This is a genomic window from Pseudomonas rhizoryzae (genome assembly GCF_005250615.1).
Lineage (GTDB): Bacteria > Pseudomonadota > Gammaproteobacteria > Pseudomonadales > Pseudomonadaceae > Chryseomonas > Chryseomonas rhizoryzae.
Map to the genome: position 1 here is coordinate 111036 of NZ_SULM01000013.1, position 56814 is coordinate 167849.

General features: G+C 64.3%; 51 protein-coding genes, 1 tRNA gene and 2 pseudogenes (2 of these 54 running past the window's edge). 8 read left to right on the forward strand and 46 right to left on the reverse strand.

The window, feature by feature from the left end:
* The 33 genes and pseudogenes from flhB to uvrB all read right to left on the reverse strand — a co-directional run.
* Positions 1 to 1134: the 5' portion of a flagellar biosynthesis protein FlhB gene (gene flhB, locus FAZ11_RS20510; RefSeq protein ID WP_058773031.1), read on the reverse strand. It extends 15 nt beyond the left edge of the window; 1134 of the gene's 1149 nt are visible here — the first part of the coding sequence; the start codon lies at positions 1132 to 1134; its stop codon lies beyond the left edge, outside the window.
* Between the two features lie 175 nt (positions 1135 to 1309).
* Positions 1310 to 2086, reverse strand: coding sequence for a flagellar biosynthetic protein FliR (gene fliR, locus FAZ11_RS20515; RefSeq protein WP_058765970.1), 777 nt, complete (start codon positions 2084 to 2086; stop codon positions 1310 to 1312).
* Between the two features lie 3 nt (positions 2087 to 2089).
* Positions 2090 to 2359 (reverse strand): flagellar biosynthesis protein FliQ, encoded by a 270-nt coding sequence (gene fliQ, locus FAZ11_RS20520; RefSeq protein WP_058761277.1) that lies wholly within the window; start codon positions 2357 to 2359, stop codon positions 2090 to 2092.
* Positions 2360 to 2386: 27 nt separating this feature from the next.
* Entirely contained in the window at positions 2387 to 3184 is a 798-nt protein-coding gene (gene fliP, locus FAZ11_RS20525; protein ID WP_058773030.1) for a flagellar type III secretion system pore protein FliP, read from the reverse strand.
* Positions 3181 to 3594, reverse strand: a complete 414-nt coding sequence (fliO, locus tag FAZ11_RS20530; RefSeq protein ID WP_058761279.1) for a flagellar biosynthetic protein FliO — start codon at positions 3592 to 3594, stop codon at positions 3181 to 3183. Before fliO ends, fliP begins: the two co-directional genes overlap by 4 nt.
* Positions 3595 to 3597: 3 nt before the next feature.
* Positions 3598 to 4062, reverse strand: a complete 465-nt coding sequence (fliN, locus tag FAZ11_RS20535) for a flagellar motor switch protein FliN (protein WP_058761280.1) — start codon at positions 4060 to 4062, stop codon at positions 3598 to 3600.
* Positions 4063 to 4118: 56 nt separating this feature from the next.
* Complete coding sequence (gene fliM, locus FAZ11_RS20540) at positions 4119 to 5090, reverse strand: flagellar motor switch protein FliM (RefSeq protein WP_058761281.1); 972 nt, start codon at positions 5088 to 5090, stop codon at positions 4119 to 4121.
* Positions 5091 to 5098: 8 nt separating this feature from the next.
* Entirely contained in the window at positions 5099 to 5620 is a 522-nt protein-coding gene (fliL, locus tag FAZ11_RS20545) for a flagellar basal body-associated protein FliL (RefSeq protein WP_058761282.1), read from the reverse strand.
* Positions 5621 to 5741: 121 nt separating this feature from the next.
* Complete coding sequence (locus tag FAZ11_RS20550) at positions 5742 to 7148, reverse strand: flagellar hook-length control protein FliK (RefSeq protein WP_058773029.1); 1407 nt, start codon at positions 7146 to 7148, stop codon at positions 5742 to 5744.
* Positions 7149 to 7225: 77 nt separating this feature from the next.
* Complete coding sequence (locus FAZ11_RS20555; protein ID WP_058761284.1) at positions 7226 to 7582, reverse strand: Hpt domain-containing protein; 357 nt, start codon at positions 7580 to 7582, stop codon at positions 7226 to 7228.
* A 44-nt stretch (positions 7583 to 7626) separates the two neighbouring features.
* A complete protein-coding gene (gene fliJ / locus FAZ11_RS20560; RefSeq protein ID WP_058761285.1) occupies positions 7627 to 8070 on the reverse strand; it encodes a flagellar export protein FliJ in 444 nt (147 codons plus the stop codon).
* Positions 8071 to 8076: 6 nt separating this feature from the next.
* Positions 8077 to 9423: a flagellar protein export ATPase FliI gene (fliI, locus tag FAZ11_RS20565; RefSeq protein WP_058761286.1), complete on the reverse strand. Its 1347-nt coding sequence runs from the start codon at positions 9421 to 9423 to the stop codon at positions 8077 to 8079.
* Positions 9413 to 10192: a flagellar assembly protein FliH gene (fliH, locus tag FAZ11_RS20570; RefSeq protein ID WP_081049668.1), complete on the reverse strand. Its 780-nt coding sequence runs from the start codon at positions 10190 to 10192 to the stop codon at positions 9413 to 9415. Before fliH ends, fliI begins: the two co-directional genes overlap by 11 nt.
* A gap of 67 nt (positions 10193 to 10259) precedes the next feature.
* A complete protein-coding gene (gene fliG, locus FAZ11_RS20575) occupies positions 10260 to 11270 on the reverse strand; it encodes a flagellar motor switch protein FliG (RefSeq protein WP_058761288.1) in 1011 nt (336 codons plus the stop codon).
* Positions 11257 to 13068 (reverse strand): flagellar basal-body MS-ring/collar protein FliF, encoded by a 1812-nt coding sequence (gene fliF, locus FAZ11_RS20580; protein ID WP_058761289.1) that lies wholly within the window; start codon positions 13066 to 13068, stop codon positions 11257 to 11259. Before fliF ends, fliG begins: the two co-directional genes overlap by 14 nt.
* A gap of 14 nt (positions 13069 to 13082) precedes the next feature.
* Positions 13083 to 13421: a flagellar hook-basal body complex protein FliE gene (gene fliE / locus FAZ11_RS20585; RefSeq protein WP_058761290.1), complete on the reverse strand. Its 339-nt coding sequence runs from the start codon at positions 13419 to 13421 to the stop codon at positions 13083 to 13085.
* 144 nt (positions 13422 to 13565) lie between these two features.
* Positions 13566 to 13871 carry a ComEA family DNA-binding protein gene (locus FAZ11_RS20590; protein ID WP_058765967.1) on the reverse strand — a complete coding sequence of 102 codons (306 nt, stop codon included), beginning with the start codon at positions 13869 to 13871 and terminating at the stop codon, positions 13566 to 13568.
* A gap of 58 nt (positions 13872 to 13929) precedes the next feature.
* Positions 13930 to 14844, reverse strand: coding sequence for a dTDP-4-dehydrorhamnose reductase (gene rfbD, locus FAZ11_RS20595; RefSeq protein WP_058773028.1), 915 nt, complete (start codon positions 14842 to 14844; stop codon positions 13930 to 13932).
* On the reverse strand, positions 14841 to 15377 hold the full coding sequence (gene rfbC, locus FAZ11_RS20600; RefSeq protein ID WP_058761293.1) for a dTDP-4-dehydrorhamnose 3,5-epimerase: 537 nt from the start codon (positions 15375 to 15377) through the stop codon (positions 14841 to 14843). Before rfbC ends, rfbD begins: the two co-directional genes overlap by 4 nt.
* Complete coding sequence (rfbA, locus tag FAZ11_RS20605; RefSeq protein WP_058761294.1) at positions 15377 to 16258, reverse strand: glucose-1-phosphate thymidylyltransferase RfbA; 882 nt, start codon at positions 16256 to 16258, stop codon at positions 15377 to 15379. Before rfbA ends, rfbC begins: the two co-directional genes overlap by 1 nt.
* A 71-nt stretch (positions 16259 to 16329) precedes the next feature.
* Complete coding sequence (gene rfbB / locus FAZ11_RS20610; RefSeq protein ID WP_058782833.1) at positions 16330 to 17394, reverse strand: dTDP-glucose 4,6-dehydratase; 1065 nt, start codon at positions 17392 to 17394, stop codon at positions 16330 to 16332.
* A gap of 221 nt (positions 17395 to 17615) precedes the next feature.
* Positions 17616 to 19598: a polysaccharide biosynthesis protein gene (locus FAZ11_RS20615; RefSeq protein ID WP_058761296.1), complete on the reverse strand. Its 1983-nt coding sequence runs from the start codon at positions 19596 to 19598 to the stop codon at positions 17616 to 17618.
* Positions 19599 to 19608: 10 nt separating this feature from the next.
* Complete coding sequence (locus tag FAZ11_RS20620) at positions 19609 to 20655, reverse strand: MraY family glycosyltransferase (RefSeq protein WP_058773052.1); 1047 nt, start codon at positions 20653 to 20655, stop codon at positions 19609 to 19611.
* Positions 20655 to 21629, reverse strand: coding sequence for an NAD-dependent epimerase/dehydratase family protein (locus tag FAZ11_RS20625; RefSeq protein ID WP_058773026.1), 975 nt, complete (start codon positions 21627 to 21629; stop codon positions 20655 to 20657). Before FAZ11_RS20625 ends, FAZ11_RS20620 begins: the two co-directional genes overlap by 1 nt.
* Before the next feature lie 140 nt (positions 21630 to 21769).
* A complete protein-coding gene (locus FAZ11_RS20630) occupies positions 21770 to 21991 on the reverse strand; it encodes a hypothetical protein (protein ID WP_058773025.1) in 222 nt (73 codons plus the stop codon).
* A gap of 245 nt (positions 21992 to 22236) precedes the next feature.
* Positions 22237 to 22524: an integration host factor subunit beta gene (gene ihfB, locus FAZ11_RS20635; RefSeq protein ID WP_007160396.1), complete on the reverse strand. Its 288-nt coding sequence runs from the start codon at positions 22522 to 22524 to the stop codon at positions 22237 to 22239.
* A gap of 186 nt (positions 22525 to 22710) precedes the next feature.
* Positions 22711 to 24390 (reverse strand): 30S ribosomal protein S1, encoded by a 1680-nt coding sequence (gene rpsA, locus FAZ11_RS20640; RefSeq protein WP_058761299.1) that lies wholly within the window; start codon positions 24388 to 24390, stop codon positions 22711 to 22713.
* A 140-nt stretch (positions 24391 to 24530) separates the two neighbouring features.
* Positions 24531 to 25217, reverse strand: a complete 687-nt coding sequence (gene cmk / locus FAZ11_RS20645) for a (d)CMP kinase (RefSeq protein ID WP_058761300.1) — start codon at positions 25215 to 25217, stop codon at positions 24531 to 24533.
* Between the two features lie 38 nt (positions 25218 to 25255).
* A pseudogene (locus FAZ11_RS20650) lies at positions 25256 to 26140 on the reverse strand (prephenate dehydrogenase/arogenate dehydrogenase family protein); the annotation flags it as partial.
* A gap of 13 nt (positions 26141 to 26153) precedes the next feature.
* Positions 26154 to 27266, reverse strand: a complete 1113-nt coding sequence (gene hisC / locus FAZ11_RS20655) for a histidinol-phosphate transaminase (protein ID WP_058761302.1) — start codon at positions 27264 to 27266, stop codon at positions 26154 to 26156.
* 114 nt (positions 27267 to 27380) lie between these two features.
* The gene (locus tag FAZ11_RS20660) at positions 27381 to 27992 is read right to left on the reverse strand and encodes a YitT family protein (protein ID WP_058765960.1); all 612 of its coding nucleotides are present in this window, start codon (positions 27990 to 27992) and stop codon (positions 27381 to 27383) included.
* A 59-nt stretch (positions 27993 to 28051) separates the two neighbouring features.
* Positions 28052 to 29533, reverse strand: a complete 1482-nt coding sequence (gltX, locus tag FAZ11_RS20665; protein ID WP_058773023.1) for a glutamate--tRNA ligase — start codon at positions 29531 to 29533, stop codon at positions 28052 to 28054.
* Between the two features lie 79 nt (positions 29534 to 29612).
* Positions 29613 to 31622: an excinuclease ABC subunit UvrB gene (gene uvrB, locus FAZ11_RS20670; RefSeq protein WP_058773022.1), complete on the reverse strand. Its 2010-nt coding sequence runs from the start codon at positions 31620 to 31622 to the stop codon at positions 29613 to 29615.
* Between the two features lie 247 nt (positions 31623 to 31869).
* On the opposite strand from uvrB, the gene FAZ11_RS20675 reads away from it, so the two are divergent.
* The 5 genes from FAZ11_RS20675 to FAZ11_RS20695 all read left to right on the forward strand — a co-directional run bounded on the left by FAZ11_RS20675 (position 31870) and on the right by FAZ11_RS20695 (position 35647).
* Positions 31870 to 33072: an amino acid aminotransferase gene (locus tag FAZ11_RS20675; protein ID WP_058773021.1), complete on the forward strand. Its 1203-nt coding sequence runs from the start codon at positions 31870 to 31872 to the stop codon at positions 33070 to 33072.
* 82 nt (positions 33073 to 33154) lie between these two features.
* Positions 33155 to 33230 (forward strand) — tRNA-Asn (locus tag FAZ11_RS20680).
* 376 nt (positions 33231 to 33606) lie between these two features.
* Positions 33607 to 34620, forward strand: a complete 1014-nt coding sequence (locus FAZ11_RS20685) for a sensor histidine kinase (RefSeq protein WP_058761307.1) — start codon at positions 33607 to 33609, stop codon at positions 34618 to 34620.
* Between the two features lie 68 nt (positions 34621 to 34688).
* Positions 34689 to 35027, forward strand: a complete 339-nt coding sequence (locus FAZ11_RS20690; protein WP_058773020.1) for a zinc ribbon domain-containing protein YjdM — start codon at positions 34689 to 34691, stop codon at positions 35025 to 35027.
* Positions 35028 to 35101: 74 nt separating this feature from the next.
* Positions 35102 to 35647, forward strand: a complete 546-nt coding sequence (locus FAZ11_RS20695) for an invasion associated locus B family protein (protein WP_058773019.1) — start codon at positions 35102 to 35104, stop codon at positions 35645 to 35647.
* Positions 35648 to 35652: 5 nt separating this feature from the next.
* Here FAZ11_RS20695 and FAZ11_RS20700 read toward each other — a convergent pair.
* The 4 genes and pseudogenes from FAZ11_RS20700 to aptA form a co-directional block, all read right to left on the reverse strand.
* Positions 35653 to 36487, reverse strand: a pseudogene (locus tag FAZ11_RS20700) (Gfo/Idh/MocA family protein).
* A 63-nt stretch (positions 36488 to 36550) separates the two neighbouring features.
* Entirely contained in the window at positions 36551 to 37285 is a 735-nt protein-coding gene (locus FAZ11_RS20705; RefSeq protein ID WP_058773018.1) for a hypothetical protein, read from the reverse strand.
* 90 nt (positions 37286 to 37375) lie between these two features.
* Complete coding sequence (locus tag FAZ11_RS20710) at positions 37376 to 38869, reverse strand: CoA-acylating methylmalonate-semialdehyde dehydrogenase (RefSeq protein WP_058773017.1); 1494 nt, start codon at positions 38867 to 38869, stop codon at positions 37376 to 37378.
* A gap of 57 nt (positions 38870 to 38926) precedes the next feature.
* Entirely contained in the window at positions 38927 to 40273 is a 1347-nt protein-coding gene (gene aptA, locus FAZ11_RS20715; protein ID WP_058773016.1) for an omega-aminotransferase AptA, read from the reverse strand.
* Positions 40274 to 40739: 466 nt separating this feature from the next.
* Between aptA and FAZ11_RS20720 the strand changes: the two genes are divergently transcribed.
* Together FAZ11_RS20720 and FAZ11_RS20725 are read left to right on the forward strand one after the other, a co-directional pair.
* The gene (locus FAZ11_RS20720; protein WP_058773015.1) at positions 40740 to 41738 is read left to right on the forward strand and encodes an acyltransferase family protein; all 999 of its coding nucleotides are present in this window, start codon (positions 40740 to 40742) and stop codon (positions 41736 to 41738) included.
* Positions 41739 to 41800: 62 nt separating this feature from the next.
* On the forward strand, positions 41801 to 42721 hold the full coding sequence (locus FAZ11_RS20725; protein ID WP_058761314.1) for a LysR family transcriptional regulator: 921 nt from the start codon (positions 41801 to 41803) through the stop codon (positions 42719 to 42721).
* Positions 42722 to 42727: 6 nt separating this feature from the next.
* Here FAZ11_RS20725 and FAZ11_RS20730 read toward each other — a convergent pair whose 3' ends face one another.
* The gene (locus tag FAZ11_RS20730; protein ID WP_058773014.1) at positions 42728 to 43456 is read right to left on the reverse strand and encodes an SDR family oxidoreductase; all 729 of its coding nucleotides are present in this window, start codon (positions 43454 to 43456) and stop codon (positions 42728 to 42730) included.
* Positions 43457 to 43621: 165 nt separating this feature from the next.
* Here FAZ11_RS20730 and FAZ11_RS20735 point away from each other — a divergent pair, with 165 nt between their 5' ends.
* A complete protein-coding gene (locus FAZ11_RS20735; protein WP_058773013.1) occupies positions 43622 to 44524 on the forward strand; it encodes a LysR family transcriptional regulator in 903 nt (300 codons plus the stop codon).
* A 225-nt stretch (positions 44525 to 44749) separates the two neighbouring features.
* Here FAZ11_RS20735 and FAZ11_RS20740 read toward each other — a convergent pair whose 3' ends face one another.
* From FAZ11_RS20740 to FAZ11_RS20775, 8 genes are all read right to left on the reverse strand, one after another.
* Positions 44750 to 45568 (reverse strand): Cof-type HAD-IIB family hydrolase, encoded by an 819-nt coding sequence (locus tag FAZ11_RS20740; protein WP_058761317.1) that lies wholly within the window; start codon positions 45566 to 45568, stop codon positions 44750 to 44752.
* Entirely contained in the window at positions 45550 to 47106 is a 1557-nt protein-coding gene (gene zwf, locus FAZ11_RS20745; protein WP_058761318.1) for a glucose-6-phosphate dehydrogenase, read from the reverse strand. The genes FAZ11_RS20740 and zwf overlap by 19 nt, the downstream gene beginning before the upstream one ends.
* An 82-nt stretch (positions 47107 to 47188) precedes the next feature.
* Positions 47189 to 48166, reverse strand: coding sequence for a phosphogluconate dehydrogenase (NAD(+)-dependent, decarboxylating) (gene gnd, locus FAZ11_RS20750; RefSeq protein WP_058761319.1), 978 nt, complete (start codon positions 48164 to 48166; stop codon positions 47189 to 47191).
* 18 nt (positions 48167 to 48184) lie between these two features.
* Positions 48185 to 51004, reverse strand: coding sequence for a bifunctional transaldolase/phosoglucose isomerase (locus FAZ11_RS20755; RefSeq protein WP_058773010.1), 2820 nt, complete (start codon positions 51002 to 51004; stop codon positions 48185 to 48187).
* Positions 51001 to 53085: a transketolase gene (tkt, locus tag FAZ11_RS20760; protein WP_058773009.1), complete on the reverse strand. Its 2085-nt coding sequence runs from the start codon at positions 53083 to 53085 to the stop codon at positions 51001 to 51003. The genes FAZ11_RS20755 and tkt overlap by 4 nt, the downstream gene beginning before the upstream one ends.
* Positions 53086 to 53337: 252 nt before the next feature.
* Entirely contained in the window at positions 53338 to 54714 is a 1377-nt protein-coding gene (locus tag FAZ11_RS20765) for a sigma-54-dependent transcriptional regulator (protein ID WP_058773008.1), read from the reverse strand.
* Positions 54711 to 55910: a sensor histidine kinase gene (locus FAZ11_RS20770; protein WP_058761323.1), complete on the reverse strand. Its 1200-nt coding sequence runs from the start codon at positions 55908 to 55910 to the stop codon at positions 54711 to 54713. Before FAZ11_RS20770 ends, FAZ11_RS20765 begins: the two co-directional genes overlap by 4 nt.
* 271 nt (positions 55911 to 56181) lie before the next feature.
* Positions 56182 to 56814, reverse strand: partial view of a sigma-54 dependent transcriptional regulator gene (locus FAZ11_RS20775; protein WP_058761324.1) — the end only. It continues 846 nt past the right edge of the window; only the last 633 of its 1479 coding nucleotides appear in the window; its start codon lies off the right edge, out of view — the gene reads right to left on this strand; it ends in the stop codon at positions 56182 to 56184.

Consider the following 56814-nt stretch of genomic DNA (forward strand, 5'->3'; position numbering starts at 1 on the left):
GCCCTGCTCGTCTCGCCGCAAATCCGGCGGGATGGGCAGGTCGGCCAGCTTAGGCTTGCGCCCGCGCCCAGCACGGAACTGCCTGAGCTGGTAGACGTAGGCCAGGACCTGGGCCACGGCCACATACAGCCCGGCAGGAATCTCCTGGTCCACCTCCGTGGAGTAGTACACCGCCCGGGCCAGACCGGGTGATTCCAGCAGGGAAACCTGGTGTTCCTGGGCGATCTCGCGGATCTTCAGGGCGGTGAAGTCGCTCCCCTTGGCCACCAGGATCGGCGCTCCGCCCTTGGCCGCGTCATATTTCAGCGCCACGGCGAAGTGGGTCGGGTTGGTGATGACCACATCGGCGTTGGGGACCTCGGCCATCATGCGCCGCTGCGCCATCTGCCGCTGCATCTGGCGGATCTTGCCCTTGACCTCGGGCTTGCCTTCGCTGTCCTTGTATTCGTCCTTGATCTCCTGCTTGGTCATCATCAGCTTCTTGCGGTTGCTGAAGATTTGGAAGGGGACGTCTATGGCAGCGATGATCAACAGACCCATGGCCAGCAACAGGGTGGCGTGTCCCACCACCTGCATGCTGTGCAGCAGCGCTTGTTCGAGCGGCAGCTTGGCAATCTGCAACAGCGCTGTACGCTCGTTCATCAGCACCAGCACCGAAACGCCAAGGATGATGACGAATTTGCCCAGGGCCTTGAGCAGCTCCACCAGGGAATTCTTGGAAAACATCCGCGCTATGCCGGACAAGGGATTCATCCGGCTGGCCTTGGGCGCCAATACCTTGCCGGAGAACAGAAAGCCACCCAGGGCGATGTGGCCGACGATGGCACAGATGACCACCAGGGCGATCATCGGCAGCATCCCCACCATGGCCGCCTTGCCCGAGGCCAACAGGAAGGTGCCCATGAAGCGCTCGTCCATCACCTCCTCGCGGCGCAAGGAGAAATTGGCGCGCATCACCTCCAGCAGCTTGCCGCCGAGGAAGGCGCCATACATCAGCAAGCCACCTACGCCAGAGAGCATGACGGCTACCGTACCGAGTTCGCGTGAGCGCGGGAGCTGACCTTCCTCCCGAGACTCACGCTTGCGTTTGTCGGTTGGGTCTTCTGTGCGGTCTTCGCCATCGGATTCAGCCATGCGGCATACCTCCTAGTGTGGTGTCTCAGAAGTTCGCGCAAGAATTGGCGAGTGATTTTTTGGTCCGGGCCAGGCGCCGCGCCGAGTCATAGCAGGGCTATGGCGAGGAGTGGCAACGCAGTCCGCGCCGAAAAAGCGCCGCCAAAATTGTGCAGACAACTTTTGAGACATCACACTAGCGGGCTCGGGCGAGTTCGCGCAGCCATTGCAGCGCCTCGCTGGCGAGACTTTCATAGTGGGACAGGATATCCGCGGTGCCGAGCCAGACGATGATCATGCCCAGCACCACGATCAGCGGCATACCGACGGAGAAGATGTTCAGCGACGGCGCGGCGCGGGTCATGATGCCGAAGGCAATATTGACCACCAGCAGCGCGGTGATCGCGGGCAAGACCAGCAGGATACCGGCGCCGAGCACCCAGCCCAGCCGACCGGCCAGCTGCCAGAAGTCGTCGACGTTCAGGGTGTTGCCCACCGGCAGGGTGACGAAGCTTTCCGCGAGGATCTCGAACACCACCAGGTGACCGTTCATGGCCAGGAACAGCAGGGTCACCAGCATGGTGAAGAATTGCCCCATCACCGGCGCCGAGGCGCCGTTGACCGGATCGATCATGGAGGCGAAGCTCAGGCCCGCCTGGGTGGAGATGATCTGGCCGGCCACCACGAAGACATGGAAGAACAGCTGCAGGCTGAAGCCCATCATCGCGCCGATCAGGATCTGCTCGACGATCAGCGGCATGGCCTGCAGGCTGATGGCATCCACCTGCGGCATGGGTGGCAGCGTGGGGACCAGTACCAGGCTCAGGGCCAGGGCCAGGTACATCCGTACCCGCACCGGTACCAGGGTGGTGCCGATGATCGGCATGGTCATCAACAGCGCCGCGATGCGGAACAGCGGAAACAGGAAGCTGCCAACCCAGCCGCCAATCTGGGCGTCGCTGAGTTCGAGCATGACCTAGCCGATCAGCCGCGGAATATTGGTGACCGAGGTCTGGATGAACTCCATCAGCTGCCTGATCATCCAGGGCCCGAGCACGATCAGCGTCAATAGGGTTACGATCAGCCGCGGCAGGAAGCTCAGAGTCTGCTCGTTGATCTGGGTCGCCGCCTGGAAGATCGCCACGATCAGGCCGACGATCAGACTCGGCACCACCAGTACCGTGACCAGCAGAGCGGTGAGCCAGAGGCCCTGGCGAAACAGATCGACGGCGACTTCAGGGGTCATTTCGCTTCTCCACGCGAAGAGGCACCGCTAGACGGTGCCGAAACTGCTGGCCAGGGTGCCCATGATCAACGCCCAGCCATCGACCAGCACGAACAGCATCAGCTTGAACGGCAGGGAGATGATCATGGGCGACAGCATCATCATGCCCATGGCCATCAGCACGCTGGCGATCACCAGGTCGATCACCAGGAAGGGAATGAAGATCATGAAGCCGATCTGGAAGGCGGTCTTGAGTTCGGAGGTGACGAAGGCCGGTACCAGGATCGACAGCGGTGCCTGGTCGGGACTGGCGATGTCGGTGCGCTTGGACAGGCGCATGAACAGATCCAGATCCGACTGCCGGGTCTGGCCCAGCATGAAGTCCTTCATCGGCACCTGCGCTCGACTGATGGCGTCCTGGGCACTGAGTTGCTCGTTCAGATACGGCTGGACGGCCGTGGTGTTAATGCGGTCGAACACCGGCGCCATGATGAACAGCGTCAGGAACAGCGCCATGCCCACCAGCACCTGGTTGGACGGCGTGGTCTGCAGACCCAGCGCCTGGCGCAGGATGGCAAAGACGATGACGATGCGGGTGAAGCTGGTCATCAGCATGACGAACGCCGGGATGAAGCTCAGCGCCGTCATGATCAGCAGGATCTGCAGGCTGACCGAATATTCCTGCTGACCCTGGGGGTTGGTGCTCAGGGTGATGGCGGGGATGGACAAGGGATTGCCCTGCCCGGCCTGCTGCGCCAGCGCCAGGGGCGCGAACAGCAGCACGGCCAACCCCAGCAGCCAGCCCAGGGTACGCCCAAGGCCGGCCGGTAGACGCGAGAGAATCATGGTTTCGCCTTGGGATCGCGGCTAATGAGTTCCAGCAGGCGCTGGGCGAATTCCGGCGTGGCCGCTTCGGCGTCGCCCAGACGTACCGGTTCGCGCAGGGTATGCAACGGCGTGATACGGCCACCGGCGACGCCGATCAAGAGCTGCTCCTGACCGACCTGGATCAGCACCAGCCGCTCGCGCGGGCCGAGGTGTTGGGTCGAGATCACCTTGATCGCCTGCTGGCCGCGCGGCCCTTGCTGCTGCACGCGACGCACCAGCCAGGCCAGGCCGAGAATCAGGCCGATCACCAGCAACAGGCCGAGCACTAGTTGCCCGAGCTGCGTACCCACATCCAGCCCAGGGCTGGTGGCTTCGGCGGCGTTCGCGGTCAGGGGCAGCACACTCAGCGGCAGGAGCAGACTCTTCATGGGTCACCGCAGCTTCTTGATACGTTCCGTGGGGCTGATGACGTCGGTCAGACGGATCCCGAATTTCTCGTTCACCACCACCACCTCACCATGGGCGATCAGCGTACCATTCACCAGCACATCCAGCGGCTCGCCAGCCAAACGGTCGAGTTCGATGACCGAACCCTGGTTGAGCTGCAAGAGGTTGCGGATGGAGATGTCGGTATGACCGACCTCCATGGAAATGGTCACGGGGATGTCGAGGATCACATCCAGGTTGGGACCTTCCATACCGCTCACTGCCAATCCTCCGCTGCTCTGGCCGAATTCCTCGACCGGCGCCTTGGGCGGCTTGGGCGCCTCGGGCGCCACCGGTGCAGTACCCTGGGCCATCAGGGCATCGATGTCGTCCTGGCTGGCATCGCCGGCCTCGGCCAGGGCCGCGGCCCACTCGTCCGCCAGGGCTTGTTCTTCGGGGTTATCTGCCATCGTCTCTGTCTCGCGCTACGCCAGGCCTTGGCCCGGACGGAAAAAACGGTTGTCGCTCAGCGGCCGCGGCTGACCGGTTCGAGAATCTGCAGGGCCAGATTGCCCTTGCGCGCCCCCATCTTGACCTTGAAGGTGGGCATGCCATTGGCTCGCATGAGCATCTCTTCCGGCATCTCCACCGGGATCACATCGCCGGGCTGCATGTTAAGGATATCGCGGAGTTTGAGTTGGCGTCGGACAACCGTCGCCTCCAACGGCACCCGCACGTCCAGCAGGTCCTCGCGCAAGGCCTTCACCCAACGCTCGTCCTGGTCGTCCACATCCGACTGGAAACCGGCATCGAGCATCTCGCGGATCGGCTCGATCATCGAATAGGGCATGGTCACGTGCAGCTCGCCGCCACCGCCGTCCAGTTCGATGTTGAAGGTGCTCACCACCACCACCTCGCTGGGGCTGACGATGTTGGCCAATGCCGGGTTGACCTCGGAATTCATGTATTCGAACTGGCAGTCGAGCATGGCGCCCCAGGCTTCCTTGAGATCGATGAAGCATTGGTCGAGCACCATGCGCACCACGCGCAGCTCGGTGGGGGTGAATTCACGACCCTCGATCTTGGCATGACGGCCATCGCCGCCAAAGAAGTTGTCCACCAGCTTGAACACCAGCCGGGCATCGAGGATGAACAGCGCGGTCCCGCGCAGCGGCTTCATCTTGACCATGTTGAGGCTGGTGGGCACGTACAGCGAATGGATGTATTCGCCGAACTTGGTGACCTGCACGCCGCCCACGGAAACGTCCGCCGAGCGCCGCAACAGGTTGAACATGCTGACCCGGGTATAGCGGGCGAAGCGCTCGTTGATCATTTCCAGGGTCGGCATGCGACCGCGGACGATGCGATCCTGGCTGGTCAGGTCGTAACCCTTGATCGCCCCCGGCTCGACGTCGGTCTCGGTCTCGACGATGCCATCGTCGACCCCGTGCAGCAGGGCATCGATTTCATCCTGGGAAAGCAGATCTTGCACGGCCATGGCGTTACCTATTGCAGGACGAGATTGGTGAACAGTACCTGTTCGATAGCGGTGTGGCCGGTCAGTTTCTTGGCCAGCTCCTGAACCTTGCTGGTCGCCTGCTGGCGCAGCATTTCCTTGCCGACCGGGGTGAGCAGGCTATTGAAGTCCTGTCCGGAGAAGAGCATGACCAGTTGGTTGCGTACCTGGGGCAATTGCTCCTTGAGCGCATCCATCTGCGCCTGGTCGCGTCCCATCAGGGTGACCGTGACCTGCATGTAACGCTGGCGACCATCGGCGTTGTAGTTGACCACGAAAGCCGGCACCAACGGTTGGTAGACCGCCGCCAGGTGGACCGGTGCCGCCGGCGCGGCGGGTGCGGCGTGCTCGGGTTCGGCGCCTTTCTTGCCCAGCAGGAACCAGGTCGCCCCCACCGAGGCGCCAATGACCAGCAGCAGCGCCACGACGATGATGATGATGAGTTTGAGCTTGCCTTTGCCCTTGCCTTCCGCGGGTGCGCCTTCTGCCGCAGGTGCCTGCTTCTTCGCCATATGTACTCGACCGCTGCTTGTCTGAAGCGCCCCCTCAACGGAGGGCGCGGCTAACTTATTGATGCGAAGGGGATATAGCAGGTGCGGCCGAGGCTGTCACCTGGCAGCCGGGTCGTGACCATCAGGCGTAGTAGTCGACCAGGCTGCGCGCGGCCAGGGTTGCCGTGCCACGCGTCTCGGCCACGCTGGCCAAGGGCTCCTCTTCTCCACCGCCGGCGGCGCCGCCACGGCCCCGCCGCGATCCGTCGTTCTGCGCGCCTTGCTGCGACTGCTGCCAGGCCTGACCGGAGGATTGATCGGAGACGTTGACGTTGGACAGGTTCATGCCTTGCTGGGCGAAGAGCTCCCGCAGCCGCTGACTGCCATTGTCCAGGGCCTCGCGGACGTCCGCGTGGGGACTGGCAAAGGTGACCTGGGTCTGGTCCTGGGTCATGTCGATGCGCACCTCCAATTTACCCAGTTGCGCCGGCTCCATCTGGATGTCGGCGGTCTTGAGATTCTGGCTGGACATCCACATGACCTTGTCCACCACGGCTTCGCTGAAATTGCCGGCCTGGGGATTGAGCGCCTGGCCGGGTACCGTCGCCGTGACCGGACGCGCCGTCTGCGCCGGTGTACTGAGCGACTGCGACAGCGCGGTGAGCTTGTCGGCGAAGGCCTCGGGCTTGCTCGGAATGGCCGCATCCTTGTTGGCATTTCCCTGATCCTGAGTCGCAGCCAGCGCCGCCACTGCGGCGGCCTGGTCAGCGCCAGGCACAGCGGCAGGCTGCCCTGGCAGCAGGGCGTTGAGCTGGTTTGCCGCCAGGTTATTGGCGGTCGTCGCGGCCTTGTTCGCCTCGCCCTGGCCTTGCGGGGACTGGCTGAGCACCTGCGCCAGTCCGGCATCCTGGGCCGGCTGGTCGCCAGGCTGGGCGACCACCATGGCGCCGGGTTGCGTACCGGCAGCAGCTGCCTGGGTGCCAGTGGCCACCGCGCCGGCGAGGATGGCAGCGGGGTCCAGGGTTTGCGCCTCCTTGGTCGTCGAGGCGGTAGTCGTCGCGGTGGGAGTCGCCAGCGCTTGAGTAGGCGTCGGCGCCGGTGTGGGGAATTGACCGGTCATGCCGAGCATGAACAAGGGATCCAGTACCGTAGCGACAGGCTCCTGGGTCTCTTCGCCCTTGGCCACCGGCAAGGTCTTGCCGTCGTCGTCGCCCTTGGCTGCCACCTTGTCATCGGTCTTTGCCGCCGAATCGGTGGAAGGCTTGGCGTCCGCGGTACGGTCGTCGTCATCATCACGCTTCACGCGATCATCGTCGTCACGCCCACGGGCAGGTTCGCTCTTGCGTGCCTGGCTGGTGGCCTTGGTATCGCTGGTATCGCGGGGCTTCTCGCTACGCGCCGGCTCACGCGGCTGCTCCTGGGCGAAGACGTCGGCGAAGCGCTCCTGCGAAGCCGGGCGATCCTGGGGAGTCGGGGTCTTGGGCACGGCCCTGCCGGTAGCGGTGGCAGGGCTTGCGGTGTTCAACAGGAAATCGGGCACGACGGCCATGGAATGCTCCGAATGACGGGTTTTCCAGAACCTAGCAAGGAGCGCGCCAGCTCCAAACGCCAGCGCTTTGACGAGCCTCAGGTCGCGTAGCGCTGCCGCTCGACCTTGAAGAGAATGCGCACGATGGCGAACTCACGCTCGATCGCGGAGATGCCCATGGCCAACTCGGCGGTGGCGGCTCGCCGCCGCGCGCCCTCCTCCACGTCACGACACAGCTGCGCCAAGGGCATGGCGCCCATGTTGCCGGCACTGCCCTTGAAGCTATGGGCGAATTGGCGAACCTGCTCGGGATCTCCGCCAATCACGCTGCGCTTGAGGGCGGCGATCCGCTCTTCGCAATCGACCAGGAAGGTTTCGATGAGTCCGACGTACTCTTCTTCCATGCAGTCGCGCAGGCTGGCGAGCGTATCCGGATCGAGGTGACTGGTAAACATCGGTTTCTCACTGACTACAGGACAGAGGACGCAGTGACGATCGCCTAGAGATAGGCCGAACGTACACGCTGAGCATACTCGTCCATCTGTTTCTGTTCGCGCTTGTCTTCGACCAGGCGCTGCTCCTGCTTGTAACGCTCGACCAGTTTGCGCAGCCCCTCCAGGCGCGCATAGCGTTCCTGCCATTGGGTGCGCGCCTTGGCCACCACGTCGCGATGCCACTGGGCGTTGCGCTCCTGCTGACCGATGGCCTCTTCCAGCTGACTGAGAAAGCGCTGGTAACCGATCAGCCACTGACCGCTGACGCCGCGGCTGCCATTCACCACCAGCCGCTGCTGGTAATCCTCGCGATAGCGCTGCAACTCGCCCAACTTGAATTCCGCTTGCGCCAGCTGCTGCTGGCACTGCCCCAAGCGCTGAGCGGCGTCGCGCTCTTCGCGCTCGCTCATTTCCACCACGGGGCCCAGACGTTCGGCTCTGCCTTTCATGATCTATCAGCCTCCCAATACGGCTTGGAGATTGGCGGCGCTCTGCTCCAGCGACTCGCTCTCGCGCAAGCCCTGCCGCAGGAATTGCTGCATCGGGGCATAGCGGGCGATCGCCAGATCGGTTTCGGCATTCCCACCGGGCACATAGGCACCGACGCTGAGCAGGTCCTTGGCCTGCTGGTAAAGCGACCAGAGCTGCTTGACGCGCTGGGCGTTGCGCAAATGCTCCGGACTGACCACCTGGGGCATCACCCGGCTGATGGACGCCTCGATGTCGATGGCGGGATAGTGGCCCTCTTCGGCCAGCCGCCGCGACAGCACGAAGTGACCATCCAGCACCCCCCGCGCCGAGTCGGCGATGGGATCCTGCTGATCGTCCCCTTCCGACAGCACAGTATAGAACGCCGTGATCGAACCCCCACCCTTTTCCGCGTTGCCGGCCCGCTCCACCAGCCGTGGCAGCTTGGCGAACACCGACGGCGGATACCCCTTGGTCGCCGGCGGCTCGCCGATGGCGAGGGCAATCTCCCGCTGCGCCTGGGCATAGCGGGTCAGGGAATCCATGAGCAGCAGGACATTCTTGCCCTTGTCGCGGAAATACTCGGCGATACGAGTGCAATACATGGCCGCACGCAGGCGCAACAGCGGCGCATCGTCCGCCGGCGAGGCGACGACCACCGCGCGCTTGATGCCCTCCTCGCCCAGGATATGCTCGATGAATTCCTTCACCTCACGGCCCCGCTCGCCGATCAGCCCGACCACGATGATCTCGGCCTTGGTGAGGCGGGTCATCATGCCGAGCAGCACGCTCTTACCGACGCCGGTACCGGCGAACAGGCCCAGGCGCTGGCCACGCCCTACCGTCAACAAACCGTTGATGCTGCGGATCCCCACATCGAGGGGCTCACTGATGGGTTCGCGCTTGAGCGGGTTGATGGTCGGGCCGTCCATCGGCACCCAGTCCTCGGCGCGCATACGCCCCTTGCCGTCCAGGGCATTGCCCAGGCCGTCGAGCACCCGACCGAGCATGGACATGCCCATGGGCAGGCGGCCGGTGTCCGGTACCGGCACCACGCGGGCGCCAGGGGCGATGCCAGCGAGGCTGCCCACCGGCATGAGAAAGGTCTTGTCGCCATTGAAGCCCATTACCTCGGCTTCGACTTCCACCGGCTGATAGCCACCACCATTGATCAGTCGGCAGCGACTGCCCACGGCGGCGCGCAGGCCTTCGGCCTCCAGGGTCAGACCGACCATGCGCAGCAGGCGGCCCTCGATCACCGGCTGCTGCTCGACCCGAATGGCTTCGTCGTAACCGCTCAGCCGCCGCTCGAAGCTCAGACGTTCAAGACGCATGGGGCGTCTCCTCGATATCGATGTGCAGATCGGGGTCCTGGGGCTGGGTCGCCTGATGACGCTGCTGCTCGGCGAGCTGGGTCAGCGCCTGGGCCAGCCGCGTCTCGATACTGGCGTCGATGACACTGCTCTCGGTCTCGATCCGGCAACCGCCGGGCATGAGGGTCTCGTCCTCGAGGATACGCCAACTCTCCTCGTGACGATCGCGCAGGGCCTTCATCAGTTCGAAGTCCTGGGGGCTGACCTGGATGCGGATATTCTGGGCGCCCATGGGCAACAGCTTCAGGGCCGTACGCACCACCTGGCCCAGTTGGCTGGAGTCGAGCTTGAGCTCGCGCTGAATGACTTCGCGAGTGATATGCCGCACCAGCTGCACCATGCCGGCTTCCAGTGCCTGATCCTGCTCGCCGATGGGATCGAGCAGATGACTCATCAGGGTTTCCAGACTCGCCAGCCGCGCGGTGAGCGCCGCCTCGGCTTCCTGGCGGGCCTTGAGCTGACCGGCGTGGTAGCCGTCGCGCTCGCCGGTCACGAAGCCCTCGTTATAGGCTTCCTGACGAATCGCCTCCAGTTCTTCGAGGGTGATCGGCTGGACCTCTTCGACCGGGACCTCTTCGATCTGAGGCTCCGGCTGCGGTTCGGGTTCAGGAACCGCAGCCGCCGGAGCTTGCTCGGGCTCGTCGAAGCTGTCGAAGGCCGGCAGCCGCCAGACATCGACAGCCTCCAGATCCCGTGCCCTGATCAGATCGCTCGCCGATTCTTTGCTCATCACCTATCCGTCAGAAAACCGCTACTGACCGGACAATAGCAAAGCCCAGGCCAACCCCTGCATAGGGTCAGACCATTTCCTCGCCACCCTTGCCACCCAGCACGATCTCGCCGGCATCGGCCATGCGCCGGGCGACGGCGAGTACCTCTTTCTGCGCCCCTTCCACCTCGGATAGCCGTACCGGCCCCTTGGCTTCCAGGTCATCGCGCAGCAGCTCAGCGGCACGCTTGGACATGTTGCGGAAGAACTTCTCCTTGATGCCCTCGTCGGCGCCCTTGAGCGCCAGCACCAGGACATCGGACGATACCTCGCGGAGCAGGGCCTGGATGCCGCGGTCGTCCACGTCCGCCAGGTTGTCGAAGACGAACATCAGATCCTCGATCTGTCCCGACAGATCCTGATCCGCTTCGCGGATCGAATCCATCAGCGGTCCTTCGACCGAGCTGTCCAGGTAGTTCATGATGTCGGCCGCGCGCTTCACGCCGCCCAGCGCGGTACGAGTGGTGCTGGCGCTGCCGGAGAACTGCTTCTCCAGGATCAGGTTCAGCTCCTTGAGCGCCGCCGGTTGCACGGTATTCAGCGACGAGACGCGCAGGACGATGTCCAGGCGCACCTTGTGATCGAAATGGCCGAGTACCTCCGCCGCCTGGTCCGGATCCAGGTAGGCCACCACGATGGCCTGGATCTGCGGGTGCTCGTAGCGGATCACGTCCGCCACCGCTCGCGGCTCCATCCACTTCAGGCTGTCCAGGCCGCTGGTGTTGCCGCCCAGCAGGATCCGGTCGATCAGGCCACTGGCCTTGTCCTCGCCCAGTGCCTGGGTCAGCATCTTGCGGATATAGCCATCGGCGCCAACGCCCAGACTGGTCTGGTCGCCGACCACTTCGATGAAGTCGCCGAGCACCCGCTCGACCTGCTCACGGTTGACGTTGCGCATCTGGGCCATGGCGGTACCGACCTTCTGCACCTCCTTGGGCCCCATGTGCCGGAGGATCTGCGCAGCATCGGCCTCACCCAGCGACAGCAGGAAGATGGCTGCCTTCTCGACCTGGGTGAGTTGCGCGTCATTCGTCGCCATTGATCCAATCCTTCACTACCTGGGCAACACGGCCCGGATCATCGTTGACCAGCTGCTTGATGGCCGTCAGCTGGGCGTCGTAGCCCTCGCTGGGGCTGGGCAGCAGCAGCGGCGCCGGACCTGCCAGACTGACCTTGTCGTCGGCCAGATCGTCCGAGAGACCATCCAGCCCCCCGGCGCCGAGGGCACCGGCACCACCCGCCGCGGCCAGGGCGGCGGCGTCCTTGGCGTTGCCACCGGACAGATTCTTCAGCACTGGGCGCAACACCCCAAAGACTAGCACCAGGATGAACAGCACACCCAGCGCCTGCTTCACCACACCCCAGAACCAGGGCTGCTGATAGAAGGGAATGCTCTCGATCTCTTCCTGTTGTACCGGGGCGAAGGGCGCATTGATCACGCTCACGCTGTCGCCACGGCTGGCATCGAAGCCCACGGCATCCTGTACCAGACGAGTGAAGCGCGCCAGGTCTTCGGTGCTCCAGGGTTGATGGGTCACCTTGCCAGCCGCATCGACCTTGATCTGATCGTCGAGCACCACCGCGACGGAAAGCCGACGCAGACGGCCCTGCTGCTGACGGGTGTAGCTGACGCTGCGATCCAGCTCGTAGTTGCGCGTGTTCTGCTCACGCTTGTCGGTCGGGTACGGCAGGGTGGCCGGCAGGTTGGTCTTGCTGTCGTAGATGTATTGGTCGTTGGCATCACGCAGCGGCTGGCCCGGAGCGATGTAATTCGCACCGCCGCCACCACCCTGACCGGTCTTTTCCGGAGTCGAGGACGGCCCGGGCGGCTGGTTCGACAGCGCGCCCGGCACGCCCTGGGCGCCACCGCCGGAAGTCTGGCGCTGCTCGCTGTTCTGCTGCTCACTGCGCAGTGCCGGCTGGTCGGGGTTGAATTGCTCGGCCGTCGATTCCACGGCATTGAAATCGACGTCCGCCGCCACTTCCGCCTTGAAGCGACCGTTACCTACTACCGGCAGCATGATGTTCTGCACGCGCTGGGTCAGGGAGCTTTCCATCTTGTGGGTGTAGTCGAGCTGCTTGCCGGCGATCGACAGCTCGGACATGTTCTGCTGGTCGGACAGCAACTGCCCCTTCTGGTCGACGACGGTGACCTGGGACTTATCCAGGTTCGGCACGCTGGTGGCGACCAGGTTGATGATGGCCATGACCTGACCGGCATCCAGGGTACGGCCGGGATACATCTCGACCAGCACCGAGGCGCTCGGCTTGCGCTCGTCACGGACGAACACGGAGCTCTTCGGAATCGCCAGGTGCACCCGGGCGGCCTTGATGCCGTTGAGGCTGGAGATGGTGCGGGCCAGTTCGCCTTCCAGGCTGCGCCGGTAATTCGCCGCTTCCATGAACTGGCTGGTGCCCAGCGGCTGCTCCTTGTCCAGCAGCTCGAAGCCGACGTTGCCGTCCGAGGGGGTTATACCGGCAGCCGCCATCTTCATGCGGGCACGACCGAGGTCGTCGGCCTTGACCAGCAAGGCGCCGGAATTCGGATCGACCTTGTAGCCGATGTCCGCCGCGCCCAGGGCCTGCAGCACCTGGTTGGCATCCAGGCCGTTCATGCTGGTGTACAGCGGCCGATAGTCGGGCTGCTGGGTCCAGAGCACCACGGCGAAACCCAGGGCGACACTGGCCGCCAGACCAATCAGCAGACCCAGCTGACGCAGCAGCGGCATTTCCGACAGGTTGTCGAGAAAGCTGAGGCCAAGAAGTGGCTTCTTGGGCTTTTCTTCCGCGTCGGGCTTGGCGGTGGGGACGGGTACGTTGGTAAGAGCGTCAGCCATTTTCTAGACCGTCCTCAAATCGACATTTGCATGATGTCTTGGTACGCCTGCACGAACTTATTGCGTACCTGGGTCAAGGCCTGCACGGACACGCTGGCCTTCTGGGAAGCGATCATGACTTGAGTGAGGTCGACGCCGCCCTGCCCCAGCTCGAAGGACTTGGCCAACTCGTTGGCGGTCTGCTGGGTTTCATTGACGGAGCCCACGGCCTTGCTGAGCATGTCGGCGAAGCTCGGGCCCTGAACCTGTTCGGTGCCGGCAGGCGCTGCCACGGCTTTCGACCGGGCCATGGCCTCGGTCTGCATGGAACGCATTTCCAGCATCAACCGATTGAACTCGACACCTTGAACCATTTGCTCTGCTCCTCTGGCACGGAAAGTTGACGCCGTACCCACTCGTGTCAGAGATAGAGCAATGCCTGTGCCAGATCCTAAAAATCCAGCTAAAACAATGGCTTGGTAAGAAGGTGCAGAGAGACGGTTAAAGTTTGCCGAAAATCAGTCGACGCTGAGCAGCTCGCGATTGCGTTGCAGCAGGGCCTTGCCGATGCCCTTGACTTCAAGCAGCTCGTCCACCGAGGCAAAGGCGCCATGAGCTTGGCGATGATCGACGATGGCCTGCGCCTTGACCGCGCCGATGCCCCGCAGCCGTTGCAGTGCAACGACATCGGCGACATTGATATTGAGCGGTGCCTGCAGGGTGCTGATAGTAGAAGCTTTGGTCGTGGCGCTCGCGACCGTTTCGCAGCCGAGCGCCCAGGGACTGAGCACGACCAACAGGATAACTGTCCATAGCAGTCTCATAGAGGAACCTCCTGTTCCACTGTTCGATCCAGCGAGCTTAAGTCGCCCTAACCGGCTGTCAACTCACCAAGGCTCCGGCCTGCTCCCGTTCGCTCTTGAGCGCCGTCAGCGTCTGTCTCACCCCCTGACGCCAATCGCTAGGGGCGATACCGAAGCGCCGCTCCAATTCACTGGAGTCCAGCATGGAATAGGCGGGCCGCTTGGCGAGGGTAGGAAATTCGGCGGTGGTGATACCGGTGATGAGCGGTGCGCGCTCCAATATGCCGACCTCCTGGCCTGCATCTATGATGTAGCGGGCGAAATCGCACCAGCTCAGGCCGCTGTCACCACCGAAGTGGTAGAGCCCGTAGGCCGCCTGCTCCGGACGCGACCGAACGCTTGCCGCGATCTGCAGCAGCGCATCGGCGATATGCCCGGCATAGGTGGGGCAACCCACCTGATCGCTCACCACCCGCAACTCGTCGCGGTCAGCCGCGAGGCGCAGCATGGTCTTGAGAAAGTTGTTGCAGTGCTCGCTGAACACCCAGGCCGTTCTCAAGACCACGGCGCGGGGGCAGGCGGACAGCACGCGATGCTCCCCTTCCAGCTTGGTCATGCCGTAGACACCGGACGGGCTGACCGGATCGTCGATCCGGTAAGGCGCCGTCGCGGTACCGTCGAACACGTAGTCGGTGGAGAGGTGCAACAGGGCGATACCGGCAGCCCCACAGGCCTGGGCCAGGACCGCGGGACCCTCGATGTTTCCGCGGGCGGCGATCTCTGGCTCCTGTTCAGCCTTGTCGACCGCCGTGTAGGCGGCCGCATTGATCACCACGTCAGGCCTGAATCGCTCGAGATGGCTGGTTACCGAGCCTTCGTCAGCAATATCCAGAGTGGCACGTCCATGGGCCTCCCATGCCAGTTCTGAACATTGCAGCCGGTCAGTCAGACAGCGCCCGACCTGACCGTTCGCTCCGGTAACCAGTATCTTCATCTATACAGCTCCGCCAATCGAAGTCCTTGTGCATCTTTGGCGGACAGGATGGGATCCTTGACCCGCCAGTCGATATTCAGATCCGGATCATTCCAGATCAAAGATCCTTCATCAGAGGGATCGTAATAATCTGTGCACTTGTATTCAAAATCAGCGGTTTCAGACAGCACCACGAAGCCATGGGCGAGACCCGGCGGTATCCAGAGCTGGCGTTTGTTGTCCTCCGAGAGGATCTCGGCCACCACGTTGCCGAAGGTGGATGAACCCCGGCGGATGTCGACGGCCACGTCCAGCACTTCGCCGCGCACGACCCGCACCAGCTTGCCCTGGGGCTTGCTGCGCTGGAAATGCAGGCCGCGCAGGACGTTCTGCGCCGAACGCGAATGGTTGTCTTGGACGAACGGCAGGGTGATCCCCGCCTGCTGGGCATAACGATCCGCCTGGAAGGACTCCAGGAAGAACCCGCGCTCGTCACCGAAGACCTTGGGTTCGATCAGCTTAACGTCCGGGATCGCGGTATCGAAGACCTGCATCAGCCCTGCTCCTTGCACAGCCGCGCCAGGTACTGGCCGTACCCGGTCTTGCTAAGGGCCTCGGCCTGCAGCGCCATCTGCTCGCAGGTGATCCAGCCCTTCTGGAAGGCGATCTCTTCGAGACAGGCCACCTTCAGTCCCTGGCGCTTCTCGATGGTCTGCACGAAATGACCGGCTTCCAGCAGCGCATCGTGGGTACCGGTATCGAGCCAGGCGAAACCTCGACCCAGCAAGGAGACGTTCAGCGTGCCGCGACGCAGATACTCGTTGTTGACGTCGGTGATTTCCAGTTCGCCACGGGGCGAGGGCTTGATGTTGGCGGCGATGTCCAGCACGTCGTTGTCGTAGAAGTACAGCCCCGTTACCGCATAGCTGGACTTGGGCTTCTTCGGCTTCTCTTCGATACTCAAGGCCTTGCCCTGGTCATCGAACTCGACCACGCCGAAACGCTCGGGGTCGGCGACGTAGTAACCGAAGACCGTGGCGCCCTTCTCCTGGCTGGCCGCCTTGAGCAGCGTTTCGCTGAAGCGCTGGCCGTAGAAGATGTTATCGCCAAGCACCAGGCAGACATTGTCGTCGCCGACGAATTCGCGGCCGATGATGAAGGCCTGGGCCAAACCATCCGGACTGGGTTGTTCGGCGTAGCTCAGTTGCATGCCGAACTGGCTGCCGTCACCGAGCATGCGCTGGAAACCGGGCAGATCGGCCGGCGTGGAGATGACCAGCACTTCCCGGATACCGGCCAGCATCAGCACGGACAGCGGGTAGTAGATCATGGGCTTGTCGTAGATCGGCAGCGATTGCTTGGAAACGCCCAGGGTAATGGGATGCAAACGGGTACCGGAGCCACCGGCCAGCAGAATTCCCTTGTACTTGCTCATGGCAATCGTCCTCTGAAAATTGACTGTCGCTGTCGGTCGGACACGCCGTACGCGTGTCCGAGATCGGATCGTTAAACGGCTTCGCCGAGACGTTCGAGACGATAGGCACCGGACAGTACCCGCTGCCACCACTCTCGATTGTTCAGGTACCAGGTGACGGTCTTGCGCATACCGGTCTCGAAGGTCTCTTCCGGCGTCCAGCCCAGTTCGCGGCCGATCTTGCTGGCATCGATCGCGTATCTCATGTCATGACCGGGACGATCCTTGACGAAGGTGATGAGGTCGCGATAACGCTCGACACCGGCGGGTTTCTGCGGTTCCAGCTCTTCCAGCAGGTCGCAGATGGTCTCGACGACCTGCAGGTTGCGCTTCTCGTTGTGGCCACCGATGTTATAGGTCTCGCCGACCTCACCCTGGGTCACCACGGTGTACAGAGCCCGGGCATGGTCTTCGACGAACAGCCAGTCACGCACCTGCGAACCATCGCCGTAGACCGGCAGCGGCTTGCCGTGGATGGCATTGAGAATGACGTGGGGGATCAGCTTCTCGGGGAAGTGATAGGGGCCGTAGTTGTTCGAGCAGTTGGTCACCAGTACCGGCAGCCCGTAGGTCCGACCCCAGGCACGCACCAGGTGGTCGCTGCCGGCCTTGCTCGCGGAGTAGGGCGAGCTGGGCGCATAGGGAGTGGTCTCGGTGAAGAGATCATCGGTGCCATGCAGGTCACCATAGACCTCGTCGGTGGAAATGTGATGGAAACGGAACGCCGCCTTGGCTTCCGGCGCCAGGCCGTTCCAGTAGGCGCGGGTCACTTCCAGCATGACACCGGTACCCACCACGTTGGTCTGGATGAAGGCGGCAGGGCCTTCGATGGAGCGGTCCACGTGGGACTCGGCAGCCAGGTGCATCACCACGTCAGGTTGGAAGGCGGCGAACACCTTCTGCAGCGCGGAGAAGTCGCAGATGTCCACCTGGTGGAATTCGTAGCGTTCCGACGTCGATACGTCCGCCAGGGAATCCACGTTACCGGCGTACGTCAGCTTGTCGACGTTGGCAACCTTGCATTGGGTTTCGTTGATAAGAAAACGTACTACGGCGGAACCTATGAAACCCGCGCCACCCGTTACCAGTACCTTCATCCTGAATCCTGCCTATATCGATTTGCACATCATCCTGCCCGGACCTGTGGGCAAGACATCGGAGGACGGCGCAGCCATCCCTGGCCTGGGACGTCGGCCAACGCCGTACGCCCAAAGACCTGAGTTAAACATTGGCAAAAAAGGAAAGTTCAGCGGAATGGCGGGAGGTTGCCGCTTCTGTGCTCGGCTTCAAATACGCAGCTTGCGAAACCGGCGCGGCATCACTCGATGGATCTTTTGCCATGCAGCCAGTCGACGATGTCACCTTCGGGGCTGTAGCCGGCTACGGTATCGCGCAGCAACTGGCGCACCCGGACATAGTCACCTGCATCGATCGACCGGCTCAACTCGACGAGGGCGAGCCTGAAAGCGTCCCAGGCGAGGAAGTCTTCGCTGGCGCGCATGATCTTGGGATGAGAGGTGGGACTGACATCGTCACCGATGAGCAGCTCTTCATAGAGCTTTTCACCCGGGCGCAAGCCGGTGAATTCGATAGCCACATCGCCATGGGGATTGCTCGGCGAACGCACGCTGAGACCCGACAGCTTGATCATCTGCTCGGCCAGCTCCACGATCCGCACCGGCTCGCCCATGTCCAGCACGAAGACGTCACCGCCCTCACCCATCGCCCCGGCCTGGATGACCAGTTGCGCCGCCTCGGTGATGGTCATGAAGAAACGGGTGATCTTGGGATGGGTGACGGTGACCGGACCACCCTTGCGGATCTGGGTGCGGAATAAGGGGATAACCGAGCCGGAAGAACCCAGCACGTTGCCGAACCTCACCATGGTGAAACGGGTTCGATTGACCTGGTGGATGCCGTCGGTCTGCCCATGCAGCACGGGCGCCGCCTCGCGACTGAGCGCCTGCAGGATCATCTCGGCCAAGCGTTTGGTACTGCCCATGATGTTGGTGGGGCGTACCGCCTTGTCGGTGGAAATCAGGACGAAGCTGGTCACCCCGGCCTGGATGGCTGCCTGGGCGGCATTGAGCGTCCCCAGGACGTTATTGCCGAACCCCTCGGCGATGTTGTGCTCGACCATGGGCACATGCTTGTAGGCCGCCGCATGATAGACGGTAGCCACCTTCCAATGGCGCATGACCTGCAGCAGCAACGGCGCGTTGCGGATTGAGCCCAGGACGGGCACCAGGGTGACCGGCAGCGCTTCCCGTTGAATATAGGCGTCCAGCTCGCGATGGATGCTGTAGAGGTTGAATTCGGCGTGATCGAGCAAGATCAGGGTGAGGGGCTTCTGGCCAATGATCTGCCGACACAGCTCGGCACCGATGGACCCCCCTGCCCCCGTCACCATCACCACCTGTTGGGTAATGCAGCGCGCGAACAGCTCAGGGCGGGGAGCGACCGGATCGCGTCCCAGCAGGTCGGCGATATCCACTTCCTGAAGATCATCCACCTGCACCTTGCCGCAGGCCAGATCGCTGATTCGCGGTACGGTCCTGACATGTAGCGGGTAAGGCTCCAGCAGACTCAACACCTCACGGCGGCGCGACCGGGTAGCCGACGGAATGGCCAGGAGAATCTCCTCGGCACCGCTTTCATCGATCATCTGCTGGATGTGCTTAGGGGTATAGACCTTGAGACCGGCGATGATGCGGTTGGCAATGCTCTTGTCGTCATCGATGAAGGCGACTGGACGCATGGCCCGCCCCATGCGCAAGGCCGCGACCAATTGATTGCCCGCCGACCCTGCGCCATAGATGGCGACACGCGGCAGCTCATCCGGCTGCTTGATAAAGGGCACCGTGATGGCGCGATACCAGTCGCCCAGGAAGTACTGACGCAAGGCCAGGCGCAGACCACCGATCAGGATCAGGCTGACGATCCAGTAATTGAAGATCATCGAGCGCGGCACGATCTCCGGCAGATCGCGATACCAGTAGATGACCACGGACAACAACAGCGTCGACAGGGTGACGGCCTTGGCGATGGCGATCAGGGCATCGTTGCCCAGATAGCGCATTACCGCACGGTACATGCCGAAGCGAATGAACAGGGGAATGGCGATGGCCGGCGCGGTGAGGAACAACCAGGCGTGCCCGCTGAGTGGCTCGATCATCTGCATGGAGCCCAGTCGCAGATAGAATGCCAGCCACAGAGAGATCCAGATGAGCAGAAGATCCACCGCGACCTGGATGACCCTCTTCGTACGGCGATTCAGCTTGACCAGATGGTCACGCAACATATCAGTGTCCCTAATCCTCGAGTCCGCTGGACTGCGCAGCCGTAGCTACCTCATCGGTCCCAGCATTGTATCGAAGGGCCAGGCAAAGCAAGGGCCCATAGGCGAGCAATAAACCTAGTATGGCACCTAAATGTCCTACTCCCACCAGCAAAGCGATAGGTAACAGCCAGCACAGGTTGATAACCAGTACCGCCAGGGTCACTGAGCGATGCGTTCCATGTCGACGTGATGCCCACTGGTAGGCATGGGTACGATGGGCTTCGTAAGGCTTCTTGCCACGGCTCAGCCGCCGCAGCAAGGTCCAGGTCGCGTCCACGACGAAGACCGCCAGAAGGATCAGCCAGGCCCAGAACAGTGACAGTTGGGCCATGGCGGCTTGCAAGGACAGGACGCCCAGGATCAGGCCCAGGAATCCACTCCCCACGTCGCCCATGAAGATTCGTGCCGGTGGGAAATTCCAGAGCAGGAAACCACCGACGGCCGCAGCCAAGAGCAACGGCGCGCCCAATAGACCTGGATAGCCCGTCACCCCGTAGATCAGCGCCATGCCCAGGCAGGCGGTCAAGGCCTCGACCGCCGCGATACCATCGATGCCATCCATGAAATTGTAGAGATTCAGCAGCCAGACCAGATAGAACGCACCCAGCAGCAGAATCAGCCATGCGGGCAGCCCGGTCATACCGGCCAGGACGGTGGGCAGCACACCGTAGCCACCCAATCCCAGCAAGGCCACCAGCGCCGCCACGAAATGGCCGAGCAGCCGCCATCCGGCACCGACGTGGCGGTGATCATCGACGAAGCCCAGGGTCGCCACCAGCAACCCCGCTCCTACCAGCACGGCACAGGAAGACGTCTCGAGCAGCCCCAGCTTTTGCAGCACCAGGCAACCGAGCAGGAACACCACGACGAAGGCCAGTCCGCCCCCGCGAGGCGTCGGCACCTGGTGCGAGCTGCGCGCATTGGGCTCGTCGAGCAGACCGCCAGATAGGGCATAGCGGCGCAGCGCCGCCGTGCCCAGCCAGCTACCGCAAAGCGCAGCGACCAGCAGCACGAGCATCATGCCGAGGTCCCCATACGCGCCCGTTGCGCGCCCAACGCCCGCAGTGCAGTGCGGGCCGAAACCGGCGGCTGCCAGCCCAGCAGGCTCTTGGTGGGCTGGATGTCGACCTGCAACGATCCACAGAGTCGCTGAGCCACCTCGGCACGCCCCAGCAGACGTGCACACCCTTCGAGCCAACTGACGGGGATGGGGATCAGCCGGGCTTTCTTGCCCAGCCCATCCCCTAGTAGCTCGAGCAATTCGGCGGTGGAGACATCTTCGTCGTCACTGACCAGCAGGATGGCACCCGCCGCCTGGGGCGCCTCGACGCACAGGCTCAGGAGGTCGAGCAGATTTTCCACGGCCAGCAGGCTACGACGGTTATGCCTGACACCACCGAGCGGCAGCGGTACGCCGCGGGCCAGGGTATCCAGCAGCTTGGCCACATTGGCCTTCACCCCGGGACCATAGATCAGCGGCGGACGAACGATGACCACTTCCAGCCCGGTCTCGGCCATAAGCGCCAATAGTTGCTGCTCGGCTGCGGCTTTGGAGCGGGCATAGGCATCGGAAGGTTGGGGCTGATCGTCGGCGCGGAATGGACGCCCTGGAAGGGTCCAGTCGCCATTCACCTTGATACTGCTGACGAAGATGAAGCGGCGAACCCCTGCGGCCACGGCATCCTGCGCCAGCTTAAGGGTCGCCGCTCGATTCACCTCGTCATAGCGTCTTTCGCTGGCGACTCCTGGCACTTCACCCAGCTGATGCACGCGAGCGGCGAGATGGATGACGGTATCCACGCCTGATAAAGGCTGTGACCAGTCGGTATCGGCGGACAGCTCGCGGATAACCGTGGTAGACCCGCTCTGGAGCGTCGAGTCCGAAGACTGCCGATAGGCTGCAACTACCTGGCAACCCCTGTCACGCAAATGCTTGACCAGGGCCGTACCCACAAATCCACCCGCTCCCGTCACCAGAATCTTGCGTTCCATCAATACCGTGCGCCAATCCAGTCAGACAAGGGGCGCTCATGGTAAGACATTGCCCCGCAGGGGCCTAGCGATGCAAAAACAGCGGGTATAAAAAAGCCCACCAGCCAGAGGCTGATGGGCCAGAAAACGACTGCTGAGCGTTACAGGCTCTTGGCGGCCACCGGCACTTCGGCAGCCTGCATACGGGCTACCGGCTGAGCGACATAGTGGCGCGAAAAATTCTCGATGCGCTGGGCGGGCTGCAGGAAGAGCGCAACCAACCAGCTACCGGCCAGAGCGGCGACGGCGAGGAAAGGGTGACCGAGTTGCATGCTGGTGAAGCAGGCAGCGATACCGATCCAGATGAAAAGATAGTGGCGCATGACAACTTCCTCACTCGGAGTGGACTACGAGGTCACCCAAGACCTTATGTGAGCGAAGTCTCATACAAAAATCAGAACCCGTCTACAAAAATATCAAAAAGGCTTGACTTTTTTTGTAAACGTCAAAATTCCGATATGAATCTAAGCGGAAACGCTTTTTTGACGACAGCAGGAAAAATACGAAAATCAATAAAATCAGAAACTTGGCAAGCATCGACAAAGTGATAGCGGAAACAACGTCGGCTTTATGGCTCCAGCTCGTTGACCCTATCTCTTAGCTCTTTACCTGGCTTGAAGTGCGGTACGAACTTTCCATCCAACAGGACCGACTCTCCGGTCTTGGGATTGCGCCCGGTTCGCGGTGCACGATAGTGCAGGGAGAAGCTACCGAATCCCCTGATTTCGATGCGATCACCCGTGGAGAGCGCCTGAGCCATTTGCTCCAGCATGGTCTTGATCGCCAGTTCGACGTCCCTGGACGACAACTGCCCCTGGTAGGAAACGATGCGCTCGATCAACTCCGACTTGGTCATGGATTTTTCCTTCGTTATCAAGCGGCTAGATCACCTCTGAGAACTTTTAGCACGCTGACCGATTTTTGAAAAGTCAAGCCAGCAGCTTTTGCCCCTACCAACTTTTTGCGCTTCGTAGCGATCAACCGTGTTTTTCGCAGGCAAAAAAAAGCGACCCCGAAGGGTCGCCTTTCTTCAAGCTCGAACTTAGTTCTGGCTTTCCATCTGCGCCTTGATAAGGTCGCCGATGGTGGTGGGGCCAGCAGCAGGCTCTTGCTTGCTACGCAGGGAGCTCATGGCTTCCTTCTCGTCGTCGACGTCCTTGGACTTGACGGAGAGGCTGATCACGCGGCTCTTGCGATCGATGCTGATGATCTTGGCTTCGACTTCGTCGCCTTCCTTCAGCACGTTACGGGCGTCTTCGACGCGATCACGGCTGATTTCGGACGCCTTCAGGACGCCTTCGATCTCGTTGCCCAGGCTGATGACAGCGCCCTTGGCATCGACTTCCTTGACGGTACCGCGCACGATGGTGCCTTTCTCGTTCAGGGAGGCGTAGTTGGAGAACGGATCGTCTTCCAGCTGCTTGATACCCAGGGAGATGCGCTCGCGCTCGGGGTCGACCGACAGGATCACGGTGTCCAGCTCGTCACCCTTCTTGAAGCGACGCACGGCTTCTTCGCCGGTTTCGTTCCAGGAGATGTCGGACAGGTGTACCAGGCCGTCGATGCCGCCTTCCAGACCAATGAAGATACCGAAATCGGTGATCGATTTGATGGTGCCGGAGATGCGGTCGCCCTTGTTGAACTGACCCGAGAACTCTTCCCACGGGTTAGCGCGGCACTGCTTGATGCCCAGGGAGATACGACGACGCTCTTCGTCGATATCCAGGACCATGACTTCCACTTCGTCGCCGACCTGAACGACCTTGGACGGGTGGATGTTCTTGTTGGTCCAGTCCATTTCGGACACGTGCACCAGGCCTTCCACGCCCTCTTCCAGCTCGGCGAAGCAGCCGTAGTCGGTGAGGTTGGTGACACGCGCCTGAACGCGGGTGCCTTCCGGGTAACGGGCCTTGATGGCGACCCACGGATCTTCGCCCAGCTGCTTCAGACCCAGGGAGACGCGGTTGCGCTCGCGGTCGAACTTCAGCACCTTGACGTCGATCTCGTCGCCGACGTTGACGATTTCCGACGGATGCTTGATGCGCTTCCAGGCCATGTCGGTGATGTGCAGCAGGCCGTCTACGCCGCCCAGGTCGACGAACGCACCGTAGTCGGTGAGGTTCTTGACGATACCCTTGACTTGCTGGCCTTCCTGCAGGGATTCCAGCAGAGCTTCACGCTCGGCGCTATTCTCGGCTTCCAGGACGCTACGACGGGAAACGACAACGTTGTTGCGCTTCTGGTCCAGCTTGATGACCTTGAACTCGAGTTCCTTGCCTTCCAGGTGAGTGGTGTCACGCACCGGACGGACGTCGACCAGGGAGCCCGGCAGGAACGCGCGGATACCGCTGACGTCGACGGTGAAACCGCCCTTGACCTTGCCGTTGATGACACCCTTGACCACTTCGTCGGCGCTGAACGCTGCTTCCAGGACCAGCCAGGACTCGGCGCGCTTGGCCTTTTCGCGAGACACTTTGGTTTCGCCGAAACCGTCTTCAACGGCATCCAGGGCCACGTGGACTTCGTCGCCCACGTTGATGGTCAGCTCGCCTTGTTCGTTGTAGAACTGCTCGAGCGGAACCAGGCCTTCGGATTTCAGGCCGGTGTCGACCACAACCCAGTCACCATCGATGGACACCACGGTACCCGTGATGATGGCACCCGGTTGCATGTCGAGGGATTTCAGACTTTCTTCAAAGAGTTCTGCGAAGCTTTCGCTCATGTTTATACCTGTTGTATGGATACCCGATGTATCCGGCTACCGCATGACCAGCCCATGCGGGGTGAGTGGTTACCATCCGGCTACCGGGATGCGACTGGTTCCCGGCAGCTTTCACCGACGACTCGGATGAGTCTCGGCCTTCATCCCGCCAGGTCGCGCTCGGCGGCCAAGGTCAGGATGCGTTCCAATACCTGTTGTATGGAGAGATGCGTGGAATCCAGCACGACGGCATCGTCGGCGGGCTTGAGCGGAGCGACGCTACGCTGACTATCGCGGGCGTCCCGCTCACGGATCTCTTCCAGGAGGGCAGGCAAGCTAACATTTTCGCCCTTCTGCTTCAACTGAAGATAGCGTCTCTGCGCCCTTTCCTCGGCACCGGCGGTCAGAAAGATCTTCAGCTCGGCGTCCGGAAACACCACGGTGCCCATGTCGCGACCGTCGGCCACCAGGCCGGGGGCTTCGCGGAAGGCCTGCTGGCGCTGCAACAGGGCGTCGCGTACGACCGGCAGGGTGGCGACCTGGGAGGCGCCGGCACCGACTTCCTCGGTGCGGATGACGTCGGTGACGTCTTCGCCTTCGAGGATGATGCGCTGGCCGTGTTCATGACCGGCGAGGAACTGGACGTCCAGATGGGCGGCCAGCAGCTTGAGCGATTCCTCGTTGGTGTAGTCGACCCCATGGTTGCGGGCGGCGAAGGCCAGCAGGCGATAGAGCGCACCAGAATCCAGCAGATTCCAGCCGAGCTGACGGGCGACCAGCGCCGCGAGGGTGCCCTTCCCCGAACCGCCGGGGCCATCGAGGGTGATGACGGGTGCGGTACTGCTCATGAGTGCCCCTCCGTAAGGGATTGATTGGCGGCGACTTGGGCGCCGGCCTGGGTACGGCTGGCGAGGATACGCCCGAAATATTCGCGCGCACCGCGCGCATGGGTCAGCACCTCCATGAGGAACTGACCATCGCCGGCCTGGATGGCGCCACGCAGCTCGTCGAGATCGGCGCGATAGGTATCCAGGGCCTGCAGCACGGCTTCGCGGTTGGCGATGAAGATGTCGTGCCACATGGTTGGATCGCTGCCGGCGATACGGGTGAAGTCGCGGAAGCCGCCAGCGGCGTAGTGGAATATCTCGCGGTTCTCGCTGCGCTTGGCCAACGAGTCCACCAGATTAAACGCCAACAGGTGCGGCAGATGGCTGGTGGCGGCGAGGACCTGGTCATGGTGCTCGACGGTCATGTGCTCGACGTCGGCGCCGATGGCGCGCCAGAGCCGGTCGACCTTGTCCAGATCGGCCGCCAAGGTCTCCTCCAGCGGAGTGAGGATGACTTTATGGCGATTGAACAAGGCCGCGTTGGCCGCCGTGACGCCACTGCGCTCGGAACCGGCGATGGGATGACCCGGCACGAAATGGAGCGCCTGGCCGGCGAAGGCCTGGCGGGCGGCGCGCACCACGTTGCCCTTGGCACTGCCGACATCGGTGAGGATGGCCGCACCCAGCGGCAGCGCCGCCAGCTCGGCGAGCACCCGTTCCATGGCCAGGATGGGCACGGCGAGCTGGATGACGTCGGCGCCCGGACAGGCCTCGGCCAGCTCGGCGACGCAGCGGTCGACCACGCCCAGTTCGACGGCCAGGCGCCGGGTCTCGGGATCGCGATCGATCCCCACCACTTCACGACAGAGACCACTGGCACGCGCGCCCTTGGCGAAGGAGCCGCCAATCAGGCCCAGGCCGACGACGACGAGGCGTTCGATCAGCGGAGTGGCCACTTCAGCCACGAGCCAGCACCTTGGTCAGCGCTGCCAGGAACCGGGCGTTTTCCGCTTCGGTGCCAATGGAGACGCGCAGGAAGGTGGGCATGCCATAGCCGGCGACGGGGCGCACGATGACACCCTCTTGCAGCAGGCCCAGGTTGATCGGCGCGGCGTCACGGCCCAGGTCGACGGCGATGAAATTGCCGCGCGAGGGAATCCATTTGAGGTCCAGCTCGCGGAAGCCGGCTTCCAATTGGGCCATGCCGGCATCGTTCAAGGCGCGACTGCGGGCCAGGTAGTCGCTGTCGGCCAGGGCGGCGCAGGCGGCGGCCTGGGCTAGGCTGTTGACGTTGAACGGCTGGCGTACGCGATTGAGGACGTCGGCCACGGTCGGCGAGGAGAAGGCGTAGCCGACCCGCAGGGCGGCCAAGCCGTAGGCCTTGGAGAAGGTCCGCGAGACGATCAGGTTCGGGTACTGCGCGAGGAAGGCCAGGCCATCCGGCAGCTCATCGCCTTCGGCGTATTCGATGTAGGCCTCGTCCAGCACCACCAGGACGTGCTCGGGGACGCGGGCGAGGAAGCGTGCCAGGGCCTCGCTGTCGAACCAGGTGCCGGTGGGATTGTTGGGGTTGGCGACGAAGACCACTCGGGTCTCGGCATCGATGGCGGCGAGCATGGCCTCGAGATCGTGACCATAGTCCTTGGCCGGCACGCTACGTCCCTCGGCGCCGATGGCCAGGGTCACCAGCGGATAGACGGCGAAGGCATGCTCGCTGAACACGGCGTTGTAGCCGGGTGCCAGATAGGCACGGGCGACCAGTTCGAGGATGTCGTTGGAACCATTGCCCAGGGTGATGCCGCTGGGGGCCACGCCGAAACGCTGGCTGAGGGCCTGCTTGAGGTCGAAGGCGTTGCCGTCGGGATAGCGGGTCAGCTCGGCCAGCTCGGCGCGGATGGCCTCGAGCGCCTTGGCACTGGGGCCGAGGGGATTCTCGTTGCTGGCGAGCTTGACGATGCTGGCGGGCGCGATGCCCAACTCGCGGGCCAGTTCATCGACGGGCTTGCCGGGCACGTAGGGCGAGAGTTTCTGTACGCCGGGAAGGGCTTGTGCCAGGAAATCGCAGCTCATGGAGACCTCTTCAACTTGCGATGACGACGGCCGCGGCCGCCGAAAATGGGCGCCATCTTAAAGCCAAGGCGGGTCGCGGACCAATCGAAGTTGCGCTGGCGCGACGGAAAGCCCCTAGCTGATGGCGCTGTAGCGACCGGGGCGATGGTTGATCGCCAGGGTCAGATTGAGGATGACGGCGCCAAGAATGGAGGTCAGGATCGCGCCTGGCTCCACGACGAACAGCGCCAGCAGGACGATCAGGCAATCGATGCCCATCTGGATCTTGCCGGCGCGCCAGCCGTAGCGATCCTGCAGGTAGAGCACGGCGATGTTGATGCCGCCCAGGCTGGCCCGGTGGCGAAACAGGATCAGCAGGCCGACGCCCATCAACACGCCACCGATCACCGCGGCATAGAGCGGCTGCAAGGCCTGGAAGGTCACCAGCCTGGGCGTCAGCTCGGTGAACAGCGAGACCAGGGTGACCGCGGCGAGGGTCCGCAGGGTGAAAGCCCAACCCAGGCGCTTCACCGCCAGCCAGTAGAACGGCAGATTGATGAGGAAGAAAGCCTGGCCGAAGGACAGCCGGGTGCCGTACTGGGCGAGAAACGCAAGGCCCGCCGTGCCGCCGGTGAGCAACTCGGCGTGACGATAGAGGTTGATCGCCAGGGCGATCATCAGCGTCGCGCTGAGGAGCGCCTGGACGTCTTCCAGCAGGGTATGGCGTTGCGGAGAAGCGGAAGTCATACGGCCATCCTGGCATGGGGAAAAGGCACGACCCCGGCGCGGGGTCGGCCGGGAGAGCGTCAGCCGAGTTCGGCCAGCAGCTTTTCCCACTCCTTGGTTTCCTTCTTGGACGGTGCACCCAGCAGCTCCACCGCCTGGCGCAGGCGGAAGCGGGTGAGGTCCGGGCCGAGGATTTCCATCGCATCCAGCACCGAGACCGAGCTAGCCTGGCCGGTGATGGCGGCGAACAGCAGCGGCATGACATCCCGCAGCTTGAGCTGCTGGTGCTCGGCGACGGTCTGGATCACCGCGGTGATGCGTTCCTTGTCCCAGGTGCGCAGGGCTTCGAGCTTCCACAGCAACAGTTGCATCACCAGCCGAACCTGGTCGGCGGAGAGCTTCTTGTGTTGGAACAGCGCGGGGTCCAGATTCAGGGCACCGCTGAAGAAGAAGCCGGCCAGCGGGGCGATCTGGCTGAAGGTCTCGACGCGCTGCTGGACCAGGGGCGCGATCTTGAGCAGGTACTCGGGATTGAGCGCCCACTGCTGCACCTCGGCGGCGAAGCGCTCGGGGCTCAGCTCGCGCAGCCACTGGCCGTTGAGCCAGGAGAGCTTTTCGACGTCGAAGATGGGGCCACCGAGGGACACGCGCTGGAGGTCGAAATGCTCGATCATCTCGGCCAGGGTGAACTTCTCGCGCTCGTCGGGCATGGACCAGCCCATGCGGCCGAGGTAGTTGAGCATGGCTTCGGGCAGGTAGCCCATGCGCTGGTAGAAGGTCACCGAGGTGGGATTCTTGCGCTTGGAGAGCTTGCTCTTGTCCGGGTTGCGCAGCAGCGGCATGTAGCACAGCTTGGGTTGTTCCCAGCCGAAGTATTCGTAGAGCTTTATCAGCTTGGGTGCCGAGGGCAGCCACTCTTCGCCGCGCAGGACGTGGGTGATGCCCATCAGGTGGTCGTCGACCACGTTGGCCAGGAAGTAGGTGGGCAGGCCATCGGCCTTCATCAGCACCTGCATGTCCATGCGATCCCAGGGGATCTCGACGTCACCGCGCAGAAGATCGGGCACGACGCAGACGCCCTCCTCCGGCACCTTCATGCGGATGACGTAGGGCTGGCCGGCGTCCAGGCGCTGCTGCACTTCTTCCGGGCTGAGGCGCAGGCCGCGACCGTCGTAGCGCGGGGTCTCGCCCCGCGCCTGCTGTTCGGCGCGCATCTGGTCGAGTTCTTCGGGCGTGGCGAAGCAGTAGAAGGCATGGCCCTTCTGCACCAGTTCGCGCGCGTACTGCCAGTAGATCTCGCCGCGCTCGCTCTGCCGATAGGGACCGTGGGGACCACCGACGTCCGGGCCCTCGTCCCACTCGATGCCCAGCCAGCGCAGGGCGTCGTAGATCTGCTGTTCGGATTCGCGGGTCGAGCGGACCTGGTCGGTATCCTCGATGCGCAGGATGAACTGACCGCCGTGCTGGCGGGCGAAGCAGAGGTTGAACAGGGCGATATAGGCGGTACCGACATGCGGGTCGCCAGTGGGCGACGGCGCGATGCGCGTGCGAACGGTGGTCATCGGCTTTCCTGAAGACACGGGAGGCTGCAAAGGCGGAATGGTAGCAGCGCCAGCCCTGGCGCTGCCAGTTGGAGCAGGCTTAGACCTGGACCAGGCGCTCGCGCAGGGCCTGGATCTCGTCCCGTAGCTGGGCGGCGGACTCGAATTGCAGGTCGCGCGCCAGTTGCAGCATCTTCTCTTCGAGTTGGCGGATACGCTTGCCGATCTCGCTGGGCGAGCGGAGTTCGGCGGCGTACTCGCCCTGCTCTTCGGCCACCTTGGCTGCTCGACGCTTGCCCTTGGCACCCGGGGCCGCGGCGCCTTCCATGATGTCGCGGATGTCCTTCTTGATGCCCTGGGGCACGATGCCGTGCTCTTCATTGAAGGCCAGCTGCTTGTTGCGGCGGCGCTCGGTCTCGTCGATGGCGCGCTGCATGGAGCCGGTGATGCTGTCGGCGTAGAGAATGGCCTTGCCATTGAGGTTACGCGCCGCCCGGCCGATGGTCTGGATCAGCGAGCGCTCGGAACGCAGGAAGCCTTCCTTGTCGGCGTCGAGCACGGCGACCAGGGACACCTCGGGCATGTCCAAGCCCTCACGCAAGAGGTTGATGCCCACCAGGACGTCGAAGGTACCCAAACGTAGGTCGCGGATGATTTCCACTCGCTCCACGGTGTCGATGTCCGAGTGCAGATAGCGCACCCGCACGTCGTGGTCGGCGAGGTAATCGGTGAGGTCCTCGGCCATGCGCTTGGTCAGGGTGGTGCAGAGCACCCGCTCCTCCTGGGCCACGCGCAGGCGGATTTCGGAGAGCAGGTCGTCCACCTGGGTGGTGGCCGGGCGGATCTCGATGATGGGGTCGACCAGGCCGGTGGGGCGCACCACCTGTTCGATGACGCGCCCGGCGTGCTCTTCCTCGTAGGGCCCCGGGGTGGCCGAAACGAAGATGGTCTGGGGCGCCCCGGCTTCCCACTCCTCGAACTTGAGCGGCCGGTTGTCCAGCGCCGAGGGTAGGCGGAAGCCGTATTCCACCAGGGTTTCCTTGCGCGAACGGTCGCCCTTGAACATGGCGCCGATCTGCGGAACGGTGACGTGGGATTCGTCGATCACCAGCAGGGCGTTGCTCGGCAGGTAGTCGTAGAGAGTCGGCGGCGGCTCACCCGGACCGCGACCGGAGAGGTAACGGCTGTAGTTCTCGATGCCGTTGCAATAACCCAGCTCGAGGATCATCTCCAGGTCGAAGCGGGTGCGCTGCTCCAGGCGCTGGGCTTCGAGCAGGCGATTCTGGCTGCGCAACCATTCCAGCCGGTCGGCCAGCTCCAGCTTGATGTTCTCGATGGCGCCCAGCAGGGTCTCGCGCGGCGTGGCGTAGTGGGTCTTGGGATAGAAGGTGAAGCGCGGCAGCTTGCGGATCACCTCGCCGGTGAGGGGATCGAAGGCCGACAGGCTTTCCACCTCGTCGTCGAAGAGTTCGACGCGTACCGCTTCCAGGTCGGATTCCGCCGGGAAGATGTCGATGACGTCGCCGCGTACGCGGAAGGTGGCCCGGGCGAATTCCATGTCGTTGCGACTGTATTGCAGCTCGGCCAGCCGGCGCAGGATGGTGCGCTGGTCGATTCGATCGCCACGATCCAGGTGCAGGACCATCTTCAGATAGGCCTCGGGACTGCCCAGGCCGTAGATGGAAGACACCGAGGCGACGATGATGGCGTCCTTGCGCTCCAGCAGGGCCTTGGTGGCGGACAGCCGCATCTGTTCGATGTGGTCGTTGATGGACGAGTCCTTCTCGATGAAGGTATCCGAAGACGGCACATAGGCTTCCGGCTGGTAGTAGTCGTAATAGGAGACGAAATACTCCACCGAGTTGTTCGGGAAGAACGCCTTGAACTCGCCATAGAGCTGGGCGGCCAGGGTCTTGTTCGGCGCCAGCACCATGGTCGGACGCTGTACCTGGGCGATGACGTTGGCGATGCTGAAGGTCTTGCCCGAGCCGGTCACGCCGAGCAGGGTCTGGTGCGACAGGCCCGCTTCCAGGCCTTCCACCATCTGGCGAATGGCTTCGGGCTGGTCGCCGGCCGGGGTGTAGCGGGTGGAGAGTTGGAATGCGGACATGGCTGCCTCAAGAGCACGAAAAATGCACGGACGCCACCGCGCTGACGCACGATCAGGGCGGTGTGGACGAGGAAAATGCTGGAGCGCTTTAAGTGAGGCCGCAAGCGCCCTTTTGCAATGCGCCATCGCCACCATACGTCAGGAACACTCGACTGAGGTCGGGTCGCGATGACGTCTGCAGGGGGCTATACTCCCTGACTCTTAGCATTCCGCCCTTCCCTTCACCCCTCATTCGAGCCCCTGCCCCATGAGTTTGTTCTCCGCCGTCGAAATGGCACCCCGCGACCCCATCCTTGGCCTTAACGAGGCCTACAACGCCGATGCCCGTCCGCACAAGGTCAATCTGGGCGTGGGGGTCTACTACGACGAGCAGGGCCGCATTCCGCTGTTGCGCGCCGTGGCCGAGGCCGAAAAGCAACGCGTGGCGGCCCAGGCACCGCGTGGCTATCTGCCCATCGAAGGCATCGCCGCCTACGACCAGGCCGTGCAGCACCTGCTGTTCGGCGCCGAGTCGAGCCTGGTGCGCGATGGCCGTGCCATCACCGTGCAGGCCGTGGGCGGCACCGGTGCCCTGAAGATCGGTGCCGATTTTCTCAAGCGCCTGCTGCCCGACGCCGTGGTCGCCATCAGCGATCCGAGCTGGGAAAACCACCGCGCCCTGTTCGAGGGTGCCGGCTTTCCCGTGCAGACCTACCGCTACTATGACGCCGCCAGCCATGGCCTGAATCGCGAAGGCTTCCTGGCCGACCTCGAGGCGCTGCCGGAGCGCTCGGTGGTGGTGCTGCACGCCTGCTGCCACAACCCCACCGGGGTGGACCTGCAGCCGGCCGACTGGCAGGCCGTGCTGGAGGTGGTCAAGACCCGCAACCTGGTGCCCTTCCTCGACATCGCCTACCAGGGCTTTGGCGACGGCATCGAGGAAGACGCCCAGGCCGTACGGCTGTTCGCCGATTCCGGCCTGACCTTCCTGGTCTCCAGCTCCTTCTCCAAGTCGTTCTCGCTGTACGGCGAGCGCGTGGGCGCCCTGACCCTGGTCAGCGAGAGCCGCGAGGAAAGCGCGCGGGTGCTGTCGCAGGTCAAGCGGGTGATCCGCACCAATTATTCCAACCCGCCGACCCATGGCGCCACCATCGTCGCCACGGTACTGGGCAGCCCCGAGCTGCGCGCCCTGTGGGAAACCGAGCTGGGCGAAATGCGCCAGCGCATCCGCACCATGCGTAATGCCCTGGTGGAAGGCCTGGCTGCCGCCGGCGCTCCTCGCGACTTCGCCTTCGTCAACGCCCAGCGCGGCATGTTCTCCTATTCCGGCCTCACCGCCGAGCAGGTCGAACGCCTGAAGACCGACTTCGGTATCTATGCGGTCAGCACTGGTCGCATCTGCGTGGCCGCGCTGAACGAGCGCAATCTGCCGTCGACCATCCAGGCCATCGCTGCGGTATTGAAGGGTTAAGGCGATGCGTTCGGCGGCACGCTTTTTCGGTGCCGCCAAGGCTTGACTTCCCGTTATCTATCAGTAAGATACGCCCCGTTGTTCCGCGATAGCTCAGTCGGTAGAGCAAATGACTGTTAATCATTGGGTCCCTGGTTCGAGTCCAGGTCGCGGAGCCAAAGTCTGAAAAAGCCCGTAGCGGGTAACCGCTACGGGCTTTTTTGCATGGGTCGGCAATGGCTTCCGGCTAAAGGGTCGATAACCCGCGCGGCGGCGAACCTTGGCGGTGAGCAGGAGCTCTGCGGAGAGCAAGCCGCTCGATCCACGAGCAATGACCTCCACACCCTGGGTACCCAGGCTAGACCAGACTCCCACCTATACAGGATTTTCACAACGCCTCTGCTAGAAACTCGCTGCTGAGGTGACCGCCGCCGGGGCCCTGCATCAAAGGTGCCGTCGAAACCGGCAAAGTCACCACTGAGGCTGCAATCCGCCCAAGCGAGGCGGCTTTGCATTAAGCTTCCGCCGCCGTTGTCTACCTCGCAGGTCAGAGCCTTGAATCCATCGTCCAGCCGTCATTGGATCAACGACGTCAGCAGCGCCATCAGGGCTCGGCAAAAGCTCGCCTATGGCCTTGCCATGCTGGCGTTCATCCTGGCCCTGCTGGCGCGCTTCGCCCTGGACGACTTCCTCTCCCAGGGCTTTCCCTACCTGACCTTCTTTCCTGCGGTCATCCTCACCACCTTCTTTTGCGGGACCGGCGCCGGCATTCTCTGCGCCATCCTCTCGGGACTCGCAGCCTGGTATTTCTTTATTCCGCCGCAGTGGTCATTCGTGATCAATGGCCAGGGCATGCTGGCAATGCTCCTCTATGTGTTCATCGTCAGCGTGGACATCGTGCTGATCCACTACATGCACACGGCGAGTGCTCGCCTGCGGGCCGAGCAAGAGGTGATCCACGGCCTCTACCAACAGCAGACGACGATGTTCCAGGAGCTGCAGCATCGGGTCGCCAACAATATCCAGTTCATCGCCTCGCTGCTGATGCTGCAGCAACTCAAGCTGCCGGGCGATAGCGAAGCCTCGCGAGCGCTGGAGGAAGCCCGCTCGCGCCTGGAAAGCATCTCGCGCATCCATCGCCGTCTGCACGATCCGGCCGACGCCGATCAGCCCGTGGCCCACCACCTGCACCTGCTGACCAGCGATCTGCTGGCCGCCACGGGGCTGAGCAACGTGTCCTGCACCATCAGCGCCGAACCGGTGAACTTCGATCTGCCGCGCCTGACCACCCTGTCGATGCTGGTGGCGGAGGTGGTGACCAACTCGCTCAAGCACGCCTTCGATGGCGATCAGCGTGGCCTGATCAGCATCAGCCTGGAACGGGTCGATGCCCAGCGTCTGCTGCTGCGCATTGCCGACAACGGTCGTGGCATGCCGCGGCACTTCAATCCGCGCACCAGCCAGCGTCTGGGCTTCAAGATCATCAATAGCCTGGCCGAGCAACTGGGGGGCGAGGCGCTGTTCAGCGGTGACCAGGGCACCGTGATCGAGGTCGAATTCGCGGCCTGACTCGGGCACATCCTATCGGGAATAAAAACCCTATATACTGCGCGGCTTTTCCGCCTAGGTGCCCGATCATGACCGCTCTGCCGCCCTGCCCCCACTGCGCTTCCGAATACACCTACGCGGACGGCGCCCAGTTGATCTGCCCGGAGTGCGCCCATGAGTGGACGCCGGGTGAGGCCGGTGCCGCCGACGAAGCCAAGGTGATCCGCGATGCCGTGGGCAACACCCTGCAGGACGGCGATACGGTCAGCGTGATCAAGGATCTCAAGGTCAAGGGCTCGTCGCTGGTGGTCAAGGTTGGTACCAAGGTGAAGAACATCCGCCTGGTCGATGGCGACCACGATATCGATTGCAAGATCGACGGCATCGGCGCGATGAAGCTCAAGTCGGAGTTCGTCAAGAAGGTCTGATCGTCACGGCGGGGTGTTCGCTGGCGGAGCTATGCCCTACCCTTGGGCCTCTATTGCCTCGCCAAGGATCTTTCATGTCTCGACGGTTTCTCCGCCCGGCCCTGTTTCTCGCGCCGCTGCTGCTCGCCGGCCAGGCCTTCGCCCAGTCGGCACCGCCGGCCCAGCAGCAGCCGCCGCAGCCTTCGGTTTCGGAAAAGTACGGTGACTGGCAGATGGTCTGCCACATCGCCCGTACCGCGGAGCGCTCCGTGCAGCTGTGCTCCATCACCCAGCAAAAGGACAGCCCTAAGGGCCAGCGCATGCTGGTCACCGAGCTGCGGCCCAATCGCGACGGGGTGGACGGTATTCTCGTCCTGCCCTTCGGTGTGGCCGTGACCAAGCCGATCTCGCTGCAGGTCGACAAGCGCAGCCCGGAGAGTCGTCCCTTCCAGACCTGCATCCCCCAGGGCTGCGTGGTGCCGGTGGAATTCGTCGGCGAGGCCTTCAAGCAGCTGCAGCGTGGCAGCCGCCTGACCGTGACCACCCCGGTCGCCAATGGCGAGACCGCCAGCGAAAGTCTGTCGCTCAAGGGCTTCTCCAAGGCCTACGACCGCGCCAAGGAACTGACCAAGCCGTTGTAAAGCGGTCAGTCCAAAGGCATGTCCGGCTGCTGAGCGGTGCCGCTTGCCGCGGCGCGCTCGACGGCCGCCACCAACGCCAGGGTGCGAGCCGCATCCTCGGCGCTCACCAGCGGCGCCTCTTCCCCCCGCGCGACGCGCACGAAGTGCTCCAGTTGCCGGCGCAAGGCTTCATCTGTGGCCGGCACCTGGCTCTGCGACGCCAAGGGCTGATGCCAACCGGTGCCCGGTTCGGCATAGCGCCAGAGGCGCAACTGCGGCACGCTCAGGGCGCCTTCGGTACCGGCGAACAGATAGCAGGGCTGGTCGGACTGGCGCGGATAGACCGGATTCTCGCCACTGGTGAGCTCCCAGCTCCAGGGCGCCGCGGCGCCGTCGCTGGCGGTGAGGCTGCCCAGGGCACCATTGTCGAATTGCAGATTGATCACCGCGCTGTCGGCATTGGCATAGCAGCGCAGGGCGTTTGTGGCGACGGTGGTGGCCGACCAGCACGGGCACCCGAGTGGCGCGTTGCGCTGCCAGCAGTCGGGCCACCTCCTCCGGCGTGGTCCCTATCGGTTTCTGCAGCAGCACGGGGATGCCCAACGCCAGGCAATCCAGGGCGGTGGCGACATGCAGGGCATTGGGATTAGCGACGATCACCGCCTCGGGTCGCACCCTGTCGAGTAGTTGGCGATGATCGCGGAAGGACGGTACCGCCCACTGCGCGGCCAACTCGGCCGCCGTCGGATCGGGATCGGCTAGGGCGCACAGCTGGGCACTGGAGACGTGCTGCAGATGGTGCAGATGCTGGCGCTCCATGTTGCCGGCACCGATGAGGGCGATGCGCAGGGCCGCGACCATGAGAGAACCCCTTGTTGTGGTTATCGAGGTCCATCGACTCTAAGGCGCACGCTACCGAACGCGTTACTGCACCGGCAGGAAGTTGATGAACAGCAGGCTCTGGGCGTAGTTGACGCCGATGCGCCGGTAGCGCTCGTCGAGCAACTGGGCGAGCAGATCCAGGCGGGCGACGATCTTGCCGAACTCGGTGGCGAAGCTGAGGTTGCTGCCCTCCTCCGAAATCTCATTGGCGAACAGCAAGGGCTCGCCCGCGGCATTCTTGCGTTGGCCGAGCAGCCAGGTGGCCTTCTCGATGTTGCGCGCGGCGTTGTTGACGAAGCGCGCATCGACCACGTCGGTGATATAGAACTCGGTGCGATTGCCATGGGCGGCGATCATCATGCTGCCGATGGCATAGATGAAGGCGCCGACCCGGTCGCCGTGGTAGTCGTCACCCAGGACGAAGCTCAGGGCCGCCACGTCCTTGCGTCCGCCCAGGGCCGGCAGGCTGCGGCGCTGCTCGATGGCCGTGCGGATCTCACGTTCGGCACTGGCGGCATCCGGCAGACCGGTCTTTTTCCACTCGGCCGGATTGCGCAGGTAGAGCTTGTTCATCAGCAGATAGAGGCTCTGCAGATTGGCCTGCATGGCGAGGGTGGCCAGGCGGTCGGAGCTGGTCTGCAGGAATTCGCTGGGCTTGGTCTTGCCGAATTGCTGGGCAATGTCCTGGGCAGTCTGGCTGGAGCAACCAGTCAGGCTCACGACGAGGCCAATCACACACCCGAGACGGGCGACGGCTGTGAAGGTAGAGGCAGGCATGGGGGCTTCGGCAGCTGAGGGCAGCCGAAGGGTAAGGCCTTCCTTGGCCGGCCTGCTGTGCGGCAGGCCAAGGAATGGGCTTTTCGGCGGTCAGCCGTTGCTAGGGAAAGCGAACTGCGAGGCCTCTTGGGCCTCGCGTTGCGGCCAGCGTTGAGTGATGGTCTTGCGGCGGGTGTAGAAGCGTACGCCGTCCGGGCCGTAGGCGTGGAGATCGCCGAACAGCGAGCGTTTCCAGCCGCCGAAGCTGTGGTAGGCCACCGGTACCGGCAGGGGTACGTTGATGCCGACCATGCCCACTTCGATCTGATCGGCGAACCGCCGGGCCGCTTCGCCGTCGCGGGTGAAGATGCAGGTGCCGTTGCCGTATTCGTGGGCATTGATCAGGGCGATGCCCTCGTCCAGGCTCTTGACCCGCACCACGCAGAGCACCGGGCCGAAGATCTCTTCCTGGTAGATGCGCATCTCCGGGGTGACCTGGTCGAACAGGCAGCCGCCGAGGAAGAAGCCTTCTGCATGATCGGCCACCTTGAGGCTGCGACCGTCCACCACCAACTTGGCGCCCGCGGCCACGCCATCGGCGACGTAGCCGGTGACCTTGTCCAGGTGCGCACTGGTAACCAGCGGGCCCATGTCCAGACCGCATTGGGTGCCGGGGCCGACCTTGAGCTTCTCGATCTCCGGCACCAGCCGGGCGATCAGGGCATCGGCGACCTGATCACCGACGCAGACCGCCACCGAGATGGCCATGCAGCGTTCGCCGCAGGAGCCGTAGGCGGCACCCATCAGCGCATTGACGGTGTTGCCGAGGTCGGCGTCGGGCATGACCACCGCATGGTTCTTGGCCCCGCCCAGGGCCTGGACGCGCTTGCCCTTGGCGGTGCCGCGGGCATAGATGTATTCGGCGATGGGGGTGGAGCCGACGAAGCTCAGCGCCTTGACCTCGGGGGCGTCGAGCAGGCCGTCCACGGCTTCCTTGTCGCCATGCACCACGTTGAGCACGCCCTTGGGCAGGCCGGCTTCCTCGAACAGCTGGGCGATGGCCAGGGTGGAGCTGGGATCCCGCTCGCTGGGCTTCAAGATGAAGGTGTTGCCGCAGGCGATGGCCAACGGATACATCCACAGCGGCACCATGGCCGGGAAGTTGAACGGGGTGATGCCGGCGACCACGCCCAGGGGCTGGAAGTCGGACCAGGTGTCGATGCTGGGGCCGGCGTTGCGGTTGTATTCGCCCTTGAGCAGCTCGGGGGCGGCGGTGGCGTATTCGACGTTCTCGATGCCACGGCGCAGTTCACCGGCGGCGTCTTCCAGGGTCTTGCCGTGTTCTTCGCTGATCAGCTGGACCAGGCGCGCTTCGTTGCTTTCCAGCAGTTGCTTGAAGCGGAACAGCACCTGGGCACGCTTGGCCGGTGGGGTGTTGCGCCAGGCCGGATAGGCGGCCTGGGCGGCGTCGATGGCCTGCTGCAGGGTGGCGGCATCGGCCAGGGGCACTTCGCGGATCACCGCGCCGGTGGAGGGGTTGTAGACCGGTGCGCGGCGGCTGCCACCGTCGACCAGTTGGCCGCCGATGAGATGCTTGAGGCTCATGAAGGGACTCCTTGTACGAGAGGCGGGCGCTCCGCAGCGGGAGCGCCGGAAAGGGGATCAGTCGAGGCGGTTGAGGACATCGCCGACGGCGGCGAAGACGCGATCCAGGTCCTCGATCTTGGCGTTGAAGGTGGGCCCGAATTGCAGGGTGTCGCCGCCGAAGCGGACATAGAAACCGGCCTTCCACAGGGCGATGCCGGCCTCGAAGGGACGGATCACCGCATCGCCATCGCGCGGGGCGAGCTGAAGAGCGCCGGCCAGGCCGCAGTTACGGATATCTACCACGTGCTTGGCACCCTTGAGGCCATGCAGCGAGGCTTCGAACTTGGGCGCCAGTTCGGCGGCCTGCTGCACCAGGTTTTCCCGCTCCAGCAGTTCCAGCGCCGCCAGGCCCGCGGCGCAGGCGACCGGGTGCGCCGAATAGGTGTAGCCATGGGGGAACTCGACCATGTGCTCGGGCGTGGCCTGGTTCATGAAGGTGTCGTAGATGGCGCTGCTGGCGATCACCGCGCCCAGGGGTACGGCGCCGTTGGTGACCTGCTTGGCCACGTTCATGAGGTCCGGCGTCACGCCGAAGAATTCGGCGCCGGTGTGGCGACCCATGCGGCCGAAGGCGGTGATGACCTCGTCGAAGATCAGCAGGATGTCGTGCTGGGTGCAGATCTCACGCAGGCGCTGCAGATAGCCCACCGGCGGCACGATCACCCCGGCCGAACCGGACATGGGCTCGACGATGACGGCGGCGATGTTGGAGGCGTCATGCAGCTCGATCAGCTTGAGCAGCTCGTTGGCCAGCTCGACGCCACCAGTCTCGGCCATGCCCTTGGTGAAGGCCAGGCCGGGTTGCAGGGTGTGCGGCAAGTGATCGACGTCCATGAAGGAGCCGTACAGCTTCCGGTTGCCACCGATGCCGCCCAGGCTGGTGCCGGCGATGTTGACGCCGTGGTAGCCACGGGCCCGGCCGATCAGCTTGGTCTTGGCCGGTTGGCCCTTGATGCGCCAGTAGGCGCGGGCCAGTTTGACCGAGGTGTCGGCGCTCTCGGAGCCCGAACCGGTGAAGAAGACGTGATCGAGGCCGGCCGGCGTCAGCTCGGCCATCTTCTCAGCCAGTTGGAAGGACAGCGGATGGCCGTACTGGAAGCCCGGCGAATAATCGAGGGTGCCCAGTTGGCGCGCCACGGCCTCCTGGATCTCCCGGCGCGAGTGACCGGCGCCGCAGGTCCAGAGGCCGGAGAGGCTGTCATAGATGCGCCGGCCCTGGTCGTCCGTCAGCCAACTGCCCTCGGCGGCCACTACGATACGCGGGTCCTTCTGGAAAGCGCGATTGGCAGTGAAGGGCATCCAGTGGGCGCGCAGGTTGAGCTGGGCAGCGACGGGTGGGGTAACGGTCAGCGGCTGATTCATGACGAGGGCTCGGGCGGGGACAGTGAATCCGCAGAGTGCGCCAGGTCTTGCGTGAGTTAAATGATTTTTTTCTTGCACTTACAGGCAAAAAAACTCAACAAAAGAGTGAAGTCCTTATGTGGGCTGCAGCAGTGGCTCCCTCTTTCCATGCCTGTGCACCTCTTGGAAAACACCCATGCGAGAGCGGTCGAGACGTCTGCTGCCACATCGTGGAAACATGCAGAAAAGAATAAAAATGAATGAAAATCAGTCACCTGCTTGAAACGTCTTAAGCTAACCACCCGCCGCTGTAGTCCCGTGGCGCCGAGGCCCCTCGCCTCACCTCTCTTCCCGGCGCGTAGTCCTGCCGGGCGCGGTAGCCTGTCCGCCGTCTCTGCCGCGTAGCCCATCCCATCCGCTGTTCGTGCCCGTGCCCCTCTCTCGAGGCGTAGCGCGTGGCTAGCCTATTCCTCAAGGAAATCTCCCCATGCTGATTCAGCTCAACTGGATCCGCGGCCTGGCGGCCGTTCTCATCGTGTTCCACCATATGACCGTGGGCAGCTACCAGACCACCGAACACCAGCAGCTCGCCCTGAATCTGCTGTCGCTGGAAACCACCTGTATCTTCGTCGCACTCTCGGGCTTCTTCTTTCGCTATAACCTCGGCAAGTACAGCTATCGGGTCTACCTGGGCAAGAAGCTGCAAAACGTCATCCTGCCCTATCTGCTGATCTCGATCCCCGCCGTGCTGCTCTATGTCTCCGGACTCAAGCAGGAGCACGAGTGGATCGACATGAATGCCTTCCATGACTGGCCGCCCTTCGCCCAGACCAGTCTGCTGCTGGCCACCGGCGCTCATCTAGGCCCGCTGTGGTTCATCCCGGCGCTGACGCTGATCTTCCTATTGGCGCCAGCCCTCGAATGGCTGGTTGAGCGTGGCCTGCTACCCGCCGCGACCCTGGTCGGCCTGCTCTATTTCCTGATTTCCGAGCGCCCGGCCAACGATGCCGATCCGCTGTTGGCGGCGCTGCATTTCCTGCCGATCTACCTGTGCGGCATGCTGGCCTGCGAGCAGCGCGAGCGTCTGCAACGGCCCCAGGCGCGCTACTGGTTGCTGGCCGCCCTACTGCTGCTGAGTGGCGCGGCGGTGCTGGACAGCGCCTTCTACGGCCTGCAGAAACTGACGCTGTGTCTGCTGCTGTTCGCCGTGTTCAGCCAGCAGATCGAGGCGCCAGGCCGTACCGAAGGTCGCCTGAAGAAGGGGATGGCCCTGCTCGGTGCCTACAGCTTCGCCATCTACTTCCTGCACGGCTATCTGGCTGGCGCCTATCGGGTACTGGGGCGCCTGCTGGGTGAGCAGAATTTCGCCCAGTACCTGGGTACCCGCCTCTGCCTGACGCTGATCACCTTGCTCGCCTGCATCGCCGCGGTCTGGGTGGTCAAGCAACTCGCCCGCCAGCGCAGCCGGGTACTGATCGGCGCCTGAGGTCGGTCGCTGGCGCCCATCCAGGCGGGGCCTTATGCTGACGCGCATTTGCGGTGGCAGTCATGAAGACGACGCGCAAGGCCCTGCTCGCCCAAGTCGGCGATTTCGAGATCCGTCTGCTTCGGCTGTTCAAGACGGTGGTGGAATGCGGCAGCTTCACCGCCGCCGAAGGCCGGCTGGGCATCACCCGCTCGGCCATCAGCCTGCATATGAACGATCTGGAGAAGCGCCTCGGCATGCGCCTCTGCCAACGTGGCCGCGCCGGTTTTTCCCTGACCGATGAAGGCCGTGAGGTGCTCAAGGCCAGTCAGTCGCTGTTCGCCGCCCTGGAGGGCTTTCGCAGCGAGGTCAACCAGTTGCACCAGCACCTGCGCGGCGAGCTGAATCTGGGCATCATCAACAACCTGGTCACCCAGCCGCGCATGCGCATCACCCATGCCCTGGCCGCCCTCAAGCGCGCGGCGCCGGGGGTGGTGGTGAACATCGGCATGACCCTGCCCGGCGAGATCGAGACCGGCGTGCTGGACGGCCATCTGCACCTGGGGGTGCTGCCGCTGATCAATGCCCTGGCCGGCCTGGACTACCTGCCGCTCTACGAGGAGCGCGCCTTGCTCTATTGCAGCCGCGCCCATCCGCTGTTCGCGGTGGCCGATGAAGCGCTGGACGAGCGCGTCCTGGCGGCCCAGGACGCGGTCGGGCCCAATCACCTGCTCAACCAGGACGGCCACGAACGTCATGCCGCGCTGAATTGCACCGCGCGTGCCTCGGATCGCGAAGGCGTGGCTTTTCTCATCCTCACGGGCTGCTATATCGGCTATCTGCCCGATCATGTCGCCCAGCCCTGGGTGGCGCAGGGCCAATTACGCGCCTTGAATCCCGAGCGTTTCCACTTCGACACCACCCTGGCCGCCGTCACCCGCAAGGGCCGGCGACCGAATCTGGTGCTGGAACGCTTTCTCGAAGCCCTGGCGGAAACGGTCTGAGCTGGTCTAGTTGGCGCTGCGGGTGGGGCGGACGACGATCTCGTTGACGTCCACATCATCCGGCTGCTCGATGGCATAGCGCACCGCCCGGGCGATGGCATCGGGCTGCAGGGCGATGGCGCGGTAGCTGTCCATCATCGCCCGCGCCGCAGGATCGCTGATGGTCGAGGCCAGTTCGCTTTCCACCACGCCCGGGTGGATGCAGGTGACGCGCAGATCGTCGCGCTCCTGGCGCAGCCCTTCGGAGATCGCCCGCACCGCGTGCTTGGTGGCGCAATAGACCGCCGCGGTGGGCACCACCGACAGGGCGCCGATGGAGCCCAGGTTGATGACGTGGCCGGCGCCGCGAGCGGTGAATTCCGGCAGCACTGCGGCGATACCGTTGAGCACGCCCTTGATGTTGACGTCGACCATCTGCATCCACTCCTCGGTCTTGAGCGACGCCAAGGGCGACAGCGGCATGATCCCGGCGTTGTTGACGATGACGTCCACCCGCCCCCAGCGCTCGCGGGCCGCCTCGGCGAAGGCGGCAACGTCGGCGGTATCGGTGACGTCCAATTGGCGGTAGGCGGCCTCGCCACCCGCGGCGTTGATCTCGGCCGCCAGGGCCTCCAGCCGTTCGCGGCGGCGCGCGCCGAGCAGCAGCTTGCAGCCGGCCGCGCCCAGTTCACGGGCGATGCCCGCGCCTATGCCGCTGGAGGCGCCGGTGATGAGTACGACCTTGTCGATAGCCATGCAGGAATCCTCTGTGATGGTTTGGAGCCCCTGAGCGGTAAGCCGCCTGCTACCTGCACCCCGGTACCAGGGAGGTAGCGGTCAAGGGTTGCCACCACCTTAGCCATCGCCCATTGTCGTGATAACTCCCCCATTCCTGACCGACGTGGTTAGCTGGACTTACCAATGCCAACCGATCTGAATCTACTCAAGGTCTTCGTCGTGGTGGCCACGGCCGAGAACTTCCGCGTGGCGGCCGATCGCCTGGGCGTCAGCCGCTCCGCGGTCAGCCAGGCCATCCGCCGGCTGGAAGACGAATTGGGCAGTTCCCTGGTGCAGCGCACCACCCGCAGCGTGCGCCTGACCGAAGCTGGCGAACGCCTGCATCGGCAGGTGGCTGGCCCCCTGTCTGGCCTGCTCGGCGCCCTGGACGAGGCGAGCCACGCCGGACCACCCCGGGGGCTGTTGCGGGTCGCGGTGACCTCCATCGCCGAGCGCTTTCTCGACGGGCCGCTGCTGGCGGGATTCGTCGAGGCCTATCCCGAGGTGACCCTGGACATCACCGTTACCGATGAGGAATTCGATATCGTCGCCCGCGGCTTCGACGCCGGGGTACGGCTGGGCGAGGTGATCGAGCAGGACATGATCGCCGTTGCGGTGACCGGCGAGCAGCGCGAGGTGGCGGTGGCGACGCCGGACTATTTCGCCCGCCATGGGCGTCCGGCCCATCCACGCGAATTGGCGGACCACCGCTGCATCGGCTGGCGCCCGTCACCGGAGGTGGCGCCCTGGCGCTGGGAGTTCAGCGAAGCGGGCCGCGCCTTCGATGTGGCGGTATCACCGCGGATCACCACCAACGACATGCTGCTGATGATCCGCACGGCGCTGGCCGGCGGTGGCATCACCTTCGGCATGGAGGACACCTTCCGGCCCTATCTGCAGCGCGGCGAGCTGGAACAGGTGCTGGAGGATTATCTGCCGCCCTTTCCGGGGTTCTATCTCTACTATCCGAGCCGGCACAACCTGGCGCCCAAGTTGCGGGCACTGGTGGAGCATGTACGGCGGTATCGGGAGGCGAACGGGGGATAGCGTTGGGAGGTGGGGCTGCCCTCTCCCCGGCCCTCTCCCCGAGGGAGAGGGGGCGTACCGCTTGAGCTCAGGCGTAGGGTGGAAAACGGCGCAGCCTTTTCCACAGGGGGCATAGGTTGGAGTCATGTCGCAGCTGTCGGGCTTCGGCGATGGGGCCGCCTCAACCCAACCTAGGGAATTCTGTAGGTTGGGCTGAGCGCCGCGAAGCCCAGCAGGCAAGGCACCTCAGCTCCCCAGAATCCACCGATCGATGGCCACGGCCACGCCGTCCTCCTGGTTGCTGGCGGTCACCTGGTCGGCGGCTTCGCGGACGGCCACCCCGGCCTGGCCCATGGCGATGGCCAGGCCCGCCTGGCGGAACATGGGCACGTCGTTGCTGCCGTCGCCGATGGCCGCCGTGCGCGCCACGGGTACGCCGGCGGCCTGGGCCAGTTCGATGAGGGCGTCGCCCTTGTTGGCCTTGGGGTGAGTGATGTCCAGGTAATAGAGCTGGGAGCGCAGCACCGTGGCGCCCTCCCCCAGCCGCTCGCCCAGCTCGCCCTCCAGGGCTTCGAGGCCCGCGTGATCGCTGCCGGCCGCGACGATCTTGTCGACCCGATCCAGGTAGGGTTCGAAGGACTCCACCACAGTCGGCCCGTAGCCCAGTGCCCGCGTCTCGCGGGGGACGTAGGGGCCCTGTGGATCGCGCGTCAGCCAGAGGTCGTCGGCGAACAGCCAGACCTCGAAGGCCTCGCGTTCCAGGCGCTCCAGCACCTGGCGCGTGACGTCTTCGGCGAGGCGATGAGCGCGGATCAGGGTGCCGTCCGCCTGCACCAGATTGCCGCCGTTGAACCCGGCCACCGGTTGCTGGATGCCCAGCCGCTGCACCAGCGGCAGCAGCGCCCGCGGCGGGCGGCTGCTGACCAGGGTGATGGCCTTGCCGGCCGCCTGCAGCCGCGCGACGGCGGCGATCACTGCTTCACTCAGACTCTTGTCGTCGCGGACCAGGGTACCGTCGATGTCCGATACCAGCAGGTCGATGGGGGTCAGGTCAGCGGATGCCATGAGTGGCCGTCCTTCTTCAGCAGTTCATCGGCGCCGGCAGGACCGGCACTCCCCGCGGCATAGCCTTCCACCTCGCCACCCTGTTTCCAGGCGTCGAGGAAGGGTTGCACCGCGCGCCAGCCATTCTCGATGTTGTCGGCGCGCTGGAACAGGGTCTGGTCGCCGATCAGGGAGTCATAGATCAGCGTTTCGTAACCCGTGGACGGCTGCATCTCGAAGAAATCCGAGTAGGCGAAGCCCATGCGGATGTTTTCCAGTTCCACCAGGGGCCCGGGGCGCTTGGCGTGGAAGTCGAACCACATACCTTCGTCGGGCTGGATCTGGATGATCAGGTAGTTGGGCCGCATGCGGTCGATCTTGGTGTCGCGGAACTGGGCATAGGGCGCGTGCTTGAAGCAGATGGCGATCTCGGTGTCCCGCGCGGTGAGCCGCTTGCCGGTGCGCAGGTAGAAGGGCACGCCAGCCCAGCGCCAGTTATCGACGAACAGCTTGAGCGCCACATAGGTCTCGGTCTGGCTTTCTGGATCGACCCGCTCTTCCTCGCGATAGCCCTTCACCGGTTTGCCGTTCAGGGTGCCGGCGGTGTATTGCCCGCGGACCGAATTTGCCAGGGCTTCTTCGGTGGTCTGGGGGCGGATGGCGCCGACCACCTTGGCCTTTTCGTCGCGCACCGAGGTGGCGTTGAAGGATGCCGGCGGCTCCATGGCGACCATGGCCAGTAGCTGGAACAGGTGGTTGGGCACCATGTCCCTCAGGGTGCCGGTCTTCTCGTAGAAGTCGCCGCGCGACTCCACGCCCACGGTCTCGGCCGCGGTGATCTGCACGTGGTCGATGTAGTGGTTGTTCCAGAAGGACTCGAACAGGGCGTTGGAGAACCGGCTGACCAGGATGTTCTGCACCGTCTCCTTGCCCAGGTAATGGTCGATCCGATAGATCTGCTTTTCATCCATGTTCGCCAACAGGCGCTGGTTGAGCGCCTGGGCGCTGGCTAGGTCGGCGCCGAAGGGTTTTTCCACCACCAGCCGGCGATAGGCGTCTTCGCGCTCTTCCAGCAGTCCGGCCTGACCCAGACGCTCGGCGACGTCGCCAAAGAAGCGCGCGGCGGTGGCGAGATAGAAGACGGCGTTATCGGTGTCGGCTTGGGCGATGCGCTCGCCGACCGCCTGGTAGGTGGCGTCTTCGAGGAAGTCGCCTTGCAGGTAGCGGATACGACCGCGCAGCCGACCCCAGAGATCGGCGTCCAGCGCCTCGTCGCGGGATTTGCCCTTGGCTTCGGCCTGGTCGCGGATGAAGGCTTCCAGCCGATCGGCGAAGCCTTCGTCGGTATTGGGGTTGTGGTCGACGCCGATGATCTGGGTACGGTCGTCGAGTAGCCCATCGCGCAGGAGGTTGTACAGCGAGGGGATCAGCAGCCGCTTGACCAGATCGCCGTTGGCACCGAACAGAAAGAGCGTAGCCGGCGGCGCGGTGGGAGCTTTCGTGCAGGAACGCCGCTCTTGAGCAGCGGTGTCGGGGGTGACGGCAGGAGACTCGGTCATGACAGGGCCTTAGCCACGAGGGCGGCGAGTGCCGTCCCCCGGGCGCGGCCCGTGGCCGCTCCACAGGGGAACGGCCGGGGTTTTATTGCGGGATTTCGACGTGGCCGCCGAAGCCGAATCTCATGGCCGACAGCAGTTTGTCGGCATAGGTGGCTTGCTGGCGGGAGCGGAAACGCGCATAGAGGGCGGCGGACAGCACGTTGACCGGCACCGCTTCTTCGATGGCTGCTTCGATGGTCCAGCGACCTTCGCCGCTGTCGGCCACCGAGCCGGAGAATTTCTCCAGGGCGACGTCACCAGCCAGCGCCTGGGCGGTCAGGTCCAGCAGCCAGGAGGACACCACGCTGCCACGGCGCCAGACTTCGGCGATGTCGGCCAGGTCCAGATCGAAGCGCTCGTCTTCCGGCAGCTTGTCGCTGTTCTTCATCTTGAGGATGTCGAAGCCCTCGGCATAGGCCTGCATTAGGCCGTACTCGATGCCGTTGTGCACCATCTTGACGAAGTGCCCGGAGCCGGCCGGGCCGGTGAAGATGTAGCCGCGCTCGGCACGCTCGTCCGGGGCGTTGCGGCCCTTGGTGCGCTCGATGCTGCCGTAGCCGGGGGCCAGGGCCTCGAAGATGGGTTCCAGGCGCTCGACGGCCTCGGACTTGCCACCGATCATCATGCAGTAGCCGCGCTCCAGGCCCCAGACGCCACCGGAGGTGCCGACGTCGACATAGTCGATGCCCTTCTCGGCCAGGCTCTTGGCGCGACGGATGTCGTCCTTGTAGTAGGTGTTGCCGCCATCGATGATGACGTCGCCGGGAGCCAGGCGGTCGGCCAGCTCGGCGATGGTCTGCTCGGTCGGCTCGCCAGCGGGCAGCATGACCCAGATGGCGCGGGGCTGCGCCAGGGCGGCGATGACGCCGTCCAGGCCGTCGGTGGCGATGGCGCCTTCCTTGCCGAGGCCGGCCACGGTTTCGGCACTGCGGTCGTAGACCGCGACTTCATGCCCATGCTTCATCAAACGCCGTGCGATGTTGCCGCCCATGCGGCCCAGTCCGATGATTCCCAATTGCATGCTGATGACTCCTTGAGGTCAGGCGACCGCCGCCTCGACCAGTTCGACGATTTGTTGCAGGCCAGCGTCTATGTCGCCGCCCTTGATATGCACACGCAGGTAGCGCCGTCCCCGTTCGGCCAGCACCTCGAGGTCGCCTTTGGCCTGGGCGGCCTCGACGACGCCAAAACTCAGGCTGCGCCCTGGAATCTCCAGGTCGTTCTGGGCATCGGCGGTAATCTGGATGAACACCCCCGAATTGGGGCCGCCCTTGTAGGCCTGCCCGGTGGAGTGCAGAAAACGCGGGCCGAAGCCACCGACGGTCGCTACGTGCTTGCTGTCGCGAATGCTATCACGCATGACGCTTAAGGCTTCCTGATGCAACGCATTGCGCTCGAGATAAGCCAGTACCGCCAGGTAGTCACCCGGCTGCAGGCGTGCCAGGTGCGCCTTGATGGCGGCCCGTGCGGTGTCCTGCCCTTGCAGGTCGGCATCGCCGAACAGGGCGAGATCGCCCTCCTCCAGCAGCGGCTGGTCACCGGCCAGGCGCCCTTCGCGCTCGTAGCCGTCGGTGAGGGCACGGGTCTTGACCTTGCTGGCCTCCACGTCGGGTTGATCGAAGGGATTGATGCCGATGACCGCGCCGGCCACCTCGGTAGCCACTTCCCAGCGGAAGAATTCCTGGCCGATCAGCTCGGCACGGGCCAGCCGGATGTCGACCACCGGGTGCCCCGCCGCGGCCAACGCCTGGAGCCGGGCCTCGCGCTCGGCGTCTTCCTCGCCGGCCAGCACCAGGCTGACGAACACCCGATCCGCGCCATAGACGTCCGGCTCGCCGAGCGGCTCTAAGTCCACCGGAATGATGCCCTTGCCCTGCTTGCCGGTGCTTTCGGCCAACAGTTGCTCCAACCAGGCACCCAGGCTGGCGACGCCGGGCGAGGCGATCAGGGTCACCTTGTCGCGGCCGGCGCGTACCGCCTCGCCCAGCACCACGCCCAGGCGGATGCCCGGGTTGATGGCCGGTGGCGCACTGGGGCTGCAAGCCAGCACCATGGGCTGAGTGATCTGGAAGAAGTCGACCACGGAATGCCCGAGCAAGGCCAGCGGCACCATGCCGAACACCGACAGCACCGAATAACGGCCGCCGATATGGGGATCGCCCTGGAAGATGGCGCGATACCCTTGGGCGGTGGCGCTGGCTTCGAGCTTGGACCCCGGATCGGTGATGGCGACGAAGCGCCGCTGTACCTCGGCCTCACCCAGCGCCCGCGCCACGGCTTGATGGAAATAGGCGCGCAGGATTTCCGGCTCCAGCGTAGAACCGGACTTGCTGGACACCAGGAACAAGGTCTTGCTCAGGTCCAGTTGCTCTTCCAGCGCGCTGATCTGCGCGGGATCGGTGGAATCCAGCACCTTGAGGGTGAGACCGCCGCTAGCGGTCCCCAGGGTATTGGCCAGCACCTCCGGCCCCAAGCTGGAGCCGCCCATGCCCAGCAGTACCACGGTATCCAGGCCTTCGCCGCGCACGGCCTCGGCCAGCGCCGTGAGCGCCGCGGGATCGGCCTGGCGGCCCTGGGCGGCGGCCAGCCAGCCCACCCATTGGTCTTCGTCGCGCCCGGTCCACAGCGAGGCATCGCCCTGCCAGAGGCGGCGGGACCAGCCTTCACGGCGGGCCTCGTCGAGACGGGCGTCGACGGCCTGTTGCAGCGCTTCCGGCAGACGATAGTCGGCGCCATTCAGGCGCTCGCCCAAGATATCCAGACGCTTCTGCCCTACCGCACCCAGCAAGGCATCGGCGGCATCCTCGAATTGGCGGGCGCCATCCTTGACCAGTTGCTTGGCGACGCCATCCAGGTCCAGGCCATGCGTGGCAGTGGCCTCTATCACCCGTTGCGCCGCCTCGACGTCGGTGCCCAGCATGGGCGCCACGGTGCCGTGGTCGCGGAAGGCATCCATGGTCTTGGGTGGCATGGTGTTGACGGTATCCGGCCCGATCAGTTGATCGACGTAGAGGGTATCGGGATAGGCCGGGTCCTTGGAGCCGGTGGAGGCCCACAGGAGGCGCTGCGGCCGCGCGCCCTTGGCTTCCAGCACCTTCCAGCGCGGCGACTGGATCAGCCGCAGGTAGTCCTGGTAGGCCAGCTTGGCGTTGGCGATGGCGATCTTGCCGCGCAGCGCCGCCAACTCGCCGTCACTGCCCTTGCGCTCGTCGATGCGCTTGTCCAGCACGCCATCCACCCGGCTAATGAAGAAACTCGCCACGCTGGCCAGCCGGGAGATGTCCTGCCCCCGGTGCAGCCGCGCTTCTAGACCGGAGATATAGGCCTCAGCCACCGCCATATAGGCGTTGCGATCGAACAGCAGGGTCACGTTGACGTTGATCCTCTCTTCGATCAGCTTGCGGATCGCCACCGCCCCTTCGGGCGTGCCGGGCACCTTGACCATCAGGTTGGGCCGCGCCACCGCCTGCCAGAGACGACGGGCCTCCTCCAAGGTGGCGCGGGTATCCAGCGCCAGATAGGGCGAGACTTCCAGGCTCACGTAGCCATCGCGACCGTCGAGCCGGTCATAGACCGGGCGCAGGATGTCGGCGGCCTGCTGGATGTCTTCGATGGCCAGGTGCTCGTAGACGTCCACCGGCTCGGCATCGGCCTTTTCCAGGAAAGCCTCGAGGCTGGCATCGTAGTCGCTGCCGTGCCCCATGGCCTTCTCGAAGATCGACGGATTGGAGGTGACACCGGTCAGGCCGTCCCGCTCGATCAGCGTCTGCAGCTCCCCGTTGGCGAGAAACTCGCGGCTGACGAAGTCGAGCCAGACCGCCTGGCCTTGCTCCGTCAGCTGTTTGAGTGGATTGCTCATTGGGCACTCCCGGAGCGTTGTGCCTGTTCCTTGGCCAGCTTGACCACGTTCTCCACGGTGTAGCCGTATTTGGCCTGCAGCTTGCCGATGGGGGCCGAGGCGCCGAAGGTGCTCATGGTCACCGAAGCGCCCTTGCGGCCGATGTAACGTTCCCAGCCCAGCGGGCCGGCCTGCTCGATGGCGACACGCCCCAGCACCTCGTCAGGCAGCACGGACTGCTTGTAGGCCTCGTCCTGCTCTTCGAACAGCTCCCAGCAGGGCATGGAGACGACCCGCGCCTTCACCCCTTCACCCTTGAGCTGCTCATAGGCCTGCATCGCCAGGCCCAGCTCGCTGCCGGTGGCCATGAGAATGACCTGGGGCTTGCCGCCTTCGGCGTCGGCGACCACATAGGCGCCCTGGGCGACGCCCTCGGCACTGGCGTACTTGCTGCGATCCAGGGTCGGCAGCGGCTGGCGCGACAGCACCATGCAGGAGGGTCGATTGGTCTGCTGCAGGGCGATCTTCCAGGCCTGCACCGCTTCGTTGGCATCGCCCGGACGCAGGGTCAGCAGACCCGGGGTAGCGCGTAGTTGGGCCAGGTGCTCGATGGGCTGGTGGGTAGGGCCGTCCTCGCCGACGCCAATGGAGTCGTGGGTGAAGACGAAGACCACCGGCAACTCCATGATCGACGCCAGCCGGATCGGCGGCTTCATGTAGTCGCTGAATACCAGGAAGGTGGCGGTGAAGCTGCGTAGGTAGCAGAGCGCCATGCCGTTGGCGATGGAGCCCATGGCGTGCTCGCGGATACCGAAGTGCATATTGCGCCCGGAGGACTCGCGGGCGGAGAAGCTGCCGGCGCCGTCGAACTTGAGGTTGGTCTTGGTGGATGGTGCCAGATCCGCAGCGCCCCCGATCAGCCAGGGGATGTGCTGGGCGAAGGCATTGAGCGCCTTGCCGCCGGATTCACGGGAGGCCACCCCCTTCGCATCGGGCTCGAAGCTGGGCAGTTGGGCATCCCAGCCATCCGGCATTTCGCCAGCGCGCATGCGCTGGAGTTCGTCCGCACGGGCGGGATCGTCCTGGCGCAGGCGGTCGAAGGCGCGATTCCAGTCTTCGTAGAGGCCGCTGGCACGCTCCAGCAGGGCGTCACGCAGGTGGTGGCGCGCTTCCTCGGGCACCAGGAAGTCGGCATCCTCGGGCCAGCCGTAGGCCTTCTTCGCCAGCTTGATCTCGTCCGCGCCCAGCGGCTCGCCGTGGGCGGCAGCGGTGTTCTGCTTGTTGGGCGCGCCATAGCCGATGAGGCTGTCGACCACGATCAGGGTCGGCTTGCCGGTATTGCCCTTGAAGCGATGCAGGGCGGCGGCCAAAGCCTCGGCATCATTGGCATCCTTGACGTGCAGGGTATGCCAGCCATAGCCGCGGAAGCGCTCGGCCACGTCTTCGCTGAAAGCAAGCTCGGTGTGGCCTTCGATGCTGATGGTGTTGTTGTCGTAGATCCAGCAGAGGTTATCCAGGCCCAGGTGACCGGCCACGGAAGCGGCCTCGCCGGAAACGCCCTCCATCATGTCGCCGTCGCCGCAGAGTACATAGACGTCATAGTCGAACAGGGTCACGCCCGGGCGGTTGAAGCGCGCCGCCAGCCACTTCTGCGCCAGCGCCATGCCGACGCTGTTGCCACAGCCTTGGCCCAGGGGACCGGTGGTGGTCTCGACCCCGGTGGTCATGCGGTATTCGGGATGGCCCGGGGTCTTGGAGTCCAGCTGACGGAATTGCTTGATGTCGTCGAGGCTGACCGCTTCCTTACCGGTGGCGGTACCGTGCTCGTCGATTTCCTTTACCCCCGCCAGGTGCAGCAGCGAATAGAGCAGCATGGAGGCGTGGCCGACCGAGAGCACGAAACGATCGCGGTTGGGCCAGTCCGGATGCTCGGGGTGGTAGCGCAGGAAGCGACTCCACAGCGTATGACCGACCGGAGCCAGGGCCATCGGCGTACCGGGATGCCCGGAGTTGGCCTTCTGTACCGCGTCCATGGACAGGGTACGGATGGTATTGATGGTCAGTTGGTCGGCATTGGAACTGGAAGGTGCGGTGGAACCCATGGCAAGCGTCCTCGTGCTGGCAGGCGCGCCACCCGCGACGAAAACGGTCCGACCGTCCTTGCAACCGTTGACACCGGGAGCAGCACCGAAAAGGTAAGCATCGCGCACTCGACGAGCCCTGCTCGTCACGGTAGAGGGGGCGGAATATCCTGCCGCGACCTCTTGCCGCACGCGCGAGTCCTTCTCTAGAACAATGCCGTGCCAGGTTGGTTCCGCAAGTTCTGTTAGTTGGCTAACAAAATTTTTGCTGGTCTAGCCAGCCAGCAGCAGCCGCTCTAGATCGAGCCCTGCATCGCGCATCTGCGCCAGCTTGTACCTGAGGGTGCGGGCACTGATGCCAAGGCGCTCGGCGGTCTCCTTACGCCGCCCCTGCTCCGCCCTGAGGGTCTCCAGGATGAGCTGGAATTCTCGCTCGCGCAGATCCTCGTCCAGGCCACGCCCCTCCTCCACGACGGGTAGCGGTTCCGCCAGGGAGACGGCGGGAGCAAGGGCGCCCAGGCCCGGCAGACCGGCGAGGCAGAAATCCTCCGGCTGGATGCTGGCACCCTGCTGCAGGATCAGCGCGCGTTGCACGGCGTTGTCCAGCTCGCGCACGTTGCCGGGCCAGGGATGGCTGCGCAGCAGGCGCTCGGCGGCACCGCCCAGCCTGGGGACGGGGCGTCCCTGGCGGGTGGCATGGGCCGCCAGCAGGCGCTCGGCCAGCGGCAGGATGTCGTCCGGGCGCTCGCGTAGCGGCGGCCAGCCCAAGGGAAACACCGACAACCGATAGTAGAGGTCCTCGCGGAAACGGCCGGCGGCGACCTCGCCTGCCAGATCGCGGTTGGTGGTGGCCAGCACCCGGATATCCAGCGCCAGCGACTTGCGTGCGCCCACCCGCTCGACTTCACGCTCCTGCAGCACCCGCAGCAACTTGGCCTGCAAGCCCAGGGGCATCTCGGAAATCTCGTCTAGCAACAGGGTACCACCCTGGGCCAGCTCGAACTTGCCCGGCTGGGCCGCCACGGCGCCGGTGAAGGCACCCTTCTCGTGGCCGAACAGGATGGCTTCGAGGAGGTTATCGGGAATGGCGGCGCAGTTGACCGCCACGAAGGGGCCGCTTGCCCGGGCCGACTGGTCGTGGATGAAGCGGGCCAGGACCTCCTTGCCGGTACCGGATTCGCCGGAGACAAGTACCGTGGAATCGCTCGCCGCTACTCGCCGCGCCAGGGCGAGCAACTGGCGACTGACTGGCGCCACAGCCACCGGTTGATCGGCTGGCACCTGTCCGGGAGCCGGACAGAGCCGCGCCACCAGATCCAGCAGCACCCGCGGCTCGAACGGCTTGACCAAATAGTCGGCCGCCCCGGCGCGCATGGCCTCGACTGCCCTTTCGATACTGCCGAAGGCGGTCATCAAGAGCACCGGCAAGGCCGGATCGCGCAAGCGGATGCTGGCCAGCAACTGATGGCCATCGATGCCCGGCATATTGACGTCGCTCACCACCAGGGCGAAAGACTCCTCCGCCAGCGCCAGCAGTGCGGCCTCGCCACTGTCCACGGCGCGGTAACTGTAGCCACCCAGTTCGAGGGTATCGGCCAGGGCTTCGCGCAGGGCGCGATCGTCTTCCACCAGGAGAATGGGCTGGGTCATGCCGGGGTCTCCTCGGTCTTCAAGAGGGGCAGGATAAAGGTCACCAGGGTGCCGCGGCCCAACCGCGAGCGCACAGTCAGCTGGCCGCCGTGGGCCTTGGCCATCGCCAGGGCCACGGGCAGTCCGAGACCGGTGCCGGTGGTCTTGGTACTGAGGAAGGGCTCACCCAGGCGCTGCTGGACCGCCGGGGGGATACCCGGGCCCGTGTCGCTGATCGCCAGTCGCAGCTCGGCGGCGCGACGATAGAGATGCACCTTGAGCTGTCCCGGTCGACCGCTACCCGCCATCGCCTGCAGGGCGTTATGGATGAGGTTCAGCGCCGCGCCCACCAGCATGTCGCGATTACAGGCGAGCAGACCGCTGCCGGCATCGTCCTGCCAACGGACCTGGCAGCCATCGAGATGAGGTGCTGCCGACTCGCGCAAGGCGGCGAACAGCGCGCTGGGCGTCAGCCGATCCGCCAACGGCAGTTCGCCGCGAGCGAACACCAGCATGTCGCGCACCTGATTTTCCAATTCGTGCAGCCGCTCCTTCAGGCGACTGGCGAAACGCTGCTGCTGCGCCACCGCCAGCCCGCCCTCCTCCAGATGACTGGCATAGAGCAAGGCCGCGGTCAGCGGCGTACGAATCTGGTGAGCGAGCGAGGCCATGGTCCGGCCGAGCGCGGACAGTCGCTCATGCCGTGCCAGCTCGCCTTGCAGGTGACGGGTTTCAGTAAGGTCGTTGAGCAGCACCAGTTGGCCCGGTTCACCGTCGAGCGAGCGGGTGGCGATGGAGACACGCCGACCGTCGCGCAGCGACACCTCGTGGCCGTCATCATGCCGCGGGGCGAAGGCCCGGGCGATCACCGCGCGCCACAGCTCGCCCACCAGCGGTTCGCCTAGCAGCGCTACCGCCACCGGATTGGCGTCTCGTACGCGACCGCCGCCATCCACCACCACGATCCCGGCGGGCAGCACATCGAGCAGATTCTGCAGGCGGCTGGCCAGGCGCTCCTTTTCCGCCAGCTCCTGCAGACGCTGGGCGGACACCCATTCCAGCTCGCCCTGCAGGGAATTCATCCGCGCTTCCAGCAGTTGGAAGGACTCGCTCAATTGACGCGACATCTGTCCCAGGGCTTCGCGGGCCTGCGCCGAGGCGGAAGCCTCCGCGACGGTCTCGGCAGGGACGGATGGAGAAAGGGCTTGCACAGGCATCGGCTCGGGCTCGCGACGGACAATTGACATTATCCGGGCTGGAGCAAGACCCATGCCGGGCTGGCACAACGGCGCTGGCGCGTGGAAAACGGCGCAGCGTTTTCCACGTGCAGAGCCCCAAAAACAAAGGTGGATGAGGCTGCGCCGTCATCCACCCTACCTCGAGCCAGCGTAGGTTGGGTTGAGACGGCATTATCGTCGAAGCCCAACAAGGCTGACCAAGTGGGATACCGTTGGGCTTCGCTACGCTCAGCCCAACCTACGACTCGCGTCAGATATCCTCGTCGAACTCGTCGTCGCGCCGACCCATGCCGTACTTGCGCATCTTCTCGACCAAGGTGGTCCGGCGGATGCGCAGACGCTCGGCGGCCCGCGCCACCACGCCACCGGCATCGTCCAATGCCTGCTGGATGAAGCTCTTTTCCAGATTGGCCAGGTAATCCTTGAGATCCAGGCCTTCGCTGGGCAACAGCGCCGAGGACGATACCTCGAGGGTGCCGATCCCGGCCATGGCCTCGCGCTCCTGCAATTCCTCACGCAGCGACTCCACCATGGGATCGGCTTCGTCCTCCACGTAGCGGAACTTGAGCGGCAGCTCGGCCACGCCGATCACCCCATAGGGATGCATGATCGCCATGCGCTCCACCAGGTTGGCCAGCTCGCGCACGTTGCCCGGCCATTCGTGACGACACAGCGACATGATGGCCGCCGAGTTGAAGCGAATGGAGCCACGCTTCTCGTGCTCCATCCGCGCGATCAACTCATTGATCAGCAGCGGGATGTCCTCGGCACGCTCGCGCAGGGGCGCCATGTCGATGGGAAAGACGTTGAGGCGGTAGTAGAGGTCTTCGCGGAAGGTGCCCGCGGCGATCATCTGCTCCAGGTTCTTGTGGGTCGCCGCGAT

What these genes read in the sequence shown, in the direction of transcription:
- fliR (WP_058765970.1), bottom strand. Translation starts at nt 2,086, where the DNA reads ATGCTCGAACTCAGCGACGCCCAGATTGGCGGCTGGGTTGGCAGCTTC.
- fliQ (WP_058761277.1), bottom strand. Translation starts at nt 2,359, where the DNA reads ATGACCCCTGAAGTCGCCGTCGATCTGTTTCGCCAGGGCCTCTGGCTC.
- fliP (WP_058773030.1), bottom strand. Translation starts at nt 3,184, where the DNA reads ATGATTCTCTCGCGTCTACCGGCCGGCCTTGGGCGTACCCTGGGCTGG.
- fliO (WP_058761279.1), bottom strand. Translation starts at nt 3,594, where the DNA reads ATGAAGAGTCTGCTCCTGCCGCTGAGTGTGCTGCCCCTGACCGCGAAC.
- fliN (WP_058761280.1), bottom strand. Translation starts at nt 4,062, where the DNA reads ATGGCAGATAACCCCGAAGAACAAGCCCTGGCGGACGAGTGGGCCGCG.
- fliM (WP_058761281.1), bottom strand. Translation starts at nt 5,090, where the DNA reads ATGGCCGTGCAAGATCTGCTTTCCCAGGATGAAATCGATGCCCTGCTG.
- fliL (WP_058761282.1), bottom strand. Translation starts at nt 5,620, where the DNA reads ATGGCGAAGAAGCAGGCACCTGCGGCAGAAGGCGCACCCGCGGAAGGC.
- FAZ11_RS20550 (WP_058773029.1), bottom strand. Translation starts at nt 7,148, where the DNA reads ATGGCCGTCGTGCCCGATTTCCTGTTGAACACCGCAAGCCCTGCCACC.
- FAZ11_RS20555 (WP_058761284.1), bottom strand. Translation starts at nt 7,582, where the DNA reads ATGTTTACCAGTCACCTCGATCCGGATACGCTCGCCAGCCTGCGCGAC.
- fliJ (WP_058761285.1), bottom strand. Translation starts at nt 8,070, where the DNA reads ATGAAAGGCAGAGCCGAACGTCTGGGCCCCGTGGTGGAAATGAGCGAG.
- fliI (WP_058761286.1), bottom strand. Translation starts at nt 9,423, where the DNA reads ATGCGTCTTGAACGTCTGAGCTTCGAGCGGCGGCTGAGCGGTTACGAC.
- fliH (WP_081049668.1), bottom strand. Translation starts at nt 10,192, where the DNA reads ATGAGCAAAGAATCGGCGAGCGATCTGATCAGGGCACGGGATCTGGAG.
- fliG (WP_058761288.1), bottom strand. Translation starts at nt 11,270, where the DNA reads ATGGCGACGAATGACGCGCAACTCACCCAGGTCGAGAAGGCAGCCATC.
- fliF (WP_058761289.1), bottom strand. Translation starts at nt 13,068, where the DNA reads ATGGCTGACGCTCTTACCAACGTACCCGTCCCCACCGCCAAGCCCGAC.
- fliE (WP_058761290.1), bottom strand. Translation starts at nt 13,421, where the DNA reads ATGGTTCAAGGTGTCGAGTTCAATCGGTTGATGCTGGAAATGCGTTCC.
- FAZ11_RS20590 (WP_058765967.1), bottom strand. Translation starts at nt 13,871, where the DNA reads ATGAGACTGCTATGGACAGTTATCCTGTTGGTCGTGCTCAGTCCCTGG.
- rfbD (WP_058773028.1), bottom strand. Translation starts at nt 14,844, where the DNA reads ATGAAGATACTGGTTACCGGAGCGAACGGTCAGGTCGGGCGCTGTCTG.
- rfbC (WP_058761293.1), bottom strand. Translation starts at nt 15,377, where the DNA reads ATGCAGGTCTTCGATACCGCGATCCCGGACGTTAAGCTGATCGAACCC.
- rfbA (WP_058761294.1), bottom strand. Translation starts at nt 16,258, where the DNA reads ATGAGCAAGTACAAGGGAATTCTGCTGGCCGGTGGCTCCGGTACCCGT.
- rfbB (WP_058782833.1), bottom strand. Translation starts at nt 17,394, where the DNA reads ATGAAGGTACTGGTAACGGGTGGCGCGGGTTTCATAGGTTCCGCCGTA.
- FAZ11_RS20615 (WP_058761296.1), bottom strand. Translation starts at nt 19,598, where the DNA reads ATGTTGCGTGACCATCTGGTCAAGCTGAATCGCCGTACGAAGAGGGTC.
- FAZ11_RS20620 (WP_058773052.1), bottom strand. Translation starts at nt 20,655, where the DNA reads ATGCTCGTGCTGCTGGTCGCTGCGCTTTGCGGTAGCTGGCTGGGCACG.
- FAZ11_RS20625 (WP_058773026.1), bottom strand. Translation starts at nt 21,629, where the DNA reads ATGGAACGCAAGATTCTGGTGACGGGAGCGGGTGGATTTGTGGGTACG.
- FAZ11_RS20630 (WP_058773025.1), bottom strand. Translation starts at nt 21,991, where the DNA reads ATGCGCCACTATCTTTTCATCTGGATCGGTATCGCTGCCTGCTTCACC.
- ihfB (WP_007160396.1), bottom strand. Translation starts at nt 22,524, where the DNA reads ATGACCAAGTCGGAGTTGATCGAGCGCATCGTTTCCTACCAGGGGCAG.
- rpsA (WP_058761299.1), bottom strand. Translation starts at nt 24,390, where the DNA reads ATGAGCGAAAGCTTCGCAGAACTCTTTGAAGAAAGTCTGAAATCCCTC.
- cmk (WP_058761300.1), bottom strand. Translation starts at nt 25,217, where the DNA reads ATGAGCAGTACCGCACCCGTCATCACCCTCGATGGCCCCGGCGGTTCG.
- hisC (WP_058761302.1), bottom strand. Translation starts at nt 27,266, where the DNA reads ATGAGCTGCGATTTCCTGGCACAAGCCCTTCCCGGCGTACAGAAACTC.
- FAZ11_RS20660 (WP_058765960.1), bottom strand. Translation starts at nt 27,992, where the DNA reads ATGACTTCCGCTTCTCCGCAACGCCATACCCTGCTGGAAGACGTCCAG.
- gltX (WP_058773023.1), bottom strand. Translation starts at nt 29,533, where the DNA reads ATGACCACCGTTCGCACGCGCATCGCGCCGTCGCCCACTGGCGACCCG.
- uvrB (WP_058773022.1), bottom strand. Translation starts at nt 31,622, where the DNA reads ATGTCCGCATTCCAACTCTCCACCCGCTACACCCCGGCCGGCGACCAG.
- FAZ11_RS20675 (WP_058773021.1), top strand. Translation starts at nt 31,870, where the DNA reads ATGAGTTTGTTCTCCGCCGTCGAAATGGCACCCCGCGACCCCATCCTT.
- FAZ11_RS20690 (WP_058773020.1), top strand. Translation starts at nt 34,689, where the DNA reads ATGACCGCTCTGCCGCCCTGCCCCCACTGCGCTTCCGAATACACCTAC.
- FAZ11_RS20695 (WP_058773019.1), top strand. Translation starts at nt 35,102, where the DNA reads ATGTCTCGACGGTTTCTCCGCCCGGCCCTGTTTCTCGCGCCGCTGCTG.
- FAZ11_RS20705 (WP_058773018.1), bottom strand. Translation starts at nt 37,285, where the DNA reads ATGCCTGCCTCTACCTTCACAGCCGTCGCCCGTCTCGGGTGTGTGATT.
- FAZ11_RS20710 (WP_058773017.1), bottom strand. Translation starts at nt 38,869, where the DNA reads ATGAGCCTCAAGCATCTCATCGGCGGCCAACTGGTCGACGGTGGCAGC.
- aptA (WP_058773016.1), bottom strand. Translation starts at nt 40,273, where the DNA reads ATGAATCAGCCGCTGACCGTTACCCCACCCGTCGCTGCCCAGCTCAAC.
- FAZ11_RS20720 (WP_058773015.1), top strand. Translation starts at nt 40,740, where the DNA reads ATGCTGATTCAGCTCAACTGGATCCGCGGCCTGGCGGCCGTTCTCATC.
- FAZ11_RS20725 (WP_058761314.1), top strand. Translation starts at nt 41,801, where the DNA reads ATGAAGACGACGCGCAAGGCCCTGCTCGCCCAAGTCGGCGATTTCGAG.
- FAZ11_RS20730 (WP_058773014.1), bottom strand. Translation starts at nt 43,456, where the DNA reads ATGGCTATCGACAAGGTCGTACTCATCACCGGCGCCTCCAGCGGCATA.
- FAZ11_RS20735 (WP_058773013.1), top strand. Translation starts at nt 43,622, where the DNA reads ATGCCAACCGATCTGAATCTACTCAAGGTCTTCGTCGTGGTGGCCACG.
- FAZ11_RS20740 (WP_058761317.1), bottom strand. Translation starts at nt 45,568, where the DNA reads ATGGCATCCGCTGACCTGACCCCCATCGACCTGCTGGTATCGGACATC.
- zwf (WP_058761318.1), bottom strand. Translation starts at nt 47,106, where the DNA reads ATGACCGAGTCTCCTGCCGTCACCCCCGACACCGCTGCTCAAGAGCGG.
- gnd (WP_058761319.1), bottom strand. Translation starts at nt 48,166, where the DNA reads ATGCAATTGGGAATCATCGGACTGGGCCGCATGGGCGGCAACATCGCA.
- FAZ11_RS20755 (WP_058773010.1), bottom strand. Translation starts at nt 51,004, where the DNA reads ATGAGCAATCCACTCAAACAGCTGACGGAGCAAGGCCAGGCGGTCTGG.
- tkt (WP_058773009.1), bottom strand. Translation starts at nt 53,085, where the DNA reads ATGGGTTCCACCGCACCTTCCAGTTCCAATGCCGACCAACTGACCATC.
- FAZ11_RS20765 (WP_058773008.1), bottom strand. Translation starts at nt 54,714, where the DNA reads ATGACCCAGCCCATTCTCCTGGTGGAAGACGATCGCGCCCTGCGCGAA.
- FAZ11_RS20770 (WP_058761323.1), bottom strand. Translation starts at nt 55,910, where the DNA reads ATGCCTGTGCAAGCCCTTTCTCCATCCGTCCCTGCCGAGACCGTCGCG.